General features: G+C 37.9%; 46 protein-coding genes (1 of these 46 running past the window's edge). 8 read left to right on the forward strand and 38 right to left on the reverse strand.

Features of this window, described 5'->3' with window-relative positions; all coding sequences use genetic code 11:
• The 23 genes from HDC92_RS16210 to HDC92_RS16320 form a co-directional block, all read right to left on the reverse strand.
• On the reverse strand, positions 1–80 hold an 80-nt coding region (locus tag HDC92_RS16210; protein WP_183876263.1), incomplete at its 3' end, for a hypothetical protein.
• A 70-nt stretch (positions 81–150) separates the two neighbouring features.
• Positions 151–978, reverse strand: a complete 828-nt coding sequence (locus tag HDC92_RS16215) for a glycosyltransferase (protein ID WP_317618097.1) — start codon at positions 976–978, stop codon at positions 151–153.
• Positions 979–980: 2 nt separating this feature from the next.
• Positions 981–1,865: a glycosyltransferase family 2 protein gene (locus HDC92_RS16220; protein ID WP_183876014.1), complete on the reverse strand. Its 885-nt coding sequence runs from the start codon at positions 1,863–1,865 to the stop codon at positions 981–983.
• Positions 1,819–3,075, reverse strand: a complete 1,257-nt coding sequence (locus HDC92_RS16225; protein ID WP_183876016.1) for a hypothetical protein — start codon at positions 3,073–3,075, stop codon at positions 1,819–1,821. Before HDC92_RS16225 ends, HDC92_RS16220 begins: the two co-directional genes overlap by 47 nt.
• An 11-nt stretch (positions 3,076–3,086) precedes the next feature.
• Positions 3,087–4,148: a hypothetical protein gene (locus HDC92_RS16230; RefSeq protein ID WP_183876018.1), complete on the reverse strand. Its 1,062-nt coding sequence runs from the start codon at positions 4,146–4,148 to the stop codon at positions 3,087–3,089.
• Positions 4,145–5,278, reverse strand: a complete 1,134-nt coding sequence (locus HDC92_RS16235) for an SDR family NAD(P)-dependent oxidoreductase (RefSeq protein ID WP_183876019.1) — start codon at positions 5,276–5,278, stop codon at positions 4,145–4,147. The genes HDC92_RS16230 and HDC92_RS16235 overlap by 4 nt, the downstream gene beginning before the upstream one ends.
• Before the next feature lie 6 nt (positions 5,279–5,284).
• Positions 5,285–5,926 carry an acyltransferase gene (locus tag HDC92_RS16240; protein ID WP_183876021.1) on the reverse strand — a complete coding sequence of 214 codons (642 nt, stop codon included), beginning with the start codon at positions 5,924–5,926 and terminating at the stop codon, positions 5,285–5,287.
• 17 nt (positions 5,927–5,943) lie between these two features.
• Complete coding sequence (locus tag HDC92_RS16245) at positions 5,944–6,867, reverse strand: class I SAM-dependent methyltransferase (protein ID WP_183876023.1); 924 nt, start codon at positions 6,865–6,867, stop codon at positions 5,944–5,946.
• Positions 6,868–7,100: 233 nt separating this feature from the next.
• Positions 7,101–8,375, reverse strand: coding sequence for an oligosaccharide flippase family protein (locus HDC92_RS16250; RefSeq protein WP_183876025.1), 1,275 nt, complete (start codon positions 8,373–8,375; stop codon positions 7,101–7,103).
• A 4-nt stretch (positions 8,376–8,379) separates the two neighbouring features.
• A complete protein-coding gene (locus HDC92_RS16255) occupies positions 8,380–9,765 on the reverse strand; it encodes a hypothetical protein (protein ID WP_183876027.1) in 1,386 nt (461 codons plus the stop codon).
• On the reverse strand, positions 9,765–10,802 hold the full coding sequence (gene pseI / locus HDC92_RS16260) for a pseudaminic acid synthase (protein ID WP_183876029.1): 1,038 nt from the start codon (positions 10,800–10,802) through the stop codon (positions 9,765–9,767). The genes HDC92_RS16255 and pseI overlap by 1 nt, the downstream gene beginning before the upstream one ends.
• Positions 10,783–11,265: a GNAT family N-acetyltransferase gene (locus HDC92_RS16265; RefSeq protein WP_183876031.1), complete on the reverse strand. Its 483-nt coding sequence runs from the start codon at positions 11,263–11,265 to the stop codon at positions 10,783–10,785. The genes pseI and HDC92_RS16265 overlap by 20 nt, the downstream gene beginning before the upstream one ends.
• Positions 11,252–11,824 carry a GNAT family N-acetyltransferase gene (locus HDC92_RS16270; protein WP_183876033.1) on the reverse strand — a complete coding sequence of 191 codons (573 nt, stop codon included), beginning with the start codon at positions 11,822–11,824 and terminating at the stop codon, positions 11,252–11,254. The genes HDC92_RS16265 and HDC92_RS16270 overlap by 14 nt, the downstream gene beginning before the upstream one ends.
• A gap of 15 nt (positions 11,825–11,839) precedes the next feature.
• Positions 11,840–12,463, reverse strand: coding sequence for a pseudaminic acid biosynthesis-associated methylase (locus tag HDC92_RS16275; RefSeq protein WP_183876035.1), 624 nt, complete (start codon positions 12,461–12,463; stop codon positions 11,840–11,842).
• Positions 12,460–13,164 (reverse strand): pseudaminic acid cytidylyltransferase, encoded by a 705-nt coding sequence (pseF, locus tag HDC92_RS16280; protein ID WP_183876037.1) that lies wholly within the window; start codon positions 13,162–13,164, stop codon positions 12,460–12,462. The genes HDC92_RS16275 and pseF overlap by 4 nt, the downstream gene beginning before the upstream one ends.
• Positions 13,161–13,916 (reverse strand): imidazole glycerol phosphate synthase subunit HisF, encoded by a 756-nt coding sequence (gene hisF, locus HDC92_RS16285; protein ID WP_183876038.1) that lies wholly within the window; start codon positions 13,914–13,916, stop codon positions 13,161–13,163. The genes pseF and hisF overlap by 4 nt, the downstream gene beginning before the upstream one ends.
• 2 nt (positions 13,917–13,918) lie before the next feature.
• Complete coding sequence (gene hisH / locus HDC92_RS16290) at positions 13,919–14,509, reverse strand: imidazole glycerol phosphate synthase subunit HisH (RefSeq protein ID WP_183876040.1); 591 nt, start codon at positions 14,507–14,509, stop codon at positions 13,919–13,921.
• Between the two features lie 3 nt (positions 14,510–14,512).
• On the reverse strand, positions 14,513–15,670 hold the full coding sequence (locus tag HDC92_RS16295) for an N-acetyl sugar amidotransferase (RefSeq protein WP_221270974.1): 1,158 nt from the start codon (positions 15,668–15,670) through the stop codon (positions 14,513–14,515).
• A 4-nt stretch (positions 15,671–15,674) separates the two neighbouring features.
• Positions 15,675–16,865: a UDP-4-amino-4,6-dideoxy-N-acetyl-beta-L-altrosamine transaminase gene (gene pseC, locus HDC92_RS16300; RefSeq protein ID WP_183876042.1), complete on the reverse strand. Its 1,191-nt coding sequence runs from the start codon at positions 16,863–16,865 to the stop codon at positions 15,675–15,677.
• On the reverse strand, positions 16,858–17,880 hold the full coding sequence (gene pseB / locus HDC92_RS16305; RefSeq protein ID WP_183876044.1) for a UDP-N-acetylglucosamine 4,6-dehydratase (inverting): 1,023 nt from the start codon (positions 17,878–17,880) through the stop codon (positions 16,858–16,860). Before pseB ends, pseC begins: the two co-directional genes overlap by 8 nt.
• 22 nt (positions 17,881–17,902) lie before the next feature.
• The gene (locus tag HDC92_RS16310) at positions 17,903–19,000 is read right to left on the reverse strand and encodes a Wzz/FepE/Etk N-terminal domain-containing protein (protein ID WP_183876047.1); all 1,098 of its coding nucleotides are present in this window, start codon (positions 18,998–19,000) and stop codon (positions 17,903–17,905) included.
• A 22-nt stretch (positions 19,001–19,022) separates the two neighbouring features.
• Positions 19,023–21,494, reverse strand: coding sequence for an SLBB domain-containing protein (locus HDC92_RS16315; RefSeq protein WP_183876049.1), 2,472 nt, complete (start codon positions 21,492–21,494; stop codon positions 19,023–19,025).
• Between the two features lie 208 nt (positions 21,495–21,702).
• Positions 21,703–22,410 (reverse strand): hypothetical protein, encoded by a 708-nt coding sequence (locus tag HDC92_RS16320; RefSeq protein ID WP_183876051.1) that lies wholly within the window; start codon positions 22,408–22,410, stop codon positions 21,703–21,705.
• A gap of 200 nt (positions 22,411–22,610) precedes the next feature.
• Between HDC92_RS16320 and HDC92_RS16325 the strand changes: the two genes are divergently transcribed.
• Complete coding sequence (locus HDC92_RS16325; protein WP_183876053.1) at positions 22,611–22,952, forward strand: helix-turn-helix domain-containing protein; 342 nt, start codon at positions 22,611–22,613, stop codon at positions 22,950–22,952.
• Between the two features lie 40 nt (positions 22,953–22,992).
• Positions 22,993–24,279: a nucleotide sugar dehydrogenase gene (locus HDC92_RS16330; RefSeq protein ID WP_255484557.1), complete on the forward strand. Its 1,287-nt coding sequence runs from the start codon at positions 22,993–22,995 to the stop codon at positions 24,277–24,279.
• Positions 24,280–24,322: 43 nt separating this feature from the next.
• Here the strand turns inward: HDC92_RS16330 and HDC92_RS16335 are convergent, their stop codons facing one another.
• The 14 genes from HDC92_RS16335 to HDC92_RS16400 all read right to left on the reverse strand — a co-directional run bounded on the left by HDC92_RS16335 (position 24,323) and on the right by HDC92_RS16400 (position 41,309).
• Positions 24,323–24,685, reverse strand: coding sequence for a hypothetical protein (locus HDC92_RS16335; RefSeq protein WP_183876055.1), 363 nt, complete (start codon positions 24,683–24,685; stop codon positions 24,323–24,325).
• Positions 24,686–24,950: 265 nt separating this feature from the next.
• The gene (locus tag HDC92_RS16340) at positions 24,951–25,139 is read right to left on the reverse strand and encodes a hypothetical protein (protein WP_255484558.1); all 189 of its coding nucleotides are present in this window, start codon (positions 25,137–25,139) and stop codon (positions 24,951–24,953) included.
• A gap of 19 nt (positions 25,140–25,158) precedes the next feature.
• The gene (locus HDC92_RS16345) at positions 25,159–25,764 is read right to left on the reverse strand and encodes a Crp/Fnr family transcriptional regulator (RefSeq protein WP_183876057.1); all 606 of its coding nucleotides are present in this window, start codon (positions 25,762–25,764) and stop codon (positions 25,159–25,161) included.
• A gap of 160 nt (positions 25,765–25,924) precedes the next feature.
• A complete protein-coding gene (locus tag HDC92_RS16350) occupies positions 25,925–26,107 on the reverse strand; it encodes a hypothetical protein (protein WP_183876059.1) in 183 nt (60 codons plus the stop codon).
• A 169-nt stretch (positions 26,108–26,276) separates the two neighbouring features.
• Positions 26,277–26,699 carry a hypothetical protein gene (locus HDC92_RS16355; RefSeq protein ID WP_183876061.1) on the reverse strand — a complete coding sequence of 141 codons (423 nt, stop codon included), beginning with the start codon at positions 26,697–26,699 and terminating at the stop codon, positions 26,277–26,279.
• Complete coding sequence (locus tag HDC92_RS16360) at positions 26,700–27,002, reverse strand: hypothetical protein (RefSeq protein ID WP_183876063.1); 303 nt, start codon at positions 27,000–27,002, stop codon at positions 26,700–26,702.
• 117 nt (positions 27,003–27,119) lie between these two features.
• Positions 27,120–27,440, reverse strand: a complete 321-nt coding sequence (locus HDC92_RS16365) for a helix-turn-helix domain-containing protein (protein WP_183876065.1) — start codon at positions 27,438–27,440, stop codon at positions 27,120–27,122.
• Entirely contained in the window at positions 27,421–27,966 is a 546-nt protein-coding gene (locus HDC92_RS16370; protein ID WP_183876067.1) for a hypothetical protein, read from the reverse strand. The genes HDC92_RS16365 and HDC92_RS16370 overlap by 20 nt, the downstream gene beginning before the upstream one ends.
• A 321-nt stretch (positions 27,967–28,287) precedes the next feature.
• Complete coding sequence (locus HDC92_RS16375) at positions 28,288–29,838, reverse strand: TlpA family protein disulfide reductase (RefSeq protein ID WP_183876069.1); 1,551 nt, start codon at positions 29,836–29,838, stop codon at positions 28,288–28,290.
• Entirely contained in the window at positions 29,838–31,232 is a 1,395-nt protein-coding gene (locus tag HDC92_RS16380; protein WP_183876071.1) for a RagB/SusD family nutrient uptake outer membrane protein, read from the reverse strand. Before HDC92_RS16380 ends, HDC92_RS16375 begins: the two co-directional genes overlap by 1 nt.
• Before the next feature lie 12 nt (positions 31,233–31,244).
• On the reverse strand, positions 31,245–34,658 hold the full coding sequence (locus tag HDC92_RS16385) for a SusC/RagA family TonB-linked outer membrane protein (RefSeq protein WP_183876073.1): 3,414 nt from the start codon (positions 34,656–34,658) through the stop codon (positions 31,245–31,247).
• Between the two features lie 300 nt (positions 34,659–34,958).
• Complete coding sequence (locus HDC92_RS16390) at positions 34,959–36,065, reverse strand: FecR family protein (RefSeq protein ID WP_183876075.1); 1,107 nt, start codon at positions 36,063–36,065, stop codon at positions 34,959–34,961.
• Positions 36,066–36,187: 122 nt separating this feature from the next.
• A complete protein-coding gene (locus tag HDC92_RS16395) occupies positions 36,188–37,147 on the reverse strand; it encodes a polysaccharide lyase (RefSeq protein ID WP_183876077.1) in 960 nt (319 codons plus the stop codon).
• Between the two features lie 97 nt (positions 37,148–37,244).
• Positions 37,245–41,309, reverse strand: coding sequence for a two-component regulator propeller domain-containing protein (locus HDC92_RS16400; protein WP_183876079.1), 4,065 nt, complete (start codon positions 41,307–41,309; stop codon positions 37,245–37,247).
• Between the two features lie 205 nt (positions 41,310–41,514).
• On the opposite strand from HDC92_RS16400, the gene HDC92_RS16405 reads away from it, so the two are divergent.
• The 6 genes from HDC92_RS16405 to HDC92_RS16430 all read left to right on the forward strand — a co-directional run bounded on the left by HDC92_RS16405 (position 41,515) and on the right by HDC92_RS16430 (position 54,470).
• Complete coding sequence (locus HDC92_RS16405; protein ID WP_183876081.1) at positions 41,515–44,739, forward strand: SusC/RagA family TonB-linked outer membrane protein; 3,225 nt, start codon at positions 41,515–41,517, stop codon at positions 44,737–44,739.
• Positions 44,740–44,755: 16 nt separating this feature from the next.
• Positions 44,756–46,735 carry a RagB/SusD family nutrient uptake outer membrane protein gene (locus HDC92_RS16410; RefSeq protein ID WP_183876084.1) on the forward strand — a complete coding sequence of 660 codons (1,980 nt, stop codon included), beginning with the start codon at positions 44,756–44,758 and terminating at the stop codon, positions 46,733–46,735.
• A 25-nt stretch (positions 46,736–46,760) separates the two neighbouring features.
• Complete coding sequence (locus HDC92_RS16415; RefSeq protein WP_183876086.1) at positions 46,761–48,002, forward strand: glycoside hydrolase family 88 protein; 1,242 nt, start codon at positions 46,761–46,763, stop codon at positions 48,000–48,002.
• 4 nt (positions 48,003–48,006) lie between these two features.
• Positions 48,007–49,947, forward strand: coding sequence for a sialate O-acetylesterase (locus HDC92_RS16420; RefSeq protein ID WP_183876088.1), 1,941 nt, complete (start codon positions 48,007–48,009; stop codon positions 49,945–49,947).
• A gap of 11 nt (positions 49,948–49,958) precedes the next feature.
• Positions 49,959–51,974, forward strand: a complete 2,016-nt coding sequence (locus tag HDC92_RS16425; protein WP_183876090.1) for a polysaccharide lyase family 8 super-sandwich domain-containing protein — start codon at positions 49,959–49,961, stop codon at positions 51,972–51,974.
• Between the two features lie 273 nt (positions 51,975–52,247).
• Entirely contained in the window at positions 52,248–54,470 is a 2,223-nt protein-coding gene (locus HDC92_RS16430) for a hypothetical protein (protein ID WP_183876092.1), read from the forward strand.
• 75 nt (positions 54,471–54,545) lie between these two features.
• Here HDC92_RS16430 and HDC92_RS16435 read toward each other — a convergent pair whose 3' ends face one another.
• Positions 54,546–57,671, reverse strand: the 3' portion of a protein-coding gene (locus HDC92_RS16435; protein WP_183876094.1) for a gliding motility-associated C-terminal domain-containing protein. Its footprint extends 75 nt past the window's final position; 3,126 of the gene's 3,201 nt are visible here — the last part of the coding sequence; its start codon lies beyond the right edge, outside the window; the stop codon is at positions 54,546–54,548.

Genomic DNA, 57,671 nt, shown 5'->3' on the forward strand with positions numbered 1-57,671 from the left:
ATTACATTATTTCCTGTTTCAGATAAGCAGGTACCTGTAACCAGACCTACATACCCTGTTCCAATAACGGCTATTTTCATTGTTTATATTGTTTTGTTTAATTAATAATGAGGGGAATGCTCAACATCAGTAATTTATGAGGTAACATGGTCATCCTTTTACCCTAAGAAAGCAATAATAAAACCAATTAAGCATAGGAATAGGAAGAATTCTCAAAATAAATTTAATCATCAAAATAATTCTGTATTTATAGCTACTTATAAAGCCATCTTTCAAAAATTTATTCAAAAGCTGCTGTTCATATTTATAGTATGCATATCCACTTCTCCGGCCAACCATATTATTTCCAACTCTCGCATGGACTAAAGCATCCTGTATATTATAAAATTTAGCATTAACTTTAAACATTTCGTACCAAAGATTATAGTCTTCAAAATATCTTTTATCCCAATAGCCGCCCGCCTTAATTGCAACGCTTTTTTTAAAAGCAACAGACATATGATTAATTGGATTCCTAACCTTCATAAATCTTATTATTTCTTCATGACCCTCTGGCATAATTCGAAATCGCTTGAGGTCTCCAGCACAATGATTGAATTCTTCAATTGATGAGCCAACAACGTCATATTTACCAGAGTTAATAACTTTTAATTGTTTTTCGAACCTTGTAGGGATAGCAATATCATCCGAGTCCATTCTAAATACCCATTCATAACTGCATCTATTTAAACCAAAATTCATTGCATAACCCATCCCCATATTTTCTTTAAGTTTCAATAATGTAATTATATCTGGATACCGAACATAATAGTCATTAAGTACATTATCTAGCCCAGGAGTTAACGCCCCATCTTTCACTATAATTAATTCTTTCGGCCTGATTGTTTGATTATCTAAAATACTATCTAAAGACATTTTTAAATAAGCGGGATTCTCTTTATAGTAAATTGGCATAAGGACTGAAAAATTAACTACCATCTTTATTTATTTGAAGCAATTCTAAATCCATCACTTAGCCCTTTAAAAATCCGTTTTAACAAGTTAAAATCCCTGTGAATCAGTGGATAATAAAACATTTTTATAAAATATTTTATTAAATTATTAAATTTCCAGTAAAAAGGCACATAACCTCTAAAAAGTAAAATTATATAATTGCGATATTGATAATATAATCGAAATGTTGACGTAATAGCAATTTCAAATCCAAAAAACTTTTTATCTCCTTCTCCCAAGTTGTGAATCAGTCTTGATCTCGTCGACAAAAAAGTATCGAATCCGAATTTCTTAGCTCGCCAACACCATTCGTGATCCACTCCATCAATGAACAAAATCTCATCAAAGGCTCCAATCTTATCAAATATGTCGAGCAACATCAAACTCCCCGAACTAATAATTTGTTTAGTTTTATAAAAAGAATGTTCTCCCAAATTTAAGATCTTATGTTTAAATAGCCTTGGTTCATAAACTTGACCAGTTTGGCTGTTAATAGGCATTGGGCCGATAGTTGCAACATTAAAATTATATGATTTGAGATATTCAAAATCATTAATCAATGTTTCTAGCATTCCTGGCAGGGGGGTACTATCTTGATCAAAAAAAACAACATATTTATAACCTTTCTCCTTTAGAATTTCAACACCAACATTCTGAGCATGTGCAATTCCATAATTGCTGTTTAAAGATCTATACATTACATTTGACAAAGTTTCAAATTCATCCATGAATCGAGTCGTGTAATTACCTTCAGAATTATCTATTGCTACAACCTCATCACACTGCAAAGAGATATTTCTAATTACCTCTTTCAGGGAATTCCAGTCAGGACGGTAAAGTATGACAATTGCTGCCACTTCTTTTTTGCTCATTTGTTTTATTATTATTAATATACAACCAACTATTTAATATAATAATCACAATTACATGATTAGTATCAATTATATATGGATTGGTAATTGCGTACGATATGTAAATAAAATATATAAAACTGATTTGAACTTCTTTTCTCCATTTTTTCAAAACAATTAATATATTATAGATAATAAAACAGATAAAAAAGATTATTCCAAGTTGATTCAATACATATAAAATTTGCACCTCAAAATAAATGTCATCAGTATAATCTCGGTAAGTCGTTTTTACATTTAATGTATTTCCTAAACCTTGCCCAAGCAATAACGTAAATGGATTTTCCGATAAGTTATTCATCAAAACATTAAATTGATCGCTTCTTGTGCCTAAAGAACCTTCATTTTTTAATTCGAGAGTAGAATTTACATATTGAATAACATAAGGAGAAATCAAAGTAAGAACCAGACAGACGACAATAAGTCTAAAGGCATATATGTTTATTGATTTTACATCCTTTAGCCTAAATAACCTATACAATATATATATGCTCAAAGAAATTAAAAAGGCAAAATTACCTGCAATAACTATACCTATTAATAAAAATATTGCTATCAAATATTTCCGTTTAAATAATTTCAGCTCAATATTCAGAATAAAACCAATTAGAAGCAAAGCGCTACCCTTAATTTGTATGCGATAAAAAAATCCATTATATGTATAAATATCCCCCCAACCCCTTTCCTGGAAAAAAAACCTAATCGGCAAATAGGATTTACTATCAAAAAAAATGCTTATATATATAAATATGGCCATCATCACAACCACTTGTAACAAGCAAATCCATATAAATATCTTTAAGGTGCTTTTATCAACACGCACAAAATAAGCAAGACCCACCGATAATAGAACCACATAAAATTTAGTCGCGAGATTAAGGGAATTATCTGTCAGTAATATAGAATAGCCGAAACTAAATGTTAGAGGCATTAAAAGTGCAAGAATAATTAGATAAGTGGTATATCGATCTTGTTTATGGATGATCAAGGAAAGGAAGATCATTGCAATCACAGAGATATTCATAATTGGAGACAAAAACGAAAAAGGAACTTGTCTGGTCACTATAAAAACAACCACTACAAACAAAAAATTTATAAGCTTCTGGATTGAAAACGCTATATGCGATTTCTTGACTGAATTACTCCCTATCTGATAGCTATCGTTATCCAAATTAATATAAGTTAGCTTGTAATTATACTTTTAAGCCAATTTTTAAGTGTCAAATGACTTATATCTATGCCCACAGAAGGTTTGTTTGCTAAAAATTCTAAATCAATTTCTAGATTTTCTTCATCCAGAACCTGAATCCATTCATCATTAAAAAATGCTTCCTTCTTTATAGAAGAATTTGATGTAATAAGCTTACAGCCCATGGCTAAACTTTCTATCGTTCTCATTGTTAATCCCGTTTGCCCCTGGACTGGAATATCAATTACAGTCTTAGATCTGATAAAAAGATTTCCAAGTTCAACTGTATCTAAAGGTTTATGATAAATAAAGTCATACTTCTGTTGGTAGTTAACCAGGTCTTTCTTAAATGTTCTGTATTTACGGTCAAAGAGGCTTCTTACAACATTAATGCCATTTACAATAAAGTTATGCCTAGGCTTAACATATAATAAATATAACAAATCTTTTAGTCCATACTTTTCACTAAAATTACGTAAGCTCGCTAAAACTTCAAACCTGTTTCTAGAAATAATCCCTACTGACCCAACGTATAAAATGTCGATATCCCTTTCATTGTTCTTAATATAACCTGGTTGATCATCTGAATAAAAGAGAGGAAGATAGCGTAAATTATATTTTTCGCAGTCTAACCTTTCAAATGAAAATACCTGGTCGAAGGCATTTACCAGGTTATGAAACGGCCAAATGGCAAATGAATCCCAAAAATAAATTATTGTCTTTACGTGAGGGTTTCTACTTTTGATGCCGTTTAGTAAATCTAAATTAACTGAAAACCCGCCAATACAAAACAAAATATCAATGTTTTCATCAATAGTTTCATTTATTATTAAATCTATATATTTCTGTTTATACCTTGGATTAAAAATTCTTTTAACTTTACTTATTAGATCATTATTATTTAAAACTGGATCCTCTCTAAATATTTTGTTCTCATAAAAAAAAACCTTTGCACCAAATTGTTCTAACTGGGCAATGATTTTTTCATGATAGTTATAAAATTGCTGGCCTATAAAAAGAACCGTCTTATCTAATAAAAATTTATCCTCTGTCATTTAAACAAACCTTTTTCACGCATCTCTTTGATTGATTGTTCGTATTTATCTTCGTTTAGGTTTTGTTGGGCGACCCAAGCTGTAAATTTTTTAATTCCCGTTCTAAAATCAATCTGAGGTACAAAACCTAGTCTTGAACTAATTTTTTTCAAATCAGCAAAGTTATGGCGGATATCACCTAACCTATAGTTCCCACTAATACTAATAGATACCCCAGATCCATACTCGGATATCAAACTTTCAGCTACCGTGATTACATCAACTGCCTCACCACTGCCTACATTAAAGATTTCACCAGCTGCCGCTTCTTTCTCTATGCTCAAAATAGTTGCTTCAACAACATCAGTAATAAATACGAAATCCCTACTTTCCTTACCGTCTTCAAAAACATTGATTCCATTACCATTTTTTATACTGGTAGAAAATATAGAGAGTATACCCGTATATGGATTTGATAATGATTGTCCGGGACCATAAACATTTTGATATCGCAATGCAACAGGTTCAATTTTTAAAGTGGGGCAAATAGTCATTACCAATTGCTCTTGAACTTGCTTTGTTATGCCATATACCGATGAGGGATGGATTTTAGATTCTTCGTCTGTACTCAAAACTGTCAAGCTTGAATCACCTTCATATTTCACGTCAAAATCACCAATAGACATATCTTTATCATCTCTATGTGTAGGGTATACAATACCGAACTTTTTACTCAGGTATTTACCTTCTCCATAGATTGACCGGGAGGAGGCAACAATTAACCGCTTAACTTCATGACTTTGATTAGCAAGAATGTCTAGCAACAATGCTGTACCACCTATGTTTACCTCGCTATAATGCTCAATCTGATACATAGATTGTCCAGTACCTGTTTCCGCAGCATAATGAACTATAATAGACACCTCTTTTATAGCCTGCTCAAGCTTCTCGCGATCTCTTATATCCGCCTTGATAAACTTTACCTTATCTTTTATACTCCGATAAAGTGGAGATGTATTTTCCGGATCGTTCCCATGTATCTGTTCAGAAAGATTGTCTAAGACGACAATATCGTAACCCTTATTAAGTAATGCTAAGCAAAGATTAGAGCCGATAAAACCCGCGCCCCCAGTAATTAGTATTTTTTTCATTTATAATTATTTTTTTAGGAAGTCCCCTTTACTATCAGTTCTAGCCCATTCCTTCATCTCAGAATTATACCGTTTAATAATTTTAGCTGGTGCTCCTACGATAATTGAAAAATCAGGAAAAACACCTTTAACAACACTATTTGCGCCGACAGTACAATGTTTACCAATATGCGTTCCAGGTAAAATTACTACATTATTGTAAATCTTACAATCATTATCAATATGAACAGTTTTAACATGAAGCTGCTGATTTTCTATCGGTATATTAATATCATCATATTGATGATGTATATCCGTAATAGAAACATTTGCGGCAATAGCAGTATACTTACCTATATAAATTTTATCGGCACATGTAATATGTACGTTCTGTTGTATGCTGCAGAAGTCATCTAAAAATATTTCAGGAGTATATGACACACCGGCATACCTAAAAACACCTTCAATTCTAGCATTTGGCCAAATGTAAACGCTATTACCAATACTAATACATTCATTTGTAAAAAGTAGCGGCTTGTGAATAATTGTATTCTTACCTAGCGCCTGTAATGTATATCTATACAGTGTATTAGTAATTAGTTTTCGGTAGATTGTATGAAAATAAGTTATCGGATTATTCTTTAGAAATCTATATATTTTTTTTATCATACAATTACAACTTAAAACTACTTGATGAAAGTTACTTCCATACAATCTCCAAGTTTTAATAAATTAAATATTTTAGCTACTTGATGTGAAACTACTTTCAACAAAATGTTATTAACTAAAAGCCCTTCAGAGCTAGATTTCTTATTATTTCTATTTAGATAAATCTGTAAGCTTCCCAAAACTCCATGTAAATTCCCGTTGTAATTTACTTTTTCTTTTTTAAAACCTTTTGCTTCAAATAGTTTAATAAGATTTTCGGGATTATAATTTACTGGATGAAAAGGAACGCCTAGGTAATACCAATATTTTCCAAAAATTCTGTATGGCAAGCTTCTCGTGTTAGGCACACCAACAAATACTCTTCCCCCAGGTTTAGTTATTCTATATATCTCCTCAACTGTCTCTACCGGGTTGGTTATATGCTCAAAGGAATGATTACTTCTAATATAATCGAATTTATCTCCCTCCAAATTTGCTTCTTTTAAAGTCCCATTAAATATATTTAAACCGTATTTATTACCAAAATCGGTTCCGGATTTACTAATTTCAACTCCCGTCACCATGGCACCTCGCTTTTTGTAAAAAAAAAGTTCTCGCCCACTTCCACAACCAATATCTAAGATATGCTTATTAACACAATCAAAATCAGGATCCATAGCTTTGATCTTCAATACACTTCTACCAATCCTTTGTAACAAAGTTATCTTTTGGGTACCATCTTCAAATGGCTGATAAGCGTAATATGTATCATCATCATACATGCTATGTAACTCATCACTCGTAATCATCGGACTTAAAGCCAACAATTTGCAGCTATTACATTCTGTTACATTAAAAAGTTTATTAACATTGCCATAATGACGATCATATGTGTTATAGATAATTTTCAGCTCATTTGAATTACAAACTATACATCTTTGGTCAGAGAGTATTTTTTCCATTAAAAGTTTCTTTATATAATTGTGACTTGTTATTTATTTAATCATTATACGTTGCATAAAATATTAGATAACCTTGCAAAGGTAAGTTATTAAATTCCAACAAATAAATATCCGCTTAAAAACTGAGTCAATACTTCCGATATATAGTTTGCTTGCAATGCTGGTGACTTTTTCTCTTAATTTAATTACTCTAGTTTACTTTAATATTACAGTACTACATCCATCACAAAAGTTTATTTAACTTCTTTTTTCAAATCCTTAAATATGAAAATCCAACAAATGATATTCTGGACAACCATACCGAATATTAGTGATTGAATAAACATCTCTAAGTTAAAACCATAAATATAATTTACAGTAAAGATATACAATCCTCCCGCACCAACGCCAGCTAGAATACCCATAAGATATAATCTTTGTAATTGATAAATGTTGAAATAGTTATTTATCAATGAGAATGAGGTTACTAAAGGAACGAACAATGCCCATAAAGCAACATCAATTCCAGGTATATATTTTGGTAAAAACATTTTTACTATCGTGGGTAATAAAGCAAAACCTACAATAGAGAAAATAACACTTATCGTTAATAATAAAATCATTGGCTTATAGTTCATTTTTAAAACGAAAAGTTTTGACTTTCCTTCTCCATAGGCAATGGCCATTTTAGGATACATTACATGACTGAAAGAGTCTGGAATTATTCCTACCGCGTTATTTATAACATTAGCTAGTGCAAAAAAACCAAATTGAACAGCTCCCCCTAAACTAAAAATGATTGTGTTTTTAATAGTATCCCAAAGGGGTACAATGTTGCCTACGATAAAAATTGGAAAACCAGTTTTAATTAATTGAATGAAATCAATATAAGACCATTTTGCCTTAACCTTTAAAGGTGAGAAATAATACAATAGTAAAAACTCCACAATGTTAATTAATATCAATCTTAAACATAATCCTTTAATATCAGCACTTACAAAAACCAATATAACAGAAACTATATTAATTGTTGATGAATAGAGAGTTATCTTGGTTAATTTAGAAAAGTCTCTATTTGATCTATATAATATTGGCAGATAAAATTTGTTATACATAATAAAAAAAGCAGCAAATGCGTATGTGAAGTTTAGCATTGATGCATTTAAATCGGCTTTATAAAAACCGTAAATACTCAATACAAATAATACAATACTGGCGGGAATAGATATAACATTACACAGCCACAAGCTAACTGATGCTAAATCTTTAACTTTTGTGGAATTCCCACGACCTTGTTCAACGGGAAGTTCCCTATTTAAGCCATTTAAAACTCCGAAATGGACTAAACTTAAATAACCTAAGAAAATCCCATGTCCTGTAAAACGCCCGTAAATATCAGGGCTAACAAGTTTCACAATAATAAATCCCGCAATCATTTTCAATAAATTGCCAATTAATTGACTTGATGCGAATCCCAGTAAAACTCTACCAAACTCACTACCAATTGCCTCTTTGATTTTAATACGCATAAAACTAGGCGATAGCTTCATCAAATTTATTCCCATCAAATTTCTTAAAGAATTGCGGCAACTCTTGATCTGAGTACAAATTATATGCTTCTTTTTGAAGGTTATTCAATTCGTTAAAATTATCAAATAAGTAGGAGTTGGAAATACCCAAATGATCTAAAAAGCTTGTGTAATTCTGCCTTTTATAAATAAATACAATTTTACCCGCCTGAAGGGCTTCAAAAATCGCAGTAGAATAAATGGCAATAAATTCATCCGAAAGTTGAATCAGATCTCTTACATTTTTCTGATAAGCTATAACTTCTATATTGGGCAAATGAGAAAAATAAGCCCGATTCTCTTCATACTCCAAAAATTGTTCTGGATGTAGCTTAAAATAAATTTTCGTTCTGGGATTTTCAACTGCTAACTGAGTAGTAATTTCTTTAAGGTTTTCATTATGATAAAATGTAGTGATAACTGTAATTGCCTTATTATAACTTAAACCAACTTTTCCAATATGCAAGAAATCGCATCCGATTTCTTTACATTGTGAGGGTATATTTTTATTTTGTACCCATAAATCTGAAAATATCAATAAAAATTTAGGGTAAACAATTGCTCTTTTAATCTTCTCAGAAGTATTTCCATAATTATATACCACTGTAGAATTAACTATGTCCCCATGTTGAAATTCAAAACTAGGAATATTTAATGATCTTGCAGCAAAAAATAGCCCCTTTGTCATTCCATTTTGTACAACAAAAACTTTTTTTATTTTTTTTAACTTTATCAAAAACTTAAAATAATAAAAATCAAAAAGAAAATTATTATACATGTTAATGTATTTTTTGTTATCTAAAGTCACTCCAAATTTCTTTAAAACAGCTTCAGAAATTAAGCATATGTTGTTCTTGGTGTTATTTTTTTTGAGTAAAAAGAAATTTTGTAATTTTAATTTATGACATATCGGAAGGATATCAAAAACCATATTCCTGTAATCATAAGTACTATCTAAAACATTTGTTTCATAAACGACTGTATAAGGTGATAATTTTTGAATCGTCTGCCTAACATATGGATCATAGTTCACTCCTTTTTCATCCTTAAACCGGGAAATCGCAAAAAACAAAGTATCGCATTTTAAAAAAATAAAACGAATAAAATAAATAAGATATTTAAAAACAACCCAGATTCTACTGTTCTGTTTTTTACTTTCCATCTTTATTGTATTTGTAAGAACATGCTGAATTGAATATTCCAGTTCTAAAAACACCTGACTTCTTATACTATCCCAAAACGGTAAGCCTTCCTTTGATTTTAGGTCAAACAATCTGAATTCCTCCTCCATTTCGAAAAAAGACTCATGAATAAATTTTGTTTCTTCTAAAACAGAACAGTCTTTTTTCATTATAAATAACTCAATTTAAAGGCTACTCCCCTTTCTAGATCAACTTTAACTGTTTTACCAAGTATCTCAGCGTAGTATTTAGGATGTAAGCCAAAACCTGGTCTAATAGAACGGATATTTTTTTCGGTTATCACGTCCCCAATCTTCATATCCTCAACTACATATAATGATCTTGAAAACTCCTTTCCTTTCTTTTGTTTTGATGTTAAAGTATAATCTATTTTACCAATTGACGACTCTGCATCCCTTATCATTTTTACCATTTCAGTAAATTCAAACTCATTCATAGAAAAAGAAGCATCTGGCCCACCTATTCCTCGATCAAGGATAAAATGCTTTTCTATAATTTTTGCTCCCATTACAGTTGCAACAACAGGGGCCGTACTCCCCATGGTATGATCAGATAAACCCGGTATGACACCGTACCGTTCTGCTAAGTCTTTAATCATGATTAAATTGGCTTCTTCAATTGGAGCAGGGTAACTAGATGTACACTTCAACAATGCTATGTCATTATTCCCCATTCGTTTGCAAGCATCCAAAGCCAATTCAATATCTTCTGTCTCCGCAATACCTGTAGAAATGATAATCGGTTTTCCTTTTGAAGCGACATACTCTATTAAAGGTATGTCGGTAATTTCAAAAGATGCTATCTTATAAGCTGGTGTATTTAGTTCTTCCAATAAATCAACCGCAGTAAAATCAAAAGGTGAGGATATACAAATTAAACCTTCCGATTTAGCGGCTTCGAACAATTCATTATGCCATTCCCAAGGTGTATAGGCTTCATGATACAAATCATACAAATATTTGCCATCCCAAATCGTATCCTGTTTTACCCTAAAGTCATCCTTTTTAGAATCAATAGTTATTGTATCTGCGGTGTATGTCTGCAGTTTGATACAGTCCGCTCCTGCGCGCTTGGCTGCTTTAATAGTATCTAGGGCAGTTTGAATACTGCCATTATGATTGGCAGAAAGTTCAGCAATGATAAATACTTTTGATTGCTTATCAATATTAAATTTCTCTATTTTCATCTCTTTTCTTTACATAATGAAAACTCTCAAAGTTTTCATAATTCAACATCTCCATAAATTCGAACCCAGCATTTTCAAATGCATATTTGGAAGGTAAATTGCTTTTTTTTATATATGCATTTATTTTAAAGGCGGGATTTTTTTTCAAAAATAACTCTGAAGCTTGTTTAAGCATCTCCGTTGCATATCCAAAACCTCTGAATTCTGATGATATAGAAATCCCAATTATAGACTCACCTGCATTTACTTTCTCAATTCGAATTTGACCTATATCTATACGCTCTTCTTTTTGAAAGATGAGTAATAAGCAACATTCATCTTCAAGTCTAGCGCTAAACCATTTTGCATGATCTTCATAGTTGATTTTTTGAGAAGAAAAAGATTGAGATCTTACTTCCTCATCATTTGCCCAATTAAAAAATAGTAGCACATCTTGTGTGGTAGGCATTCTATAACTTAGCATTTACATTAAATTTTGAATGAATGAGTACATCAATGTATTGATTATTAAAACGACAATGTTCCTTTAATCTAGCTTCTTCGACGAAGCCTAAGTTGACTAGTATTTCGTACAACTTTGGTCTCAAATCAAAAGCATAAGTATAAATTTTATTAAGACCTAATTCCTCAAAAGCTACTTTAAATAAAATATAGAGATATTTCTCCCAATAAAGGGCAAAAAAATTTCGTTGTAAGTCCGTTTGCATAAGGAAAGATATTTCTGCATTTTTATCAATCCAATTAATGTGAACAAGGCCACCATACCCACAAAGAACACCTTTATGAAGAAAACTAAACAGTATTTGCTTAGGTTCGCTTTGGTTAAATAAAGGATCAATGACTTTACTAAAGTATTCCTGTTGCACCTTTTTAGTAAGTACTTCTAATTGCCTTAAAATATCAATCTGCTCATTTCGCCATTTCATGATGTGAAATTTATCACCATCACGAATAGGGACTAGTTCATAGTCTCCCAAAATAAAACGATTAACCTTTAAGCACCGATAATTCCTTACTTCCATATCAAAGGTAAACCCCTACTTTTTAGCTAATAAAAACCATGTAATATCATCCTGAGGAAACTTCATATCACCTTTGTAAGCAAAGCCATAGTCTATTAACTCCAAATCAGGGAATTTCATCAACATTTCTCCTGCAAAATCACGTTTAAATAATCTATCTTCATGTCCTCTGTAATTAATAGACACTGGAGAAGGATTATAGTATTCCGCTATTAGAATATATTTGTTGCTAACTTCATATAGTTTATCATAAACATTATTTAACATGTCCGGATTTAAATGAATCATAACTCCCTTAATGATAGCTAAGTCAAATTTAACAGGTGAATTAAAATCAAATATTGAGCCATTAAAGCAATTCTCTTCACCAATAAACGTTGCTAATTCAGTACAGGCCTCTTGATTAATTTCAATGGCATTAAATTTTAAACTTGGGTAGAGTAATCCGAGAGCTCTCAAATTCATTCCGACGTTTGCACCAAACTCTATGCATGTTTCGAATTTATTTGCTGAATGTAGAGCCTTAGTAAAAAAATTTAAGTTTGAAGCCAACAATTCTTTGCTGTTATTTCTGCCAATATACTCTCTGCCAAATGCTCCTGCCCAGAACTCCTCTTGTTCGGTTTGAAATTTTTTCATGTGATTTTTTTTAATTTATTTTTATATTCAAATTTTTTTTCTGCTAAAAACCAATCTTCAGCGTTATCAATATCTTGTGCTTCGAATTCTTCCAAAAGAATTGAACTAGTATTTTTAGTGAAAAATCTCACTTCGTTTCTAAAACGAATACAATTAACCCAATACCATTGACCCGCATCGTGGTAAACATCTTTCATATCCTGAGACCTGGTATTTTCATACTCTGGCCAAATCATTGAAGTCACACCATTTTCACCGTATTCAAACCCTCTCCAAATTGAATTATTAAATTTTAGTACTGGAAAAACGGTATGTCTCTGCTGTTCTAACAAGCATGTATATCCTAATTTTAATTTTTCAATACTAATGAGTGGCGCCGTTGAATATATACAGCAAGCATTGTCATATTCTCGCGATAGTCCTGACAAGGTAATTAGAACTTCCTCAAGAACGGAAGCTGTAGTCGCAAAATCATCAGCGTTTTTAGAACTTCTTAAAAAAGGAACACTTGCTCCATATTTGATTGCTATTTCTGCTATTTCTTCATCATCGGTAGAAACTATAACATCTTCAAATAATTCAGATTTCTTTGCCGCTTCAATAGAATATGATAATATTGGTTTACCATAAAAATCTTTGATATTTTTACGTAGAATTCTCTTACTTCCGCCACGAGCCGGGATAATTGCAATATTTTTCATGGTTTTGAAATTCTTATAGGATAACCCTGACTACTTAAATTAATTTTTATATCATTTGGTGTATATTGCGTGAAATGATAAATACTGGATGCCCCAAATGAATCGACTTTACTTTTTGCTGCTAATTCATTAAAATGATCTGGAACTCCAGCCCCTCCTACTGCAATAATTGGTTTATTCGTTAAAGCTCCTATAAATGTTAAAAGCTCAATGTCGTAACCATTCATCATCCCATCATTATTAACAGCATTAACAACAAATTCTCCAACGTCGCAATGATTCATCAAATTAACAAATGATTCAACGTCAATTTCTGTTACACCGTTGTGATGAATCAAATACTTATCTTCAACTTTAACTGCATCAATAGCTATTGAAATACATTGACTGCCAAAGTAAGATACGGCCTCTTTAACAAAATCTAAATCAGCTAACGCTTTTGATTTAATTAATACTTTATCCGCTCCAGCCTTAAGTAATTTATTAATATCTTCAATAGAACTAATGCCCCCGCCGACACATACAGGCATAAAACATTCTTTAATAACTTGTGCAATTAACTCAAAATTGGGAACCCGATTCTGCTTTGTTGCTGTAATATCAACAAAAACTAATTCATCTACCCCTCTGCTATTATATATTCTGGCAGTTTGTATTGGGTTGCCAACCATCCGTGGGTTAGCAAATTTCTTTGTTTTAACTAAAGCAAATCCATTGAAAGTCAAGATTGGTATGATTCTAAATTTAAGCATCTTTATGTAAGAATATCTTTTAATAATGCTAAACCTGCGGATTGACTTTTCTCCGGGTGAAACTGCATTGCATATATGTTGTTATGCTGAACACTTGAAACCAAATCTTTTCCATAATTAACTGTCGATGTTATAATGTTATTATCTTTGGGCACACAATGGTAACTGTGAATAAAATAATAATCAGCATCTTTTATTGTTGAAATGTTGTTCTGTTGTGTAGTTGAATTCCACCCCATGTGCGGTATCTTCAATACTGAAGAATCTATTTTTTTCACAATACCAGGAACCCATCCCAAACCTACGGTTCCGTCTGCTTCTTCACTTGCCTCAAAAATCAATTGCATTCCTAAGCATATACCTAAGAATTTTTTCTTTTTGTTTAGTACCTGATCTGCAAGCACATCATTAAGGCCAGAGGCATTTAGATTGTACATTCCCTGATAAAATGAGCCCACACCTGGCAATATAATAGCTTCTGACTCCATAATAACGTCAGCTGAAGATGTTATCACGCTTTTTATACTCAAAAAATCAAGCGCTTTCTTAACAGAAGCTAAATTCCCTAAACCGTAGTCAACAATGCTAATCATTCATTAATGTATTAAAAATTTCCTGACCAAATTGTAATTTTCATCTCTTGCGAAACTACCGTTCTCATTTTTTTCAAAAAGAAACGGATTGGTGAAAGAATCAATAATTTTATCTACTTCTTCTTTATGCATACCTGAGTATTTAACAAAATCATTTATTGCAATGTGCGGATATTTCCCGTCGTATTTCGAGACTAATTCTTTACCCTCTTCCCTTGTTAATCTTTTATTTCTGATATCAATGCAAACATGATCAGTAGCTCGCCCGAAACCATATTTTACAAATTTTAAGTAATCATGTAATCCAACAAGTCGCTCATCAATATTTTCATAATTTGTATATGTGCCCTCAACCGGCCCATCCTCCTTTACAGAAAATCCATACTCTTTAACAATCTCTAGTTGTTTCCTTGCATCCCAAAAGAAATATGACCCTAGAAAAAGGCCAACAATTCCTGCCCTTTCTATCTCCTCATCCTCAGGATAAAAATAAGGCGTCAAGTCTTTTTTTGTTATGCCTTCAACTCCCACCATGTCTTGAATTCTATTCCCCAATAATCCACCAAATTCTTCAAGCCATTTTCTGTCAAGAACATTACTTTGGATAGATTCAAGATTTGGCCCACCGTATTCCTGCTGCGAATTCTCTCCCCAAATAATTAACTTTATACCGAATTTTAAGGCCATTAATACCGGAATTGTAAAAATTCCAATGTGGTTAGGCCACATTTCATCTCCAACCCTTTTGAATCCCTCTATTACCATTTTTTTATAGACTTCGCCGTTTTTCTTAAAATGAATCACGTCCATGCCCATTTTTGATAGGTTATCTAAATTTTTTCTTCCTACCTCTGTAGCATATGTAGTTTCAAAACAAACACATAACGGATTTAATTTACAAACATACTTCATAAAATAAGCCTGGTAAGTACTATCCTTACCTCCGCTGACAGGAACTATGCAATCATAACCAATAGATCCTTCGGGCAAACGATAGTGGTTAATAATTTCATTAAAGTCATTTTTACGTTTTTCCCAATCTATATTTGAAAATTTATCATTTGCGGCACTACATGCGCTACAAACACCCTCATCATTAAATGATAAATCGGGTTTAGTTTCAGGAAATAAGCATTTTGAGCAGTAATTAATGTTTATCATATTATTATATCGTATAAAATTTGTTAATTAAATCTATGACAAAGTCTTGTTCTTTTCTCTCCAAAGTTGGGTACATAGGCAGACTTAAACAAAATTTGTAATAGTTTTCCGCTAATGGCATGTCTCCCTCTTCCCAGCCAGAATCCCGATAATAAGGCATTAAATGGCACGGTATATAGTGAATTTGAGCATAAACTTTATTCTCTTTTAAATAATTATATAGACCCAATCTATTCTCAACTTCCAAAATATATAAATGGTAAGCATGACCGGAAACCATTCCAGATTGGCCCTTTACAAAGGGTTTAGCTTTAAATGCTTCATTATAAATTTCAGCAATTTTTCTTCTCATCATTAAACCCTGATCCGCTCTGTCTAATTGACTTGATCCTAGCGCCGCTTGAAAATCTGTTAAACGATAGTTGAATCCAAGTGTCTGCATTTCCATGTACCAGCCAGGATATTTATCTCTGCCTCCAGCAAACTCAATCGTGTTAACAAATAAATCGTCCTGTTTCGTTATTCCATGCGTACGTAGCATTAGTAGTTTTTTGTATAGAATCTCGTTATTAGTAGTAATCATGCCGCCTTCTCCACACGCAATGTGCTTAACAGGGTGAAATGAAAATATAGCTAAATCAGCAAAATTACCGTTTCCACAATTTTGTTTCTTTCCTGTACTATCAATAAAATATCCCCCAGGTGCATGACAAGCGTCTTCGATGATCCATAGACCATACTCATCCGCTAAAGATTTAAATACTTCTAAATTTACAGCTCTACCTGCGAAGTCTACAGGGATAATTCCTCTATAAGTACCCTTAGGTGAAGATTCTAATAACTGTTTAACTTTGTCTATATCTAAAAGATAGGAAGATGGATCAATATCTGAGAACACAATATTTCCGCCGGCATAGCGCACACAATTCGCTGAAGCAGCAAAGGTTATAGGAGTGGTAATAACCTTATCATGTTCTTTTACTTCCAGCGCCAGTGTACAAAGATGTAGTGCTGCTGTTCCATTGGCGACGGCAACTGCGTATTCACAGCCTATGTACTGGGCAAATTTCTGTTCAAATTCTAATATCTTAGGCCCTTGTGTTAGGAAATCTGATTGAAGTGCATCAACTACAGCCTGAATATCTTCGGGTGTGATGTGCTGCTTACCATATGGAATGACATGATTATTATCCATTATATTTAAAACTAGTATCTACGTGTTCTCTAATCAAGTATCTTAACGAATCGACAGTTTCCCATTCCGTATTATCTCCGGAATTATATGCAAATCCCTGTGGTACTATCACCGCATTAAATTTAGCCTTAAACTCGTCTAAATCCCATGCCTGAGTAGCGGGTAGAATTGTATAATATTTACCCAGATCATAAGTATAAAATGAATCCGATGGCGTAATCATTTCCTCATGAACTTTTTCCCCGGGCCTTATACCAACTATAATTTGTTCACAATTAGGACCAATCGCTGTAGCTACATCCGTAATTTTGTAGGAAGGTATTTTCGGAATAAAAATCTCCCCGCCCCATGCATTAGCTAAGGCATGCATAACCATATCGACGCCGCCCTGTAGCGATATATTAAAACGAGTCATATTAGCATCTGTGATTGGTAATTTCCCTTCATCTCTTTTCTTCATAAAAAAGGGAATTACAGAACCATTAGAACCCATAACATTTCCATAACGGACAACAGAAAAAACAACTGGATTATCTCCCTTAATATTATTTGCAGCAACGAATAATTTATCTGAAGTCAATTTTGTCGCGCCATATAGATTAATGGGGGCACATGCCTTGTCAGTTGAAAGTGCAACAACACGTTTTACTTTAGTCTGAAAACACGCGTGAATAACATTTTGCGCTCCGATAACATTGGTTTTAATGCATTCGTCTGGATTATATTCGGCAATTGGAACATGTTTCATTGCTGCTGCATGAATTACATAATCAACCCCTTCAAAGGCCCTCACTAATCTTTGCTCATCTCTGACATCACCAATAAAAAACCGAAGTTGAGGATATAAATTCTCCGGATACTCTTGAGCCATTTGAAATTGCTTCTGCTCATCACGTGAAAAAATGACTATTCTTCTAACATTGGAATAATTCGTGAGAATTTCTTTCGTCAAAGCTTTCCCCAAAGATCCGGTCCCTCCCGTTATTAGTATACTCTTATTATTTAGATCTAACATATTTGATATTGTTTTTAGACTGTTACGATACAATCTCTATAATTATTTTTTTTATCATAATAAAAATCACACTTAAAAAACCAAATAAGGCTCCTCCCAAAATTAATCCTTTTAATTTACCCATACCAGTTTTATCTAACGGGAAAATGGGTTCATCTATAACCTGTATTAAAGGTGTTTCTTTTTGAAGTGAAATTTTTGATAATTCTAAGTTTCTTATTAATTCTGTCAAAACTGCCTTATTAACTTCTGCTGTTACTTGAGACTTTTGTATCGGTAAAGTTCTTTGTATTTGACGAGTAGGATTTAAATTTGGGGTAGCATCTGTTACTTTGGCACTTGTATATATTGCTCCATTAAGAACAGCCTGAACTGAATCTACCTTTTGTTGCAAAATGATTATATTATTTAATGATTTTTTTGTTTTAGTTTGTATATAAAATTCATTAACATTCTTTACAAGTTGAGTATTAAATTCTTTAGCAAAGAACTCATTAGAAGCCTTAATATCTGCTTGAATAATACTCAAAGTTTTATCAGGTTTCATTACATTTAAATAATTTTTTCTGATATCATTAACAATCGTCCCGATAATACTGTCCTGTAAGCGAGTAAACCGTAAGCTTGAATTTGAATTCAAATTATGGGTAAATTGAATATTTTCCAACTTAACATTTTTCGACCAAACCGCTCTTAAATTATTAAAATCGATATAACAATTTATTAGCAACTCCTTTGTACCATTGTGTGCGACTTCAGTTAATAATGTCTTTTCTATTATGGATCTAGATTTATATAATTCTAAAATGTTGTCGCCTTGAAATATACCTCCTCCACTGACAAAATCAAGTCCCGCAACAGATGCCAATCCAGAAAGTGCATTTAATCCACCTCCGCTTTTATCTTCTTCTAGGACAAAAGTAGTCGTAGCTTTATATAACGGCTTTTTGGTATAAGCATAACCAAGTCCTAGTAATCCACCAATAATACCAAACACAGAAATCACCAGCCATTTACTCAGGAGATATTTCCACCATTCTCTGAATTTCAAGATTAACTCCTTTAATGAAACGTCTTCTGAAGAATTATTCAATTGACTGATATTTTTTTGTGAATTCATTTTAATGCAAATGCGTCTAAAACTATCTTAGCAATGAAACTATAATCGCCCCCAACGAAGCAACTGCTGTTCCCAGCCCTATCCATCCTTGAGCTGTCATTCTTTCTCTTTCTGCCTTCTTAGGTACTAATATTTCTGCTCCAGGTTTTACCTTCGGATAATTATTAAAGAACAAAAACTTACTTCCTGCTTCAACAGAGCCATTTGCATACTTAATATATGCACCTTTTTTCAAAGCGCTTGAGGTAAATCCTCCAGCCCCATTTACATATTGCTGAAAACTTTTTCCCGGCAAATAGACTATACTATTTGGATTTAAAACTTCACCTGTAACTTTTACAGTCTGCAATTGTCTTGGCACCCTGATGACATCACCATCTTCAACAATTAAATCGTACCTGGATTGCGGTTTTCTCAAAATCTTTTCCAGATCTATACCAACTAAATCTGATTGAATTAACTTCTGTTCCACTTCTGCCTTAATTGTATCCTTAACACCGGCTTCCTGCGCGCGTTTTAAATTCAAAAACTTTTTATCATCTTCCTCCTTATTATCAATCGCATTTTTATCTCCCGGATTCACCTTTTCAGCTCCCGGTCTCTTTAAAGAAGCCCCTTCAGTATACGCAGTGGGTGTTAATCCGCCTGCTCTTTTAATCAGGTCAGAGATCCGCTCGTTCTTCTGGGTAATGGTGTACAAGCCTGGGTATAATACCTCACCTTCCAATTTAACCTGCTTCTGTACCTGATACCCCTCAGAACTCCGTACAGAAATCACATCAAATGGCTTTAAAACAAATTTCTTATCCAATACCTTCAAATTCTGATCAACTCCAACAGTAAATACTTGTGCTGTTTTAGCCGAGACAGATTTGGCATCACTATTTTTTATCCTCCTGGAAATCTCAATCCTTCTTGGTGTCGCATTTTCTTTAAAGCCACCTGCCATCTGGATCACATCTTCCAATGTCATGTTATCGGCATAATCAAAGGTACCACCGGCCCGCACCTCGCCCTGAATAGTTACTTTATATTCATCACGTAAATCAAATAAAGAAGAAATAGTTACTTTATCTTCCCTCTGCAAAGCAACATCTTCTTGTGTACCGGCTAATACCTTAGCCACATCAAAAGAGATGAGGCTTTGCGTATTGTCTGCATTTAAACGGTTGATATAACCCCTGTTTAAAAAAGCATCTTCAGTCAATCCGTCAGCTTTAGTGATCAAACCTTTTAAAGTAAGTCCACTGCCCAACTCATACAATCCAGGGCGAAAAACAGCTCCGAGAATCTCCACTCTATTCTGGAACCTATCCAAAATCGCCTCAACAACATATTTATCCCCGTTTTTCGGTGTATAAGTTCCGAAATCAGCGGCCGCAATATCTATTATACGACGTTCCTTGTCTGTATTCTGGAAAGATTTGATCTTAGCAGTATAAGCCTGTGTAGTAAAACCACCCGCAAATCCAATCAGGTCCTGCAAAGTTTCTCCTGTAACCACTTCAAATAAGGCCCCGGTTTTTACTTCGCCTAAGATCTCCACCCGCTTGTCGTAAACAGGAATATTGATCACATCCTGATCCTGCAAACGGATATTGTCCTGCTGAATTCCACGTAATAAGAAATCATATACGTCAATAGTAGAAACTACCTTGTTGTTGCGGATCAGTTGTATTTTACGGAAGGAGCCATTCTGGGATGGACCCCCTGAAGCGTATAAAGCATTGTAAACTGTTGCCAAAGATGACAAAGTATAGGTACCAGGCTTGGTAACCTGGCCGGTCATGATAATTTTAATACTTCTGATGTTACCTAAATTGATGGCCAGATTGGTACGCCCAGAGCGTAAAGAAGGGTAAGTTTTACCCATTGCAGTACGAATCTTGGATGTTGCCTGATCAATGGTCAATCCACCAACTGCAATCCGACCAACATATTGTAAATTAATTACCCCTTCAGGACTAACCTGCAAGTTATAGCTGGCCTCATTGTCACCTGTCAAGTCAATCAACAGTTTATCATCCGGTCCAATCACATAACCTTTGGGTGTAGCAATGCGCAGATTCGGTTCAAAAGTTATACTCCCATTCCTGAACAGCTCTGCACCGAATATTTTAGGACCAATCTCTTCGTCTTTAACCTTTTTTTCATTGTCAACAGCCCCACCATCAGTAGTTTCACTGTTTTCCCGACCAGTGCTCACCACCTTGGTATCGACCTGTGTAGCTGCCGATCCTTGTTTGCGTACTTTTTCAACCCTTAACTTCAATTTCTGGGCTTCCTCTGGTTTCATTCCTTGGGCAGCAGCCATTTGCTCCAGCTGGGCCTCGCTATAACCGATAGATTCTGCCCTTTTGATCATCTGCAGGATCTGGGCATCAGACAATTCATCTACCTTAACATTGGCATAATTGGACTGAGAAAAAGCCTGCTGACAGACCAGAAAGGAAAATATAAAGAGAATTGCAGTTATCGTTCTTTTAAAGTTCATATTTAGTGTAGAGAGAGGATAATGGTATATAATTTAATGAGCAGCAGCGCAAATCAGATTGAGCACAGTAAATTTTTGCATGAGTAAGAGACGTAATTTTATATTTTTATATGTAACTTTCATAGGGTAGATGTTAGTTGATATATATCGCTTGCAAATATATCAAATAAAATGAATTGTGATTAAATTGTGACACAGTGATTCTAAACTATTTAATGCTCCCCAAATGGACTTGAATACCTACCGTAACCGGATTTAACAACCATTCCGTTTTATTGTACTTATTAAAGGTTCTTGTATTGTTAGCATCAGCAGCAACCATCTCTTGTCGTTCATAAGAGTAGAACATTTCCAGGTTGCTTTCTGCAAAGAGAGAGATCATCGAAACCGGGTTAATTTTGATACCAATAACCGGAGCCGCAGTAAAACCAGTTTTGCTGGTTTCTACCCCATTAGGGCCCAAAGTTGAAGACCCCACATCTCTTGAGTCAAACGCATCATTCGTACTTACTAGTGTTCCATCAAACTTATTGTACCTGAAACCAATATCAAACCCAAAATATGGCTGGATCCTTGAAAAATTAATATTCTTCTCAAAACCAAGCTTAAAAGCATAATCCGTCATTTTACCATTAGCTTCCTGACAACCCACACAGTTATTTATAAGTTTCACATCACTTTTCAGATAACTTCCACCCAACCTGTAGCTGATCTGGTTGTCGTTAAACTTGATCATCCCACCCCGAAACGAAAAATCTGAAAACTTCTCGGAGTTTTTCTGGTTCAGGATTTTCGGCATCTGCATCAGGCTGTAGCCATTTACCGCAATGCTGTAGTTATAGTCGCCATTCATCTGTGCAAATGTGGCATTCCCCAATAGTAGAATTAATAGGACAGTTAGTAGATTTTTCTTCATTTATTTCCCCCCCGGGCATTATTTATTATCCAAGTCAAATGTAAAATAATAATCGATAAATACAATTAACCAATGAATTTGATAACCTATCATTTATTATGCCATAATATTAAGTATTTATTCCAGATCGGCACAATAATTAAAATTTAGGCCTGAAAATTGTTCTTTAACGGATATTCCAACATCCTTAAAAGAAAGCAATGAACACAATAAGTAAAAACATCAAACGTTTCCGACAAAAAAAAGGATGGAGCCAAAGGGAGGTTGCCGAACAGTTAAATATATCCATTCCTGCTTTTTCTAAAATTGAGAATGGTATTACGGATATCAATTTGAAAAGGCTGGGGCAAATTGCTGTCCTGCTGGAAGCATCTATTATGGACTTAATGGCTACCGATGGAGAAAACCCGCAATCCAAGCATTCCATGCATGTGAACATGCTTAAAATCAAACTGGCTAAAAAAGAGGAAGAAGTAATTGATCTTCAAAGAAGGGTAATTGAACTTTATGAAGAAGTGAGGTTGAAAAACAAAAAACCTTGAAAGTCTTTACCCTATTAATTCCAACATTAAATAATTACGTATGTTTGCCTGCATGTCAGCAGCAAATAAGCCACATATTGCAATTATCGGATTAGGCTATGTAGGCCTACCCCTGGCCATTGAATTTGCCAAACAGTACCAAGTACTGGGCTTTGATATTGATGAAGAAAGAATAAAAGACCTTACTGCAAACATAGACCGCACCAAAGAGGCAGACCTGAATGCACTACAAAACGTACTTGGTAAAGGCCTTATCCTATCCTCTAATCAATCCTTATTAAAAGACTGTAATGTTTACATCGTAACTGTCCCTACACCGATTGATCAGTTTAAGGCGCCCGACTTAAAACCCCTACTTAGTGCCTCAAAAATGCTCGCTAAGCAATTATCAAAAGGAGATGTGGTCATTTATGAATCTACCGTTTACCCGGGCTGTACAGAAGAGGATTGCGTACCCATCCTGGAAAAACACTCCGGTTTAAGATACAATAGCGATTTTTATTGCGGCTATTCCCCTGAAAGGATCAACCCTGGCGACAAAGTAAACACGCTTACCAAAATCATCAAGGTTACTTCAGGATCCACTCCCGAAGTGGCCGACTGGATTGACGGACTATACGCCAGCATCATTACCGCAGGTACCCACAAAGCCCCAAGCATAAAAGTTGCTGAGGCCTCAAAAGCCATAGAAAATGCCCAGCGGGATGTAAATATCTCCTTTGTGAACGAACTGGCACTTATATTCGACAAGCTGGACATTGATACTGCAGACGTGATTGCAGCTGCAGGAACCAAATGGAATTTCCTGAAATATAAGCCTGGGCTGGTAGGCGGGCACTGCATAGGGGTCGATCCCTATTACCTGGCACATAAATCCAATGCGCTTGGTTACACCCCTCAGGTCATCCTGTCGGGCAGAAGGGTGAACGAAAACATGGGTATTTTTGTGGCCAGTAAGGTGGTTAAAATGATGATTGCCAAAGGATCTGCTGTAAAAGGAGAAAAAGCCCTCATTCTGGGTTTCGCATTTAAAGAAAACTGTCCGGACATCAGGAACACCAGGGTTATCGATATTTATACAGAGTTGCAGCAATTTGGTATGGAAGTAGATGTTTATGATCCATGGGCAAATGCAGATGAAGTAGCGCAGGAATATAACATTACATTAAGCCCAGACCTGGCAAACCAGGAATATAAAGCAATCATCATTGCCGTTGCCCATAATGAGTTTTTGAGCATCGATTACCAGAAATACAAACAAGCGGGCGCAATCATTTTTGATACCAAATCATTTATCGACCGCAAGTTTGCAGATGCAAGATTGTAAAATAAAAATCCCAATGCATCTTTTAACTACAATTGGGATTAAATTAAATCCCACCAACCCAATCCGCATAACACCCCACCATGCTAACAGCGACACTGCAATTTTCAGAAAAAACCAATTTTTGCCATAACACAAGCGAATTAAACTGTTCAATCATATCGCCCAAAGCGGGCAAACCTAAACTCAGCCAAAACCGCTGCAGCAACCACCAGCATAATCCGGTAACCAACATAAAGCAGATCATGCTAAACAGTACCAGCAACCAGATGCTCTGGTCGATGTAACCAGCCATAGGATCCGAATGCAGTGCCTGACGGATGTAGGGGATCCCCATCCAGGTGGCCCCTACTATTGCGCCCAGTTTTCCGGATAAAGGGCCGAAAATCGCTTTCTTTAATTTTGCCATATCTTATGTTTTTTATAAGGTTTATGATAATTGCCATTTGTAGTTCACAGGGTAATGGCCTGCTGTCCTGCCGATCTGAACAATCGCCCCATACCCGGATCAGCAAGGCCTTCCAAAGGCCATGACTGTCCTACGCAAGGCCTTTGAGAGGCCTTGGATACCCGAATGAAAATCCTATTAATAATACACTGCAACCGAGGGTGCCCTCAACCGGGCAGTTCCAGCGCATACCGCACTTTTCCTGAACAAGATCAGATCCTCGTCCTTACCCATCAGTTTCGATTGCACACAAATATTTACCCTGGTTTGAACAGTTTGCATTTACCATTAAAGTGGGCGAAGCAAAGGTGAAAGACTTTTCAGCACGCAGCTGGTCTACCTTAAAGCGGGCCGAATCTATCGGGTCTATGGTCTTTATTTTCTTCACCAGGTTCAGGTTCGTATCTATCAGCAAGATCTCGTTGCGGTAATCGTTACAGCCTTAACCTGCTCAATGTTTCAGGCGAAATCCCCAGATAGCTGGCAATGTGTTTTTGTGGAAAATACTGTTCAATGCCCTGGCCAAATATTCGCTTAAACTCTTCATAACATGCTTTTGCAGGCAATTTTAGCATTTCCATTTTTTCCTGTCCATCCTTTTGTCCGTCGGCCAGTATGTTATTGGCCAGCGTTAAAGCTTCCGGTGCCGATAGCTGCAGCAGGTTAAAATTTTCCCGGGTAAAAGGTACTATTACTGCATCTTTAGTTATTTCCAGGTAACAATTGCCAGGCTGCCCTTCAAAAAAAGCAGTCGGGTCCAGCATAATCTTTCCGGGCTTAAAAAAGTCTATGGTACGTTCAAAGGGCAGGCCTTCCTTGTCGTACAAAATCTTATACGCACGTCCATAACCCATATCCAGCCAAAAGGCTGTTTGCAAAATATCACCAGGTTTTGCAAGCAATAATAGCTTAGGTAAAGTATCGGCATTAAGCATGGGTATAATGCCTGCACTAAATGCAGCAGTCAGTTCCGTTTGCATTTTACTTTTCAGGTAGGCCAATAGCCTGCCAACCGGGGTTCCGGTATTTTCAGTGTTCATAAGGTAGATGTTTGAGTGGTTAATTAAGAGATTAATTCAAATAATGGCTAACATTCTTTAATGGATTTAATACGCATTTGACTCCGAAAGCTGGGGTATAAGAAATGCAAAAAGCCGCTTAACAGCGGCTTGCAATTGTATTCAATAATAGATATTGTGCTTATTTCTTCATGCGCTCTGTCTGGAGCTTTAAAAGTTCAGCAGGAAAACCAGCTTTACTTAGAGTTTTCCGGGACTGTTCAGCTTTCTTTAAAACGTAAGGATCGTTGCTATACTCTCCAACATTGGAACTTATAGTTCCTTTAGTTTGTCCTAAATAGATTTTTTTTTCCTTTACTTTCATTGTTACCCCCTTATTACAAATATAATTATTATCTAATCAAACCTATAAATATTAATAATTAATTAATGTAATATCTTAATGATTACAAAATGTTGACTTTTCTTCCAAAATATTGTATTAATTCCATTATGTCAAAGAACTTTCCCAGCTGTTCCTGGCCAGGGTTTTATCAGTAATCTTTTTCCAGTTCGGTGATAAAGCCAACCACATCCATTAATACGGCGTAGTAAACCAGGTCTTCAGGGTCCTTTTCCGGTTCAACGGTAACCAGTATCGCAAAGGCCAGTTCCATAGCCTTTACCAGCTCTCCGCTTTGCTGGTATTCCCTGGCCCGCCGCATCAGCACTGTGCTTACTTCTCTTATCCCTTCTTTTGCCATTTCATTTAACTCACCCCAGCGCTGCTGATAAATGATCAGCCCTTTCAGCAGGAAAACTGTTTCCGCATAACTAAAGTCTAAAAAACGGAATATCATTTTGTGCAGCAAGATCCGGTCGTCCAGGGCATATTCACGAAGGGTAAATAAATGCCCTTTCTCCGGCAATTCTGCAAGTACCTTTTCCAAAGCAGCAATGTATGGCAGTATGTTCATTTATTCCGTGTTTCCCTTCATGATATGATATCCTGCTGTGCCGCCAATCAGCCAGGCAAACAACATGTTCAGGTCAATTTCCATCACATCATCAAGCAGCTGAACTTCCATTTCGGCTATAAATGCATCCAGGCCAAACTCTGCCATCATCTGTATTTCGCGAAAGTCTCCGGCTGTATTTTTCAATGTGGTAGATACCACTACGATGTGATCACCATGCAGGTCTATCTCAAGCCCGTCGGCAGTTGTAAACTGGTTTGCGTTTGCCCAGAAACGGGCCAGTAAAATATTTTTATCAATCATAATTATTTGGCTACATTATCAATATTTTGATGAACCTCAACCTTAAAAAACCGGGAGTTGCTTACACCCCCGGCTCCAATATAAACCCACCCGTTTATGAAAGGAGAGACGTTAATTTTATCTTTTTTCAAAACAAGCCAGCAACCTTTTCTGCAAGCCCATCACTTCTATATTTGTTAACCTCAGTTTCTCTTTCAGTTCCTCATTCTCCTGGTGCAACACCGCTTCTTCTTCGTCAAGCAACCAGCAAACCTTTACCTTCAGTATAGTAGCAAGCAGTTTTAAGCGGCTCAACGTCAATTCCGTCTGTGCACATTCTATCTTCGAATAAGCCGGAACAGAAATGTCCAGCTGCGCTGCCATATCGCTTTGTGTCCAGCCCCGATTTTTCCGCAAAGCCCTCAGCTTTTGGCTGATGTTATTTACTGCTCCGGACATTTTCACCGTTTAACCAACAATTCTCATCCCACATATGGTCGCAATACCGCTCGGCATCTGTTCTTTCTTCATGCTGTTTCAATAACCGATTGCGTAAATGCTGTTGTTTTTTAACAGAATTCTGCTCATCAATCATCGTGGTGATAAAATCAAAGGCTTCCTCCATGATGCATTGAAAAGTGTAACCCTCATCATACACATTTTCCATTGCTGGCTCAATCACCTTTAGTATCGCAAAAGCGATATCCATGGCCTCATCTATCTTACCATCAGTACTGCAGCTTGAAGCCCTTAAGAGCAAAGCCTCTGTAATTTTTTCCACTTCATCCTCACTATCTTCGGTAATGGTATGCCCGCCGTTTTTTTCATTCTGGATAAAGCCCTGCAATAAAGCAATAGTCTCAAGATAATCCAGCGGTACAAAACGAGCTACCATTTTATACCGTAAGGTTTCATCATCAACCGCATATTCCCATAGCGTGGTTAAATGCCCATTGTTGGGCAATGCCGAAAGCACCTTTTCCAATACGGGGACATGCCGTGATATATTTCATTTTTTCAGATCCCATTTATTTTTAAATTTTATTATAAAAGCATTTACTCATTCATTTTCCGCACCCAAGCGCGCCAGCTACCGTTTGAAAAGTATGTGCCTTCCAATACTTACTTTGCAAACAAGATTTTTCGGCTCAACCTTTTATTTAAAAAAGGTTGAATACCTACCCATTACATCAGCGATATCAGCGAGGACGCATGCTTTATTATCAGAGCTTCAATAAAGGGTGCGACCATTTCTTCTTGACTTTGTTTTCCGGAACATTACTTGGTAATAGCAGTTAATCTAAAATCACTTCCCCAGTGCTTTTTGTAATATTTCAACAAATTCCTTTCTCTTGCCGCTAAAAACAGCTTCTTCGGGCCTATTTGGTCCTGGTTTTGGAGGTTTTGAATCTAGCACATTACCATGTTTATCAATAATCATTAGTTGTGGGAAACTGTTATAGTTATAATGCTTAATTAATGGGTGGTTGGTTCCATTAGTAAATAAATTAAGACTATGTTTATCGGTATATTTTCCACTTGCAACGCTCTTCCTCCATAAGTTTCTATCTTCATCCACACAAATACTTACAAAAACTAAATCTTCCGTATCTCTATACATTTCATGAATAGGTACCATGCCTTTTGCTAAAACCGCACATCCTGTACAGCCTGTAAACCAATAATCAAGAACCACAATTCTTCCTTTTAAATCGCCAAGTGAAACTGTTTTACCATTAATTTCTTCAAGAGCAAAAGGAAATGCTGGAATTCCGATAGCTACCGAAGATTTTAAATTCCCAATGTACCTTTTGTATCTTTTGCTTTGAACGGCACTTAATGCTGTATCAAAATAAGCTTCTGAACCCGACAATGTCCCAGATTGGAAAGAATGCATAAACGATATTGTCAATATCTTATCGCGGATTAATCCATTATAATTTTCTAATACATATTCGTATAGATGGCCAAAACTAATTGGCTTATAGCCATAATACTTATAACCAGTTTCCATTAACAAACGGAGCTCATCAAGTTGAAATAGGCAACTAAAAGCATAATAGCTAGATCGAGGAATCAATAATGTATCAATCTCACCTTTGATTGATAAAGATTTTTGAAATTCCAATTGCTCCTTACAAAACCGATAAATATCATTGATCTCTGAACTTTCTCTAGTTTTATAGAAAATTAACATAAGGTCAATTATACCGAATTGATATATTCCATAAGTTTCCATCTTTAGAAGCTTATAAAAATTATTTGACATTTTTGCCTTATAACTTTCAAGGATGGATAATCTTTTATCGAGAATTAATCTTGATCCTTCGCTCTGATACTTTAATTGACTGTATAAATTATTAGCTCCTGCCTCTGCTTGCCTACGATCTAAATAAGATTGGGGATAAAATTCACCGTTGATAGAATTCATCTGTGATTGACAATTATATGATGATGAATTTTCTCCAGTAAAATGGATCTTATCTTTTGAAATCTCCACTCTAATGTCATCGCCAGCTTCTCCTAAAAATGGGCATAGCAATTGGACATTACATGAAGGATAACTCAATTTGAAATAAGATAAGTCTTCAAATAATGATGTTTCGATTTTAAAGCGTCCATTCTTAATTGGCGATTTAATAATAATTCCATCTTCGCCAACTATCTCAAGACCATCTGGATAGAAAATTAAGGATAAGGAATCGTCTTTATTTGTTAACCCGATAATCGTTCCTTCTATTTTAAAGTTATTTTTACTTATATTTTTTTGTCGATTTCTCTTAACTATATTTCCTGAGGCTGTGTAGGTCAATAATAGGAGTAATCCTAAAACCATTACTTTTGTGATTGCTTTCATTAGTTTCTATTATTTTGCTTTATTCCTGACAACGCTAGTTCTTCATCAGGAATTGGAAATGTATAATTCGGAGAATTTGGCAGCAGACTGTATTCCTTTCCATTTACAGTACGTTTCAGTGTAATATTTGCCCCCTCTTTATTCAATCTCCTCAAATCAAACCATCTTACACTTCTCCAAACCAATTCCTTCCTTCTTTCAACTAGAGTAAGATTTAATGCTTCTTCTTTTGAACTGGCAGTATAAGGAATAAAAGTTCCCGTTTTGAAACGTTTCACTAACAGAGCATTTAATTCTTTCATAGAATTCGCTATATCTCCAGCTCTAGCTAAGCATTCAGCTTTTGTTAAAATTATCTCATCGACCGCAATTCCTGAAAATGGCTTAAAGCCCCTTCCACTAAAACCTGTTTTTATATTTACAACACCATTATCGGTGCTGAAAAATATTACTTTTCTTAAGTCATCGGCATGATATAGGTTGTATAAAACAGGATCAATCTGTGTCGCTGGATAATTTAATCCGTTATATAATACAGGAGGTGCATTAGTCATTGTTCCATATAAAATCAATTCGTCGTTGGGGCTGGAAAAAGGGTTGAAAGATGCTCTATTCAAAGTATTAAAGTCAATTAGTTTATTATAAATCTGAAGTGCTTTATTTGCATTTTCCCCCGCCAGATCATAATTATACATCGATAAAGCAATTTTAGACATTAAGGCATATACAGCAACTTTAGATGGTCTATTACGGTATTGTTGATGAGGACTTTCTATAAACAGTAATTTAAGGGCATTCGATAAATCGCTTATAACGAATTCATAAGTTTGTTTCAAATTCGATCTTGGTAAAACATCATTTATATTGGCCTTTTCTCTTAGTGGTAATCCTAAATCGGTATTTTCAGTATTTCTGTCATAAGGTGGGGTAAAGGTTTGTATAAGATTGAAATAATGCCACGCTCTAAAAAACAAAGCAGTTCCTTTTAAATTGTTCCATAGTGTATTATTATTCTCATTTATTGGAATTGTCTTTAGTGTTTCCAATGCCACGTTGGCGTAATAAATGGCTATAAAAGGATCGCTCCAGTCATAACCTTGTTCTCCACCATAAATGCTCTTTGACCATATGTATGAGTTTTTCTCAGTTAAGGTATATAAGTTTTTCCATTCGATATCTGATATAAAGTAATCATCAGAACCCAATTGTGCTAGTGAAAGATTAGAAGTAATATTTAATTTGTCAATATTGTCCAACATTCGCTGAACGTCATTCAAATCATCGGGAACAACAATATTGCTGTTGGGCTTTTCATTTAAGAACTCTTTGCCGCAACCAGATAACATCATCATAAAGATGATGAGTATTGCTATATTTAGACTATAATTTTTCATCTTTTTATATTTTTAAAACGACGCATTAAACGATAATGAATAACTCCTTGGAGTTGGGACAGCTCCAGCATTGCTTGCGTCAGGATCAATTTTTGACTTATTTTTCCTCCAAAGAATTACAAGATTGTTTGCGATGAATGAGAATCTCAAACTACTGAACATTTTTAAGTTTTTAAGAGACGAAAAAGTATAACCCATTTGAAAATCTTGCAGCCTTATATGATCCCCCTTTTCAACCAAAATTTCAGAATTGGTGTAGAAATTATCTTTAATTGCATTGCCGGGATAATAACTTGAGGGTACATTAGTTAATTTTTCATCTCCTGGGTTTTGCCATCTTAAGTTATAATCCGATTGTTTAAATGCTCCTCCAAATAGCTGAGAATAATTTAAGGATTGCCGCCTAAATACGTAACCGAATTTATAAATGACATTAAATGATGCATCAAAATTCTTAAACATAATTGTGTTTCTAAGGCTACCAAAAATTGTCGGGCTTGTCGAACCCATATAAACCAGCTGATTAATGTCTGACGAATTTGAAATGGCTGCAAAATCCTGACTTATTTCATTGTTTGAATACCCGCGGGGATTGCCATTATTAGGATCTAATCCAGCCCAGCGATAACTAAATAAAACATTGTAAGGTTTCCCTTCCATCGGATTAAGAAAATTCCTTGAGATATAGTCTTCATTTCTTCCTTGTTTAGTTGAATATTTGGTAATTTCATCATTTACTTTGCTAAACAACAACGTAGAAAACCATTTTACTTTTCCATCGAGATTCTTGCTATTGAGTACAACATCCCCCCCCCTTGTCACCATATTAGCAAGATTACCTCTAAATTGAATATTGCCTGTTTGTGGTGCTACAGGCGAATTGCCAATTAAATCTATCCCCTTTTTAATATACATTTCCAGAGTTCCGGTAATGATATTATTAATTAGTGAGAATTCTAACCCAATATTTGAATTGCGTACTCGTTCCCATCTTAAAAGAGGGTTAGGAGGATTTACAATTGACGTTATAGGCAAACCGTATGTGTTTGCAAATGACTCATTTTTCGCTGTTATATAAGCTGAGACGGTGCGATCTATATTTCCGTTGAATCCTGTAGTCAGCTTCAATTTTAAGGTAGGAAGCCAATTTACTTTGTAAAACTTTTCTCTACTAATATTCCAACTCCCTCCTATTGACCATAGTGGTACGAATTTGGAGTTCGTTTGTACACCAAATAAATTAGACTCATCTCTTCTTGCACTTGCGGATAACGTATATTTTTCATTAAATGAATATGCACCATTAATATACAATGATCTAAATCTATCAACTACCCTTGATTGTAAGGATATTTGAGGGATTCTTGTTGAATTTCCCGAGTCGAATTGTGGGTAGTCCTTAAAGTAGTCAATTTGAGCATTGGTTTCGGTACTAGAATCGTATCCATAGAGTTTTAGCTGCGAATCAAATGTCTGAACATCCCTGACTTCAGCACCGGCAATTATAGTGATTCTATGTTTCGAGCCGAAAATATTTTCATAATCTACCTGACCACGAGCATAATGAGAATTATAAGTATTATTCCCCCGAGTAATGATATCTCCGATAGGAATGTTACGAGTAACTTGATTTCCAATAATCTGTGTAAAACGATTAATCTGGTTTCTAGCCGCGTAAGAATTAACATCATCGCTGATTTTTCTATCCGTCATTCCCTTGCCATATTGATATTGAATAGACACTTTGAGTCCATTAATTAAATTGTACGTCAATCCTGCGTTAATTCTGTAATCAGTAGTTTTATTAAAATTATTTGCATACCTTTCACTCAAAGGATAAAAACCCCAATCTAACAATCGCCCTCGTCCAACCGTATCAACGTAACTTAATCTCTGTCCATCAGTGGCAACAACTGCCAAAGCTTTTCCCTTATCGTCAATTATCTTTTCATATGGCAACTTTGGATCATAGAATCTCGGATTTTGCCGATTTGTGGTAACGAATAAAACTCCAGTTGATAACTCAATTCTCTTATTGAAGAAATAATTTGAATTGTTAACATTCAATGTAACCCGATTCATATCATTGTTTACTTGATTGTTATTGTTTCTATCAAACCCACCAGATATGTAATAAATATGATTTGAAGTACCACCACTTACATTTAATGAATATTGCTGATTAACACCTGTTCTCAAAAAGTATTCTTCTTGATTTTTTACAGCGTCGACACTTTTTAAATTATTTAGCAGTATTTCAGCTTCAGATGAAGATATTAAAGCTTTCTTCAGCCTATCAAATATTTCTATCGCTGGCGAAACTGGATAGTATGCATAAGATTTAGTATTTAAATAAAAATCGTATATACCTTTATCGAATAGAAATCTTTCAACATCAATAAATTCACTGGAAGAAAGTTGAGGTGTGTAATTTAAATCAGGTTTATTATTCAGGGTAACATTCGTATTAAAAGAAATTTTGGGTACCTCGTTTATCTTACCTTTTTTTGTTGTGATAACAATTACTCCATTGCTTGCCCTAACTCCCCAAATAGATGCCGCAGCGGCATCTTTTAATACTGTGACAGACTGAACATCATTAGGATTTATATTATTTATATCGCCTTCATACGGAAAATTATCCAACACAATTAATGGTTCTGCATTTGCAAAAATTGTACTTCTTCCTCTTATTGAAATATTTGATTCGTATTGATTAATATTTTGCTTGTTCCTATTAAATATCAAACCACTAGTCACACCATCCAATCTATCCAAGATATTTGTACTAACCTTTCTGTTTAAAAGGCTATTATCAATCTGAACAAAAGAACCTGTCGCCCGATCTTTGTTTAGATTCTGATAACCAGTACTAACTACATTGACTTCTTCGAGCTCGCTTTTACCCATCACCAACCTAATCTTCCCTAAATCCTTTTTAGCTTTCAACTCCTGACTCATATATCCAATAAAAGAAATCACAATCTCATCCTTTTCATCCACACCCGGCAAATAAAACGCACCATCATTACCCGTAATCGTCGCCTTGCCTGTCCTCTTTACCTTCACACTCGCCCCAGTCAGCACCTGCCCCGTCTCCCAATCCACAACCACACCCCTAACATCAATATCAGCCCAGCGATCAGCCAGGCGGTCCAGAAAGGTAGGTTCCTTCGGTTTTAAAATAATGGAGCGTTCTTTTATAGAATAGCTGATGTTTTGATTTTCGAAAATCACCTTTAAGGCATCTTTTAAATCTTTGTTCCTGATGTCAACATTAACTTTACTGGCACTTTCAATATGCTTTACATCGAAAATAAAATCGTATCCGGTTTGTGTTCTCAGTTTTTGCAATACAGTGCGCAAAGAAGTCCTCTTTTCTTTTAAGGTTACCTTCTGCGCAAGCGAATTTGCGCTTAGCTGCATTAGGGATGCTATGAATATAACGGTGGTTAGTCGCATAATTAGCAATATTTTATGGTATAGCCGCATAGGTATACCAGGTTTCCTTGTATAAATTTTATACATTTGTTTGGTTGTTAGTTGATACTGTTGTCGAAATAATATTAATTTAATAACCATCTGGCCAGGCGTGTTAGTAGCACCTCTGGCCTTGTTATTTTAGCTCCCTTTAAGGATCGTTTCTGTAGTAGTAATAGAATCTCATCATTCTCTTAGCTTTTTTAATTTGTTTATGATCTGTTAATTATATTTTGGTTCTTCTCTTTATCGTGATACATAAACCTGCCTGCCTTCAACTTTAAAATGGATACTACCCGTTGTTTGCATCAGGTCTAATACAGCAGAAATGTTTTTTGACCTGGAAACAACTCCTTCCAGGTATAAATCCTTAGGCGCATCAGGAGCATAAATTACCTCTATATTGTACCACCTGGCCACCTTAAACATTATGTTTTCAATGGTTTCCCCTTTAAATACAAAATCTCCGTTTTTCCAGGCTATGGCATCTGTGGCGTTTACATCTTTTATGGTCAGTTGATCGCCCCTGATCTCAGCTTGCTGGTTGGGTTTTAACAGGCGCTCTTTAGTTGTTACGTTTCCTCCCGGAGGAAAAAAGCTGATCTTTACAGCACCTTCAAGCAATGTTGTCTTCATCACCTGGTCTTCCTTATACGCGCTGATGTTAAAATGTGTACCCAAAACCTCTACATTTTGCATTCCCGTGCTCACTATAAAAGGATGTTTTTTGTCTTTTTTTACTTCAAAATAAGCCTCTCCATATAGCATCAATATTTTGCGTTCTTCGCCAGTAAATTGTGAGGGGAAAGAGATTTTTGAATCGGCATTTAGCCAGACACGACTGCCATCGGGTAAGGTGATTTGGTACATGCCGCCAAGAGGAGTTGCAGCTGTGAGCATGGTGGTTGTGCTTACGCTGTCTGTTACGACTACGCTTGTTCTGTTGGTGTCCAGATGAATCACTTTACCATTGGCAAGGGTAAGGGTTGCGGTGTTTTTACCCGGGGCAATGTCGTTTGTATAATTTGTAGCTCCTAACCCAGGTTTAGGATTGGTTGGCGCTTTAAAAAAGAACAGCCCAAAAACAATTGCCGCTACCGCAGCAGCAGCAATTGCCAGGCGTGGCCATAGTTTAGGTGCTGGTGCTGCAGGCTCTATGCCCGCCTGGTTTTTTATGTATTTAAGCATGCTTGCTTTTAACAGCTGCTCTTCGTTCTTAACACTTGCCAGCCATTCTACATCTTCGCCCGGAGTTGCAGCCCTATACCAATTTAACAACTGCTCCTTTTCCTGCAAAGTTGCTGTATCGTTTAGGTATTTATAAACCAGATCCTGTATTTCTTCTTCTTGCATGGTATCCTGTTTTGGACAATATACCATGAAGTACCATAAGGGTAGGGCTTACCCTTGCTGCGGGTTAAAAAAAATATGAAATAAAGTATTTCTATATCTATCTTGTTTCATCGGCCTTTCGCTTAATTTGACCAGGCAACATTATCAATATAAATATTGGTACTGCCTATAGAGTAGTAGGTGCTGTCATTTCCCCCTCTGAATATCCCTGTATAAAGAAAATCAACCGTCCGGCCTACATTAACTGTAGCATACAACAAATTGGTTTTATTAATAAAAGTAACCGGGCTGGTCCAGCCACTGGCGGTCTTATCCTGTACGGAAACTTTTAAAATGCCATTTGCGGTTGAATTACTGGTGTTCACCGATACCTCAATTTTAATGCGATACCAGGTATTTACTTTTAACCCCGTGCCATCATTACCAAAATATTGGGCATCAAACTCATTGCCATAGGCCACTGTAGAGCCTGGTGCACATGGCGAACCTGCGTAATATACATAGGGCGACAAATAGGCCTTCCCTCCATACGCAGAAGAATACCTGTGCCACATTACCCTTGCAGACCATCCATCGCCTGCATTGGTGCATTCTCCACCTGCATAAGCCCTGCCTCCTGCCAGTCCGAAGAGCTTACCTCCTTTAACCCATTCAAAGCCGGTAAATGAATCTCCGAAACGAACGTCATAGGTAAGCGTTTTAGAAGCACTTGCCCCAAGTTTGGCACTGGAGGTCTGTCCACCCGCTCCTGAAAGCAAATTTGGCAGCATCGTTGTCCTGAAGGTATTACCATAGGTTCTCATACGGGTTTTCTCATCATCAGTAATACTGGGGTTTCCGTCTCTGTCCATATCATTACCAAAGTCACTTCTAAAGTTGCTCAGCCAATAAGTATCGTCTGGCCTGGTAAACCTGATGGTGTCCCGGCTGGTATAATATACGGGGGTATAGCTCAGTGTAGCAGCAGTACCCGAATAAGTTTTACCAGCCCTTTCCTTATCGGAGCTTTCTACTTTAGTTTCTTTTTTACACGAAAACAAGATGGCTAATGCCATTGTTAAAAGAAGTTTGTTTTTTTTCATAATATTTACATTTGGTTAAAGTAAAGTTGACTACTTTACTTCAGATTGAAAGACGAAATTCCTCTTGAATTGGGGTGATTTTTCTCTTAACCAAACTTTAAGGGGCCGCATCGATAGTTTTACTCAAATATTGAGAGGGCGACAATCCATATTTTTTGCGGAATTCCTTACTAAAATATTTGCGGTCATTATATCCAACGGCGTAGGCAATATCTGCCACCGTATGTTTACCTGATTTTAAAAGCACAGCAGCTTGTTTTAACCGCTCTGACTTAATGAAATCGGCCAATGCCATATTGGTTAGCGCGCTAAACTTTTTATACAATACAGCCTGGCTCATCCCAATTTCCGCGGCCAGTTTTGAAATGTTAAAATCAGCATTTCCAATATTTGCTGTTATGATTTTTACGATCCTGTTTAAAAATTTTTCTTCAAATGATTCAATGACAACATTTGAGGTTTCTAAAACAAGCTGATGACTGTATTTTTTTTGCAGAACTGCTTTCATACGCATCAGGTTATCAATTTGCAATTTTAATATTTGAGGACTGAAGGGTTTGGTAATGTAGGCATCCGCCCCGGTTTTAAGCCCCTCAATGTGATGCACCTGGGCATCTCTTGCTGTTAACAGTATAACCGGTATATGGCTGGTACGCTCATCGGATTTAATTATTTTACAGAATTCAAGCCCATCCATCACCGGCATCATCACATCACTGATGATCAGGTCCGGAATTTGTTCAATAGCACAGTCTAATCCTGCAGATCCATTATTACTTGTAAGCAGAGGATAACTTTCTTTGAGAGAATCACTAATGAATTCCCTCATTTCATCGTTGTCTTCCACTATTAAAATGGTTTGTTTACCTGGCTGGCCATCGTTTTCCGGCATTTGATCATCCATTGTGATACTTTTCATCAAATCCTCTGTTGGCTGCTCATCTTCCCTGGCTATGCTGCCCACTCTGGGTAGTTCAACTGTAAACTGCGTATAGCCATTTTCATTTGACTTTTCCACTTTACTGGTCACACTAATATTGCCTTGGTGTAGGGCTACAATTTCTTTTGCAAGTGCCAGCCCAATCCCCGACCCCTGATCAGACTTTCCATGCTCAACCTGATAAAAATCATCGAAGATCTTTGACAGGTCGCCCCCGGCTATCCCAATGCCGTTATCGGAAATGATTACCTCCACCGATGCTTTGTGCTGTACGATGTTAAAAACAACCTGTCCTTCATCGTGCGTAAATTTGAATGCGTTGGAAAGAATATTGTAAAATACCTTTTCCAGCTGCCTCCCGTCTATATTAAGCAAAATGCTTGTTTCTTCGCATACAAAGCGGTAATCGATATTTTTAGAACGGGCAAGGCTTTCGAAAGAATAGAAAATCTCCTCGCAAAAAGAAACCAGGTTATATACTGAGACCTTAAGCGGCATTTTTCCAGATTCTATCTTTCTGAAATCCAGCAATTCTGTAACAAGCCTTAAAAGCCGGTCGCCATTTTTCTTAATGTTCTGCACGTAGGTAAATACAGCCGTGTTACCCTCTGTTAAGGACAATAGCCTTTCAATTGGTCCGAGTATCAACGTTAAAGGGGTCCGTATTTCATGCGAGATATTGGTAAAGAAATTTAATTTGAGCTGGTACAGTTCCTGCTGCCGTTCGTACTGCAAATGTTCATGGTAAAGGTCGCGTTCCAGTTTCGCACGTTCCCGGAAAAATCTGATCACATAATATAAAATGGCGCCAACCAGCAGCATGTAAATGAAATACGCCCAGGTGGTTTTCCAGAACGGTGGAAGAATACGTATGTTGATCTTAGCAGGTTTTAAGCACCATACGCCATCATTATTAGCACCTTTAACCAGTAAAGTATATTTACCTGCAGGTAAACCAGAATAAGCAGCCGAACCGGTTTCGGTATAGTTCCAACCTTTATCTACCCCTTCCAGCAAATAAGCAAAGCGGTTTTTTTCGGTCTTGATATAGTTCAGCACTGCAAAGCTTATCGTAAAAACATTCTGGTCATATTTAAGCTCCAGTATTTTGCTAAAATTCAGGCTTTCTCTTAAAATGTTTGTACTGTCTTTGATACCTACGTTTTTATTGAAAAGCCTGAGATCAGTAAAAATTATCTTTGGAGGAAGCTTGTTCAGGTTGATTTCACGGGGGTAGAAACTGACCAGGCCATTGTAACTGCCAAAATAGAGTTTCCCGGTATTGTCTTTTAATTTTGAATTGTTATTGAACTCGGTTCCCGGAAGTCCATCATGATCATTATAGTTATTAAATTCAATTTTTTTAACATCAAACCTGGACAACCCTTTGTCAGAGCTTATCCATAATAAACCCTCCTTCTCTTCCAGAATTTCCAGCACATTATTACTGGGCAGGCCATCATCTTCCGTATAAAATCTTTTTTTACCAGAACCCGGATCATACTGCATCAATCCTCCATGGAAAATACCAAACCATATACTGCCTTTCCTGTCTTCAAATATACAGTTGGCTTTCAAATAACTGTTTTGCCCATCTTTAGTTGGACCGAAGTGCACAAATTCGCTGGATTGAGGGGCTAATTTTAATATGCCTTTGTTTGTAGCTGCCCATATATTCTGCTTTGAATCTTCAAACAGATAGTTTACAGAAAGCGACCTATGCGTGTCCTGAACCTTAAATGTTCCTTTTTTCTTATCAAATTGGTTCAGCCCCTGTTCAGTTCCAACCCAAAACCGGTGTTGGCTGTCTTCCAGCAGGCAGCTTACATTGTTGGAACTCAAGGCGTCCTTATTATTGGAATGGACATAATGTTTAAACGATTTGCTCAGGGGATCAAATAATTCCAGGCCACTTAAATGCGTAGCCACCCAGATCTGACCGGAATGATCTTCGTAAATCCATTTCACCAGGTTTGAGCTCAAACTGCCCGGGTCATTTAGATTATTTTTATAATGACTGAACAATCCTGTTTTTTTGTTATAGTAGTTGAGGCCCGAAGCTTCTGTCCCAATCCATAAATTGTGGTTCCTGTCTTCAATGATCGAGCTGATGATGTTGCTGCTTAAACTACTGTTGTATTTATTGTTTTGCCAGATATTAAATGGTGTAGCATAGTTATACACCACATTGATACCACCAAAATATGTTCCGATCCAGATGGACCCCTGGTTGTCCATACAGATATCATAAATCGAGTTCTGGCTCAAACTCCCAGGATTACTAGGGTCATGGACATAAGACACGGCTGTATTGGTTTGGGCATCAAAAAGCGAAAGTCCTTCCTGGGTGCCGATCCAAAGCTTTCCATTTTTGTCTATAATGATTTTTCTGATAAAATTATTAACTATAGAGGATTTGTCTGATGCATTGTGTACAAAATGCCTGACTGTTTGAGTTTCGAGATCCAGGCAGTTCAGGCCACCGTTTCTGGTACCTATCCACAGTTTTTTGTTTTTGTCTTCGGCCAATGTGGTTATAAAATCATCATTGATAGTTTTTCCCTCTTTTCCTGAGGGCGTAAATTTATCAAGTGAAAAGTAGTCCTTCCCTCTTTGCTGTAACTTGAACAACCCCTTATCAGTACCGATCCATAATGCCCGATCCGAATCCTGTAAAATCGTATGTACGGCATATCCCTCAAAACTGCGGTTACCTGCTGCCGTTTTAACAAACGATTGAAAGCTACCAGTCTTCAGGTTTCTAAGCAAAGAAAGCCCATTCTGCGTACCAACCCATAGATTGCCATAATCGTCATCATATATGCAATTGATATAATCGTCACTTATGCCCTGTCCGTTTTCCTTTTTAAAAAACTGAACGTAATTATCATATCTCGGTTGATAAAGGTTAAGCCCTTTTCTGGTGCCAATCCATAACCTCTTATACCTATCTGTATATATCGCTTGTACAAACTCATTTGAACTTATGGATTCTTTTGAACCCTGTTTGGCTTTATAAATGGTAAAATCCTTTGAATCATACTTATTCAGGCAATACCTGGTTCCAAACCACATCAGTCCTTCACTATCCTGTGCAATTGCCAGAACCGAATTTTGTGAAAGCCCATTGCTTACATTTAAATGGTTAAATACGATAGGTTGCTGCGCTATTGTAAAAAATGGCTGTAAAAAAATAATAGATAATATTATAATCAGCCTCATATTTTATATCTGGTTTATATATTAATTACAGTCAATGCAGATTTACCCCCTTTAGCCAACCTGCACATTTCTGTAAAATGAATAATTCAATGTTCTGAACATAACTATGAAGCACTAAAATATAAAATTACCCCTATATCAATAGAGTTTTCTGCCTTAAATTTCAAAGATCATTGCCACTTTTGGAACAACCAACTATAACTATATGACAGCAATTTTATTCGTATCTAAAGGGTTTTATCATTTTATACTGCGTATACCAGATTCTATATCCAGGATACCGGCAGGTGTTGCCAGGTATTTAGCTTTACTAACATTACTATATGTTTCATTTTCTGGTTTTGGCCAGTCGCGCAGCATACAGGGCATTGTGACCGACGAGAACAGGGAAACACTGATTGGAGTAAGTGTTAAAGTAAAAAATACTACAGTCGGAACCTTAACTGATGCCAATGGAAAATTTGTATTAAACGTACCTACTGAAACATCGGTACTCGTTTTCAGCTATATTGGATATCGCCCGGAGGAAATAATTGCTGGAAGCCAAAAACTGCTCAATGTTAACTTAAAGCCCATCAACAATACCTTAAACGATATTGTTGTCATCGGGTACGGAACAGTACAGAAAAAAGACCTGACAGGTTCCGTTGCCCAGGTTGCCATGGAAGACCTCAAAAAAGCACCTGTACTGTCCATCCAGGAATCGCTGGCGGGCAGGCTTGCCGGTGTACAGGTCAGTTCATCGGATGGACAGCCCGGATCGGAAGTGAACATAGTGATCAGGGGAGCAAACTCGATTACACAGGACAATTCCCCTTTATATGTAGTAGATGGCTTTCCGGTAGAAGGGTTTAATCTCAATGTTTTCAATCCTCAGGATATTGCTTCTATTGAAGTGTTAAAGGACGCGTCATCCACCGCGATCTATGGAGCCAGGGGAGCCAACGGCGTAGTGATCATTACCACCAAAAAAGGGCAGGAAGGGAGCCCCAAAACTACGTTCAATACCACCCAGACTTTTAATAAGAACATCAAAACAATGGAGTTGCTCAGTGCCTATGATTTTCTGAAGTATAACCTGGAACGGGATCCCTCTCCAGGATCTGAAACAGTGAAATCCCCTACCTATCTTTATTTGACTACGCCGAACAAAACCTTGTCCGACTACCTCAACTATCAAGGTACAGATGTACAGGATGAATTTTTTCAGACCGGCAGCCTGCGCAATTATTCTATTGCGGTACGGGGGGGTACAAAACAAACCAAATATTCAATTTCAAGTTCAATTGATAACCAGGATGGAACCATTATCAACACCTCATATAACCGGTATCAGGGCAGGATCACGCTCGATCAGGAGCTAAACAAACGCTTAACAGTTGGCGTAAATGCCAATTATGCCTATCTGCTGCAGACAGGAAATGCTTCCTCTGTATCGAGCAACAGCGCAACCCAAAACGTATTGTATAGTGTTTGGGGATTTAACCCGCTCACTGCATTTGCCGCTGATGTGGAGTTAGACCCTACAACCGCCTCATCAAATGATTACAAGTTTAATCCGGTTATGAACCAGCAAAACCTCATTCGCGATATCCGGACCAATAACCTGAACATCAACACTTATCTGAATTATGCAATCATTCCGGAACTCAGGCTGAGGATAACCGGAATTTTAAATAGCAATACGGTAAACAATGAGAATTTTAACAATTCAAAAACACTTTACGGAAGCCCTTTTACCGTTGGCGGCCAGAACAATGGCATTAATGGGTCCATTTCTATGGCCAAAGTGAACAATTGGGCAAATGAGAATACTTTAACATGGAACAAACGCATAAATAAAGTTCATAACCTGAATGCGGTAGCGGGTTTTACCGTGCAAGGTAACAAATCCAGCGTGCGGGGTTTTGGGGCAACTTTTTTGCCTAACGAATCCCTGGGAATAGACGGATTGGAAGAGGGAACCTTCAATGCATCGCTCACCAGGTCTTCAAGTTCATTATGGAATGCCGCCTCATTTCTAAGCAGGTTTGCTTATAACTATCAGTCTAAATATTACCTTACCCTTTCTGCAAGGGCAGATGGGTCTTCCAAATTTTCAGAGGCTAACCACTGGGGATATTTTCCTTCTGCAGCGCTTGCCTGGAGATTTACTGAAGAAAAACCTTTTAAAAACTCTAAGCTGATCAGCGATGGTAAACTGAGGCTTAGCTATGGTAAGACCGGAAATAACCGGGTTGGAGATTTTTCCTACCTATCGATAACTGGTTTACCTGTTTCCAATACTTATTCCTTTGACAACAATTACGTTTCGAGCATTGTGCCACTATCCATCGGCAATCCTGATCTGAAATGGGAAACCACAGACCAGTATGATGCAGGACTCGATTTTTCAATGCTGAATAACCGGATAAACATTGTTGCAGACGTATACCGGAAAATTACCAAAGATCTGTTACTTAACGCAACACTGCCTGCATCTACCGGCTACGGTTCTGCATTCCAGAATATTGGTAGCGTCCGCAATCAGGGTATAGAGTTTACGCTCAATACGGTCAACATCAAAAACAAGAGTTTTAGCTGGGAAAGCAGTTTTAATATATCTTTTAACCGGAGTAAGGTACTTGCACTGGCCAATAACCAGGAATACCTTTTATCATCCATCAGGTGGCATAGCTCATGGTATACCATTCCAGGATACATTGCAAAAATCGGCGAACCTTTGGGATTAATGTATGGGTACATCTGGGACGGGGTTTACCAATATGATGATTTTAACAAGAGTCCTGCCGGTACTTATACTTTAAAGGATGAGATCAGCACCAATGGCAATACACGCACGAGTATTCAGCCGGGCGACATCAAATACAAAGACCTCAACGGAGATAAAATGGTTACAGCCTCCGATTATACCGTTATTGGTAATTCACTTCCGATACATACCGGGGGCTTTAGCAATAATTTCACTTACAAAGGATTTGACCTGAACCTGTTCTTTCAGTGGTCTTATGGCAATAAAATCCAGAACACCAATCGACTGGTATTTGAAGGAAACGGCATCAACAATCCCTATCTTCAGCAATTTGCGAGTTTCGCAAACCGATGGACGCCGGAAAATCAATCTAATACGATGTTCAGGACCAATGGATATTTTGGAGGTGGGTATTCATCAAGAACAGTGGAGGACGGCTCCTACCTACGGTTGAAAACGGTAGCCCTGGGTTACAATATGCCAAAGGCATTCCTGCAAAAAATTAAGCTCTCTTCAGCCCGGATTTATACCTCGGCCCAAAATCTTTGGACCTGGACAAAATATTCCGGACTGGATCCGGAAGTAAGCACTTACAACTCAGTGCTGACAGGTGGATTTGATTACAGTGCTTATCCCCGCCCTTATACCATAGCTTTTGGGCTTGATGTTACTTTCTAATTTTAAAATGATTACTATGAAACGTATATTATATACTTTATTAATCCTCTCCTGCTTTTCTTTAACGGCTTGCAAGAAATTTTTAAGTACTAAACCAACAGATTCTCTTGTCGAATCTGATTACTATACCAAACCAAAACTGATCAATGCACTGGCAGGGGTATATCAGCCGCTGGGCACGCCTGGTTTGTACGGCGATAATCTGTTCGACCAGATGGCCGCCAGCGATGAAAACTTCTATGCCCGCGCCGCGCAGACTACAGGAATTATGGTTTACAACTTCGATTTTGGTAATGCCGAGCTCAATAATTTCTGGGTGCAGCTGTATATCGGAATTGAACGTGCCAATATCCTGATCAGAAATGTTGAACGGGCAAAACTCAATGATACCGATAGCCAGGCTATGCTGGGTGAAGCCTTATTTTTAAGGGGATACTATCATTTTATGCTGGTCAGCAACTTTGGAGATGTTCCGCTAAAAACCGAACCAACTCCTTCCGTTACCCAGGTAAACACCCCTAGAACAGCTACCAGACTGGTATACGAGCAGATATTGACAGATATGAAGGCGGCAGAACCCCTGGTAAAAACTGCCACGGCACTGGGCTTTGGCGGCAGGGTTTCAAAAACTACGGTACAGGGTATTATAGCCAGGGTATATTTAACAATGGCCGGTTTTCCGCTAAAGGATGAGGCAAAATATGAAGATGTGCTCCTATGGGCAGAAAAAGTTAAAAATTCCGGTGAACACAGCCTGAACCTGAGTTACAGACAATTATTCATTAATCTTCATCAGGACCTCTACGATACTAAAGAGAGCATGTGGGAAATAGAGCAAAAAGGAACCGGGGCCGACGGATATGGCAATATTAACAGGCTTGGAAATACGAATGGTATAGCTTTATCTGCCAACTACGATAAAATCGGTTATAGTTATGCCTTTATCAATGCCACGGCAAAATTGTTTAACTTATACAGCCCTGGAGACATCAGACGCGATTGGGCAATTGCTCCGTTTAGTTACAATGCAAGTACAACTCCTGTATCCTACAGCTATTTTAACCCGACACAGATTTATAACAGAAATTCAGGAAAATTCAGAAGGGAGTATGAACTTTCTCCTGTAAAAAGCAAAAACTTTACACCGATTAACTTCCCGGTTTTGAGGTATGCGGATGTGCTGCTGATGATTGCAGAGGCCGAAAACCATATCAATGGCCCCACTTTAAAAGCTTACGATGCGATAAACCAGGTCAGAAGACGGGGTTTTGGATACGATCCGAATATACCTGTGCAAACTGCCGGTGTATTGAGCAAACTGACATTATCCACTGCCGGTAATACAGGGTACCTTGCTACCCAGCCCAATATTCCAATAACCCTAATCGGTGGCGGCGGCACTGGTGCTACTGGCATCGCAACCGTAAACCTGACTTCAAAAAAGATCACCTCAGTAGCCATACTCAATCCAGGTAAGGGTTATACATCCGTACCCCAGGTGATTATTGGAAATGTATGGGCAGCAAATACAGAATATACCAGCGGGACTCAGGTGAGCAGCGGAAATAACCTTTACACCGTCACAGCATCAGGAACCTCTACAACTACGGCTCCAACACATACAGCTGGTGCTTCGTTACCGGCCCTGACCGGTGCGGTATTTACCTATGCCGGGCAACGGGCTACCGCTACCGCGGAAATCACTTCCGCTGTAGTTGATCTTTCAGGATTAACTAAAACATCTTTCTTAAAAGAGTTACAAGATGAAAGAAGCCGCGAACTGTGCTTCGAGGCTTTAAGACGACCGGACTTGATCCGCTGGGGAATATGGGTACCTACAATGAACAACCTGGCCACTGACATGAAAGCTACTGCTGGAAGTTTTGCCTACGGAGCTATCGCTGGCGCAAATATAACCGACAGGAACGTATTATTCCCGATCCCTTCATCGGAAATCCTAGTAAACGGTGCTATAGGCCAGAATCTGGGATGGTAAAACGCAAATTATTTAACCTTATATCATGAATCGTATTTTTTTTATTTCCCTTTTTACTTTAATGATCGTCTTTCTAATAAGTTTTAAAGATGATAAGCACCATATACCTGTTGAGGAAGACTTTAAACTTGCAGAACAACAATATGCACGGGTCATCGCGCGAAACGGTAATTCAAAGTTATTTCCCAAAACGACAGGGCCAGATCAACTTTTAAAATCTACCGGCTTAAAAGAATGGACAAGTGGGTTCTGGCCAGGTAATCTTTGGTACATTTATGAGTATACAAAAAAACCCAATTGGAAAGCTGAAGCAGAAAAATGGACTAATGCGCTAAAGCCGAATGAAAATAACAAAACCACTCACGATCTCGGATTCATGATGTATTGCAGTTACGGTAACGCCTACAGGCTTACTGGCAACAAGCTATATAAAGAGGTCTTGATCCAATCTGCGAAATCTTTGTCCAGTCGCTTTAACCCAACAATTGGTTGTATTGAATCCTGGGATTCACGTGAGTCCTGGGACAAAAAAACCTTCTGGGATTTCCCGGTGATCATTGATAACATGATGAACCTGGAACTTCTTTTTTTTGCATCAAAAGAAACCAAAGACCCGGAATATTACAACATTGCGGTTAAACATGCGGAAACCACCATGAAAAATCACCTCAGACCAGACTTCAGTTCTTATCATGTAGTCGATTACAATACCGCCAATGGAAAGGTAATGGCCAGGCAAACCTTTCAGGGATTTGCCGATAACTCCACATGGTCGAGGGGACAAGCATGGGGGATTTACGGCTTTACGATGGTATATCGGGAAACAAAAGATAAGCGCTTTTTGCAAACCGCAAAAAAAATGGCCGATTATTATTTGAACCACAGCAACCTCCCTGCCGATATGATACCTTACTGGGATTTTAACGTAGGGCAGCAGGGATATACCGCAGACTGGAATTACGAGCCCGGAAAAAGAGACTACAAAATCAGGGATGCGTCTGCAGCTGCCATTACCAGCTCTGCACTGTTTGAACTTAGCCGCTATTCTGCCAGGAAAGATAGCATAAGGTACTTAAATGCGGCTAAACATATGCTGAACGCATTAAGCTCCGCACAGTATAAAGCAGACCTGGGTACAAATAATGGTCTTTTGTTGAAGCACTCTGTTGGAAGCTTTCCGCATAATGCTGAAATAGATGTACCTTTAATTTATGCTGATTATTATTTCCTGGAAGCCTTACTAAGGTACCGGAACCTAAATAAATAAACGAATGAAAAAAATCCTTTTCGCCTTATTTTTTGTATTGTGTGTTTCTTGTCTGAAGGCCAGCGTCAGGTTACCGCGTCTTGTTTCAGACGGAATGGTGTTGCAAAGGGGCAAACCTATAAAAATCTGGGGCTGGGCTACACCCGGAGAACAAGTTAAAATCAGCTTCAACCGGCAACAGGCAAGTACCCCTGCAGGTAAGGATGGCAAGTGGATGGTGGAAATGAAGGCGATGCAGGCAGGCGGGCCACATCAGATGATTATCGAGGGGACTAACCGGATTGTATTAAAAAATATCCTGCTGGGTGACGTTTGGGTCTGTTCCGGCCAGTCAAATATGGAACTGACCATGCAAAGGGTAAAAGACAAATACGCAGCTGTTATAAAAACAGCTGCAAATCCCCTGATCAGGCAATTCTTTGTAAGTACAAAATATAATTTCAAAGAACCGCTGGATGAATTGTCAAATGGCAATTGGGAGGAAGTTAACCCAGTCTCTATCCTTCGTTTTAGTGCCACAGCATACTTTTTCGCGAAAGATTTATTTGAAAAATATCAGGTTCCAATAGGACTTATCAGTGCCAGTGTAGGCGGTACGCCCGCAGAATCATGGATGAGCGAAGATGCCCTGGCCGAATTCCCCCATTATCTTGAAAGCATCTCAAAATTCAAGGATGACCATTACCTTGGATCGGTTACAGACAAAAATACTAAAATGGCTAAGCAATGGTATGACACGCTGGCAATGTCCGACAAAGGCAAAGGAAAAGAGCCATGGTATGCCCCAACTTATAATTCAAGCCATTGGCCATTGATTAAAATGCCTGCCTTCTGGGAAGATGAGGGATTAAAAAATCTAGACGGCGTGGTCTGGCTAAGAAAGGAAATAGCTTTGCCCGCTGAAATGAGTGGAAAAGCAGCTATGCTGATGCTTGGTAGTATGGCTGATAGTGATTCTACTTATCTTAACGGCGTTCTGGTAGGTGCTACAACCCAGAAATACACCTCAAGGATTTATAAAGTACAGCCGGGTTTATTAAAATCAGGTAAAAATAGCCTTGTAGTGAGGCTAATCAATACCAGTAATTCGGGCGGTTTTGTAAAGGATAAGCCCTACAAACTTCTGATCAGTGACAAAACCATTGATTTAGAGGGCAATTGGCAATATCAGATCGGTTCTGCATTAAAACCGATGCCAGCACAAACTGTTATTAAATATCTTCCCCTGGGATTATATAACGGAATGATTGCACCACTACTCAATTACAAGGTTAAAGGCTTCATATGGTATCAGGGAGAAGCAAATTCCAGCCGGGGAGATGAATACCGAAAATTGTTTCCTGCACTGATAAAAAACTGGCGGACAAAATGGGATGATGACACATTGCCTTTCTTATTTGTTCAGTTGCCCAATTACCTGAAAGCAAAGGAGCAACCCTCAGAAAGTAAATGGGCAGAACTCAGAGAAGCCCAGCTCAAAACACTGAGCGTGCCCCATACTGGCATGGCTGTAACCATTGATATAGGCGAATGGAATGATATCCATCCATCCAATAAATCAGATGTTGGAAAGCGGCTTTCTTTGGCTGCACAATATATAGCTTATCAAAATGCGGCGGTGGTTTACACCGGACCGATTTTCGAATCCATGCGAACCCAGGGCAATAAAATATTTATACAATTTAAACATACAGGCAGCGGATTGGCGACGAAAGACAATTTACCTTTAAAAATTGCCATCGCAGGAACAGACAGAAGTTTTAAATGGGCCTCCTACCGGATAGATAAAGATCAGCTCATTGTTTGGAATGAAAGCATCAAAAATCCGGTTGCAGTACGCTATGCCTGGGCAGACAATCCTCAGGATGCCAATTTAATAAACAGGGAGGGCCTGCTGGCTTCACCATTCCGTACCGATGAATGGATACCCATAGTTAACCGTTAAATGAATACCGAATGACTATTGTTAAAAAATTCGTCTGTATATGGATTGGGCTGCTGGGTTGTACGTCAATACATGCGCAGAATGGCAAAAAAACTATAATAGAACGTTATAGAACCTTGCTTTTTAACTCAAAGATAGAACAGACCTGGGACACCAGAACGACAATAAGCACACTGGATAAGGACGGTACCTGGAATGATATTAATTATTCTGATGACAATCCGGCTGCCTGGCAACCGGAACAGCATCTGGAAAGGGTTCGGGAACTTTGTCTGGCCTATGTGAAACCCGGATCTGATTTTTTTGAACAGAAGGAGCTGAAACAAGCAATCGACATCAGTCTTGATCATTGGCTTCGGATACGATACCAAAACAAAAACTGGTGGCATAATGAAATCGGGGTTCCGCAATATATGAGGGATATCCTTTACCTGATGTATGGTCGTTTGACGACAAACCAGTTAAAAAATGCGTTGGAGGTGCTTAACCAATCCAAGGTAAAGGGTGAAGGTGCCAATTTAACCTGGTCTGCAGATTTAGTGATGCATCGAAGTTTGTTGACGGATGACTGGAAAACGGTACGGGACTGTCGGGATTTGCTGATCAGAGAGATTAAGGTCACTAAACTGGATGGCATCCAGCCCGATTTTAGTTATCATCAGCATGGGCCAAGATTGCAGATGTACCACTACGGGAGTTCATTTTTAAAAACCAACGTAAGATTGGCCTGGGAGCTTCATGATACCGAATTTGCATTTCCTAAAGCTAAAATTGCTATCCTAAATGATTTTATTACTGAAGGCTGGCAGTGGATGTGCAGGGGTCTGAATACAGTACCTGCCACGCTTGATAGAGCCGCCAGCCGTAAAAACACCTTGCACGATCCTGATATCAGAGACTTAATCGGGATGCTGAAAGAACTGAATCCTGACCATGCGGCTGTATTTAACCGGATAAAGAACAGTCAGGATTCCGGTAAAAGTGCCGTCACTGGTTATAGATATTTTCCCACATCAGATTTTTCTGTTTACCATACAGATGAGTTCAGCTTTTTTTTAAAGTCATTATCAGATAGGACATTAATAACTGAATCTATAAACAAGGAAAATATTAAAGGGCGGCTATTGAATAGTGGAGATGCCTATTTAATAAAAGACGGCAATGAATATTTTAATCTGATGCCCTGCTGGGACTGGAATAAGATTCCGGGTATTACTAACTTTAACGGCAATGCGGTTGTTGAAAAGAAATCCTTCACCGGAAATGTAAGCGATGGAAAATCAGGATTGGCTGCCATGGACTATGCTATTGTTGATCAGCATAAAAATGTAAGCGCACATAAGGTTTGGGTAAGCCATAAGGGGCTGGTTGTCTGCCTTATTGCCGGACTTACTGCTCATCATATAACTGACTCCTTGTTTACTGTCCTTGATCAATCCCGGTGGCGGGGAGATGTGACCTTTAACCAGCCAGGTAATCTGTTAAAAGCAGGCACGAATACTTTAAATGCAGTAAAATGGCTGCATCATTCGGGATTTGCTTACATTCCCTTATCCCCGCTTTCTATGACTGTTAAACTGGAAAAAGTGGCTGGCACATGGAAATCTATAAATAATGCCGGAAGTGCAGAAAAAATTACTGAAAGTATTTTTTTACCGCAAATTAATCATGAACAAAAAAGCGGCATCCAGTCGCTTGGCTATGTTCTGGCTTCGGCTCCGACCCCGGAATCCGCTGCGCGGATAGCAGCTCAGCCATCCTGGCGCATCGTGTCAAATACATCTTCCAGTCAAGTATTGAGCTTTGCCGACGGAGCGATATTTGGTGCGTTTTTTAACATAGGCAGTGTTAAAATAGATAACCAGTTATTAAGCGTGAGTATGCCTTGTTTAATTGGCATTGTGCCTGGCGGGATTTATATCAGTGATCCCACCCATAAGGGAGGAGTAATAACCGTAGTACTTAACAACAAGAAATATCAGATCTCCCTACCCTCTGATGGAGAGAGCGTAAAGTTAAGAAAATAAGCAAGCTCTTTTATTGTAGATGCGCACAGCCGTATTTCAGCTATCCAATATCATGTATAGAATTGACAGGTATACCATGAAGTCCATAAAGGTAGGCTTACCCTTGCTGCGGGTTAAGAAAAAATTAAATTAATGTGAAACCTGTCACTTTTGCTACAAATGGGAAAAAACAAAAAAGTTCAAACAAATCTTAAATACTGATGGTTATTGCGCAGCTGACTGGTTAAAGAGCAAAAAGAGCAACTATGAATAAATTTCTCAAAGGTACTTGATATGAACGCATTATCACCATGGGCCGTATCGGCAAGCGCTGAACTGGCCGGCAATTCCTCAGTACGATTTGAACTTCATGCAGATCCCTTTAATTTTAAAGTGATTGCCACCACTGATTCCATCTGGATCCAAACTGAACTTCCTAATGGAGGACGCGTCTCCTTTCGTGCAGCCTATAGCCCCGGTAGCAACCTGGAAGTAATAAAAAGCAAAGAAAATCCCCGGCAAGGGATTGATTTGAAACTTAAATCAGGCATCGGCCAACAAAAGGTTACCATCAGCGTAGACCAAAGCTCAGGATCACCCGTACTGCGTTATACCAGCAGCCTGATCCCAGCTAAAGATCTGATGATGCCCAGCTGGCCAAAAGACATTTTGTTTAATGGAAAAAACAATAATCCCGAACAAACCGAAGGAAAGATCCATGCAGGCCAGTTTGGTACCCGCACAGGATTTCTTTATTTGAGCCAGACCCGGCCAAAATCTGCTAGCCTCCTCTACCTGCAAAACCTGACCGCCCTATCAGCATATGCTGAGCAAACCGAAACCTCCTTAGGCGACACCGTGGGTGGCGAATGGCCGGAACTGGGATTTTCCCTGCCACCTTCAAAAAAGCCATTACCTAAGGGCAAGGAAGTCATCCTTGCCGATGCCTTCATCGCTTTTAGCGAAGAAGTGCCGGAAAAAGAACCAGACATGATAAGGCTTTACCTGGATTTGCTGGCCAGGATATACCTGCTGCTCCCAAAACCGGAAACAGCATACAAACACTGGCCCGACATACTGGACAAGGGCCTAAAAGATCTTATCGACAGCCCAGGCTGCTGGTCGCAGGTAAACGGACACAAATATTTCAATGCGTATGTAAGCGATTATGAAACCCCACCCGAAATCATGGTACAACTTGCTGTTTTGCTTCCCTTGCTGGACTATGTAGAGTGGAGTAAGAAAGAGCTTGAGGTTATGAAAACGATTAAAGCGGGACTTCCCTCTTTTTATGACAAAAAGCTGGGCACCATCATGCGCTGGCTTCCGGCAGCAGAAGACAAACTCAAAGGCGAAGAAGAACAAAAAGTTCCCAAGGTGATGGATTCCTGGTATCTTCATCACCCTTTGCTTAACCTGTCCAGATTAGCTTTAAAGGGAGATAAAATGGCTACGCAGCTTTTCCTGGATTCACTTGATTTTGCCATCAGGGTAGCACACCATTTTAAATACCAATGGCCGGTGTTTTACAAGATGGATACCCTTGAGGTGGTTAAAGCAGAAACTGCTGAAGGAAAGGGCGGAGAAAAAGATGTAGCCGGTATTTATGCGCATGTGATGCTCCAGGCCTGGGAACTAACCGCTGAACAACGTTATTTAAAAGAAGCCGAAAAAGCTGCAAAAACCCTGCAGGACCTTGGTTTTAAGATCTTTTACCAGGCCAACAATACCGCATTCTCTTCGGGAGCACTACTCCGGTTGTATAAAATCACTAAAAATGAACTATACCTGGAACTGAGTTACATGTGCCTGGCAGGATTATTCCGGAATGTGCAGCTCTGGGACTGTAATTACGGATACGGAAAAAACTTTCCGAAATTCTTTTCCCTTTATCCGCTCAACGATGCACCTTATACAGCCGTTTACGAAGAACAGGAAGTTTTTTGCGCCTTTCACGATTACCTGAAGCATGCTGAGGATGTAGACATTCTACCTTCTGTAAAACTGCTCATTGCCGAATACATCCGCTACCTGGTAGACCGTGCTGTATATTATTATCCTACTATGCTGCCCGCAGACATGCTAGAAGTAAAACCCAAAATCGGTGAAGTTGACCCGAAGCTATGGATTGCACTGGAAGACCTGCAGGATGGCTGGCTGAAATCCGGAACTGTTGGCCAGGAAGTATACGGGGCAGGTAACGCATTTGGAATTATGCCACGGCATTACCTGCAAATACCGGGCCTGCCATTTATGATTTACACCGACTATCCAACCTCAGGATTTAACGCCAGAAAAGGCAAAAACATCAGCTTTAAGATCCTGGGAGATAAGCGGATCAGCTGCCGGATAATGCTGGTAAAAACAGCTTCAAAGAAAATCCCGGAATTTCAAGTATTGCTTAAAGGACAGAAAGAACCACTGAAAGCTAGTACCGTAGCAAATGGCAATCTGGAATACATCATTCCCGGCGACAGCTCAGTCATCATTCATACACATCTTAGCAAATCCATTTAAAACGTCTTTCATAAGCTGTGTTTTTAAGGATATGCCCTGGAAGGCATTAACCACCGGCATCTACAACAACAATTTTTACTCTGGTCTGGTAATGGTAATGAAACCGCTTAAACTTGGCCTGCTTGTTCCAAAATTTATGATATAGTAATAAGTTCCTTCTGCCAGCGGCACACCATTTAAGGTACCTTCCCAACTGTTGTCATAAGCTTTTTTACTATACATTAATCTGCCTGTACGCTCAAAGATCTTCACCTCGTTATTTGGATAAAAATCAATATTATCCACCACCCATTTGTCATTTACCCCATCACCGTTTGGAGATAGGATATTGGTTGCCTTGATCTTCACTAAATCTTCCGGCTCGATTAAGTTAATCGCCTTGCGTTCTGTATAGCCGCTGGCATTGGTACCTGTTAAATTCAATGGTTGAGCCCCACCAATCTGTACCCGGTGGCGTAAGCCATTGGTATTAAAAGTAGCAGTAGCGGTATTTAGTGCATAATTACCACTGCCTATAACAGGTAACCAACTGTTTCCATTATATTTTGAAATACCGAAAGGAGATGACGGGGTAAAAGCACTGCCTTTCAGACTTGCAGGAAAGCCAACACGAAACGTATAATCTCCTGTTCCGCTTGTACGGATAACATGGTATGACGCATTTACAAACTGGCTCTTGTCTGCAACTACACCGCCATCTGGCAAACCATTAGCTGTAAGGCCTGTAAGTACACTCATTGTAAAGTTAAATGCAGTTTCTGCAGGTGGGGTAATCCGTACAGGCAGATAATTTCCGCCATTTCCTAAAGGAATATCTCCCTGAGCAGTTGTTAATCCGGTTACTTTAACTTTCGCAATTGCACCGGAACTTGCTGACGACATGGTGTTGATATAGGAAGTGTTGCTTCCGCCTGAAACACTTGAAACAGTAACCTCTGAAGTTTCCGGAATATTCAGCAATCCTTTCTGCATATCCAGTTTTGTTATCGTCAGCCCCTGGTTCAGCGTAACACCGGCGGCTGAATTGACTACCATTTTATTGACAGTTGCATCTTTAAAAGTATTGGCTGCGATGGTTCTTGCTATCGATGTAGAAGGAGAGATATTTACAAAACCTATAGTGCCATTAGTTGCATCAATTATACCAGTACTGTTTAGACCAATAGCATCTGCAACATTCATTACGGCACCTAACTTCAATTTAAGGGTATTCGCAGCTTCAACACACAGTGCGCTAAAAGTAACATTTCCGCCTATGAAACCGATATTATCTACGGTAGATTTTTTAAAATTTACTGTAAGTGATGAAATGGTATTATCGTGAGCTACAGAGATAAAATTAACTGTATCTTCTGCTATCAGGTTGCCGCTGATATTCAATGTACCTGTAACGGCCGAAGAGGCTCCCCCGCTATACACAGATGATCCTCTTTGAAAAGATACATCATTTGATACACCTAGAGCAATTCCGTCATTCACTCTCAGAAAGGTTCCTGCTATCACTACTGGCGCTTTGGTATAACCGGTCCCTCCGCTACTAATGCTTATCTCTGTAATACCAACTTTTGCCGAAACAGCTGCTCCTGTACCATTTCCTGTAACAGACACAGTTGGTATGGATGTATAGCCAGATCCTGAATTGGTGATCACAATATCCATAATTTTACCGCCACTCACCACTGCTGTGGCCGCTGCTCCGCTTCCGCCACCACCGCTAAAAGTAACACTGGCATTAGTATAGCCAGAACCCCGGTTTTTTATATCTGCACCTGTTACTTTTACGCTTGTAATCGTTGCAACGGCACTGGTAGAGCCTGTAGCTTGTCCACCGTTAACAAAAGATAGCGCAGGAATACTGCTTAAATTACCTGGCTCTACAATGTTTAATGCCGATACTGTACCTGCATTGACCTGTGCCCTTAAAACAGCTCCGTCCCCCTCTCCAACTATCAGGTTCTTTAAATTTCTAGTACCTGCTGCCAATGCACTTTGCCCATTTCTTACCAACAAATTAGTTGTTAATCCAAGGGCAGTTGTTGCTGTTACCCAATCTCCGTTCGTAAAAACTTCAAACTGTGATGGGGTACCCATACTGCTACTCAATCCTGTTGTCCGATAGTCACCCGCAGCAGGAACATATTTAAATACATATTCATTAAACAACAATGATCCGTATCCTGATAATATCGCAGTACCATTTTCTCCTCCATTGTCTTGCCTTATTTTTTCCACAACCATTTTGGTAAATTTAACCGGCTCTCCGGACATCCCTTTTCTGTTTACATAATGATTGTAAACCAATTCATAAAACGGAAGAAACTCTCCCCTTAAATCAGGAGAAATCACAGATCCATAATGATTTGTTGTATAGGGTACGCTATACCCTAAATTATATTTAGCGGTATATTCGGTTCCTAACAGTAACCTGTTTGAAAACAAACCATAAAGATCCGTACCTTGGTTATACCCTATTTCGCAAGCTTCCGCTAAGCCCCCTATGCCCATTTGGGTATGCTCCTGATCGCGACCGCTTTCAAAACACTGGCCGGTAGTAGGGTAAATGTAATTGTTCAGTGTTCCTGAAGCGGTTTCGGTGGTTGACCACAAATAATTGCGCCCTCTGGTGTAAATGGCAACGTCATTTATAAAAACTCCTATTCCCATCATAGTTTTACAAATGGCGGTATCCCAATTCCCCGCCCATCCCCCCTGGAAAGGTTCAATTACCGGATAAAATTTATACCTGAACATAGATTCCGCGCGCTGTATATCTGTCGTACTCCAGCCTGAGTTTGTATAGCGCAGAATTTCCGCAGCATTAACAAAACCAAAACCATACCAGGCCGCACATAACTTGGCAGCGCCTCCGGTAATACTATCCAGGGTACCTGACCACGAGTTCAATATTGTTTTAGCTTTATCTGCATATATTTGATTTCCAGTAATGACCCACAAAATTGCACACCTGTAAGCTCTCTGACTTTGGGCAGACATTGCCCTTGACTCAGTACTGGTTGCCCCTGCGAACTCTCTATTAACAATGGCATAAGCAGGTTCCTGCACATAGTTTATATCGTTATAGGCAAGTAATTTAGCATATGTCGCTGCCCATGGCTGCCGTTCCGTATTTGCATAGGTCTTTAACCTGGCCAGGCCAGCAGCGTTGAACAGTATCCCCGGATGTGTCAATTGCGCTTGAAC

This window comes from Pedobacter sp. AK017 (genome assembly GCF_014200825.1).
In the GTDB taxonomy this organism is placed as follows: Bacteria; Bacteroidota; Bacteroidia; order Sphingobacteriales; family Sphingobacteriaceae; genus Pedobacter; species Pedobacter heparinus.

Bases quoted from the DNA above. Each gene is read 5' to 3' on its own strand.
- HDC92_RS16215 (WP_317618097.1), bottom strand. From the start codon at position 978: ATGGTAGTTAATTTTTCAGTCCTTATGCCAATTTACTATAAAGAGAAT.
- HDC92_RS16220 (WP_183876014.1), bottom strand. From the start codon at position 1,865: ATGAGCAAAAAAGAAGTGGCAGCAATTGTCATACTTTACCGTCCTGAC.
- HDC92_RS16230 (WP_183876018.1), bottom strand. From the start codon at position 4,148: ATGACAGAGGATAAATTTTTATTAGATAAGACGGTTCTTTTTATAGGC.
- HDC92_RS16235 (WP_183876019.1), bottom strand. From the start codon at position 5,278: ATGAAAAAAATACTAATTACTGGGGGCGCGGGTTTTATCGGCTCTAAT.
- HDC92_RS16240 (WP_183876021.1), bottom strand. From the start codon at position 5,926: ATGATAAAAAAAATATATAGATTTCTAAAGAATAATCCGATAACTTAT.
- HDC92_RS16245 (WP_183876023.1), bottom strand. From the start codon at position 6,867: ATGGAAAAAATACTCTCTGACCAAAGATGTATAGTTTGTAATTCAAAT.
- HDC92_RS16250 (WP_183876025.1), bottom strand. From the start codon at position 8,375: ATGCGTATTAAAATCAAAGAGGCAATTGGTAGTGAGTTTGGTAGAGTT.
- HDC92_RS16255 (WP_183876027.1), bottom strand. From the start codon at position 9,765: ATGAAAAAAGACTGTTCTGTTTTAGAAGAAACAAAATTTATTCATGAG.
- pseI (WP_183876029.1), bottom strand. From the start codon at position 10,802: ATGAAAATAGAGAAATTTAATATTGATAAGCAATCAAAAGTATTTATC.
- HDC92_RS16265 (WP_183876031.1), bottom strand. From the start codon at position 11,265: ATGCTAAGTTATAGAATGCCTACCACACAAGATGTGCTACTATTTTTT.
- HDC92_RS16270 (WP_183876033.1), bottom strand. From the start codon at position 11,824: ATGGAAGTAAGGAATTATCGGTGCTTAAAGGTTAATCGTTTTATTTTG.
- HDC92_RS16275 (WP_183876035.1), bottom strand. From the start codon at position 12,463: ATGAAAAAATTTCAAACCGAACAAGAGGAGTTCTGGGCAGGAGCATTT.
- pseF (WP_183876037.1), bottom strand. From the start codon at position 13,164: ATGAAAAATATTGCAATTATCCCGGCTCGTGGCGGAAGTAAGAGAATT.
- hisF (WP_183876038.1), bottom strand. From the start codon at position 13,916: ATGCTTAAATTTAGAATCATACCAATCTTGACTTTCAATGGATTTGCT.
- hisH (WP_183876040.1), bottom strand. From the start codon at position 14,509: ATGATTAGCATTGTTGACTACGGTTTAGGGAATTTAGCTTCTGTTAAG.
- HDC92_RS16295 (WP_221270974.1), bottom strand. From the start codon at position 15,670: ATGATAAACATTAATTACTGCTCAAAATGCTTATTTCCTGAAACTAAA.
- pseC (WP_183876042.1), bottom strand. From the start codon at position 16,865: ATGGATAATAATCATGTCATTCCATATGGTAAGCAGCACATCACACCC.
- pseB (WP_183876044.1), bottom strand. From the start codon at position 17,880: ATGTTAGATCTAAATAATAAGAGTATACTAATAACGGGAGGGACCGGA.
- HDC92_RS16310 (WP_183876047.1), bottom strand. From the start codon at position 19,000: ATGAATTCACAAAAAAATATCAGTCAATTGAATAATTCTTCAGAAGAC.
- HDC92_RS16315 (WP_183876049.1), bottom strand. From the start codon at position 21,494: ATGAACTTTAAAAGAACGATAACTGCAATTCTCTTTATATTTTCCTTT.
- HDC92_RS16320 (WP_183876051.1), bottom strand. From the start codon at position 22,410: ATGAAGAAAAATCTACTAACTGTCCTATTAATTCTACTATTGGGGAAT.
- HDC92_RS16325 (WP_183876053.1), top strand. From the start codon at position 22,611: ATGAACACAATAAGTAAAAACATCAAACGTTTCCGACAAAAAAAAGGA.
- HDC92_RS16330 (WP_255484557.1), top strand. From the start codon at position 22,993: ATGTTTGCCTGCATGTCAGCAGCAAATAAGCCACATATTGCAATTATC.
- HDC92_RS16335 (WP_183876055.1), bottom strand. From the start codon at position 24,685: ATGGCAAAATTAAAGAAAGCGATTTTCGGCCCTTTATCCGGAAAACTG.
- HDC92_RS16345 (WP_183876057.1), bottom strand. From the start codon at position 25,764: ATGAACACTGAAAATACCGGAACCCCGGTTGGCAGGCTATTGGCCTAC.
- HDC92_RS16350 (WP_183876059.1), bottom strand. From the start codon at position 26,107: ATGAAAGTAAAGGAAAAAAAAATCTATTTAGGACAAACTAAAGGAACT.
- HDC92_RS16355 (WP_183876061.1), bottom strand. From the start codon at position 26,699: ATGAACATACTGCCATACATTGCTGCTTTGGAAAAGGTACTTGCAGAA.
- HDC92_RS16360 (WP_183876063.1), bottom strand. From the start codon at position 27,002: ATGATTGATAAAAATATTTTACTGGCCCGTTTCTGGGCAAACGCAAAC.
- HDC92_RS16365 (WP_183876065.1), bottom strand. From the start codon at position 27,440: ATGTCCGGAGCAGTAAATAACATCAGCCAAAAGCTGAGGGCTTTGCGG.
- HDC92_RS16375 (WP_183876069.1), bottom strand. From the start codon at position 29,838: ATGAAAGCAATCACAAAAGTAATGGTTTTAGGATTACTCCTATTATTG.
- HDC92_RS16380 (WP_183876071.1), bottom strand. From the start codon at position 31,232: ATGAAAAATTATAGTCTAAATATAGCAATACTCATCATCTTTATGATG.
- HDC92_RS16385 (WP_183876073.1), bottom strand. From the start codon at position 34,658: ATGCAGCTAAGCGCAAATTCGCTTGCGCAGAAGGTAACCTTAAAAGAA.
- HDC92_RS16390 (WP_183876075.1), bottom strand. From the start codon at position 36,065: ATGCAAGAAGAAGAAATACAGGATCTGGTTTATAAATACCTAAACGAT.
- HDC92_RS16395 (WP_183876077.1), bottom strand. From the start codon at position 37,147: ATGAAAAAAAACAAACTTCTTTTAACAATGGCATTAGCCATCTTGTTT.
- HDC92_RS16400 (WP_183876079.1), bottom strand. From the start codon at position 41,309: ATGAGGCTGATTATAATATTATCTATTATTTTTTTACAGCCATTTTTT.
- HDC92_RS16405 (WP_183876081.1), top strand. From the start codon at position 41,515: ATGACAGCAATTTTATTCGTATCTAAAGGGTTTTATCATTTTATACTG.
- HDC92_RS16410 (WP_183876084.1), top strand. From the start codon at position 44,756: ATGAAACGTATATTATATACTTTATTAATCCTCTCCTGCTTTTCTTTA.
- HDC92_RS16415 (WP_183876086.1), top strand. From the start codon at position 46,761: ATGAATCGTATTTTTTTTATTTCCCTTTTTACTTTAATGATCGTCTTT.
- HDC92_RS16420 (WP_183876088.1), top strand. From the start codon at position 48,007: ATGAAAAAAATCCTTTTCGCCTTATTTTTTGTATTGTGTGTTTCTTGT.
- HDC92_RS16425 (WP_183876090.1), top strand. From the start codon at position 49,959: ATGACTATTGTTAAAAAATTCGTCTGTATATGGATTGGGCTGCTGGGT.
- HDC92_RS16430 (WP_183876092.1), top strand. From the start codon at position 52,248: ATGAACGCATTATCACCATGGGCCGTATCGGCAAGCGCTGAACTGGCC.